The organism is Roseburia yibonii (assembly GCF_014297335.1).
Lineage (GTDB): Bacteria > Bacillota > Clostridia > Lachnospirales > Lachnospiraceae > Roseburia_D > Roseburia_D yibonii.
In genome coordinates this window covers 1-56393 of the sequence record NZ_JACOQH010000002.1, presented here as the reverse complement: position 1 = coordinate 56393, position 56393 = coordinate 1, and the positions used below count along the sequence as shown (strand labels likewise).

Below are 56393 nucleotides of genomic sequence, written 5' to 3'. Positions count from 1 at the left end.
TAAATTTTAATTTAGTTAGTCAAATCTTTTATCATATTTCTTGTCATCAATATGGTCTGTATCCTTATAGTTATCAATGCATTTGTCATAGTGACAATTCTGTTTTGTAATACCAGAGTAGGTCTCATACGGATTTGGAAGATTGTGCTTTTTACAACAGTCATAGCAAATAACAAAACTCCTCGTTTTCTCCTTGCTTCCATATGGTTCATTATCCGTATGATATCTGGCGAAATTCTGAAAAGGTGTCATTGATAATAATGTCGCTGTCCTATCGCAGTCCTTGCCACAAAAATCACAAATTGCATGTATCATTTCGTTTTTCCTCCTTTAAATTTTAATTTACATCGCATAATCCGCTTCATCGTTCAGATATTCCGCCAGATCTTCAACAGTGGCTTCTCCTTCGCTTTCCCTGTCGTATACTTCCAGCTCCGCAATTACAGTTCCCAGGCTATCAAATCTTTTCAATGCTTCAACCAAATTTTTCATGTTCTTATCCTCCTAAATCTCAGTTTAGCTTTTATCTATTACAATAATCTAAAAATGCACTTATTGTTTCAATCGCTTCACATCTGGTAAAATTACGTTTTCTCTTATCTTTCTTTCTCCACAGTGGTAAACCATGCATTTTTCTCTGATTATTGCTTAATAACATAATATCCATTCTCTTATTGCCCCCTTCCTCCCGGTGCTACGGCACCGGGCAGTCATGACTTTTCGTGATACCAACCAACATGAACAGGTTTCTTTTGCCTCCTGGCCGGTGTTTCAACCGCTTTCTATTTTTTGATGTGCTCGATCGTGTCTACGCAGATTCCATTCACTTCCACTGCTGCCGCCGCCGGAATCATGATCCACTGCTGCCCGTCTATCACCTTTGTCTCGATGTTGTCCATACATTCCGGCTGTACTTTAATTTCCACTGCATCCGTTTTCAGTTTAAACTTGGCATCCAGGATGTTATTTAAAACAAAAACTCGGTCTTTCGGGTAATATGTCTCAAAATTCTGCATATCCTGATCTGATATCTCCGCCAGAGTGAGGGCGTGCTTTATCTCTTCTTTTCCTACCTTGACCAGTTCCGGATTGTCTGCGGTCTCGATCTGTACCTCATACAGGTTCTGGAAAATGGTCCTCATCGTCTGGTAATCCGGCGTTTCTTCAAACACATTTTCCAGCATCTTCTCAAATTCTGCTCTTTCTTCCTTTGGCGTTGTCAACTCTGCCTGCCCCGTAAGACTCTCGATTAAATATATTTGCTTCGCTTCCGGGCTTTTCTTGTAGATCAGCATGTTATCCAAGTCTGTTGATCGATCACTGAATGCCGGCCAGAGGAATCCGTCCACCGGCTCATCCACCCAAAACTCACGCTCCCGGCTCTTGATCTTATTCTGTTCTCTGTCGTATGTAAGGACTGCTGCGCCCGTGTTGACCGGACACAGGCTGCACATGATGTAATCATATACTTCGTCTGATGCGTCAAACATATCATCACCGGCAGTTGATTTTCCCGGGATGTCATAAACACCACGGATCAGCACGATCATATAATTTTCTGCAAAGCCGTATGTTTCGATGATTCTGGCAACCATATCATCCCAGATCATCTCTTTCCGGATCCTGTCCAGCCACATCTTGCATCCATTTTCAACAACCGGCACCTGTACGAGGTTTTTCCCCAGTCTTCCGGACAATGTTTTCTCGAAGATGTGCATATATTTAAACTGCTCTTTCTCCGGCAGTGTGAGGAACTGGCTTACACTGCTGCATATGACATTTTTGTTATAATCGATATATGCCGTGCATATCTCCCGGATCGATAAGTTGTCCGGTATAAACTGTTTTTTGATCTCTGCAATTTCTTTTTTATTCATCCTGTGCTCCTTTCTCCGCGGCCTGCCTCTTTCTGTAGGTGCAGATCTGCACCGCCACCGCGTTCTGCGTCATTCCCATTTCCTCCGCGATACTCTTATTGGTCCATCCGGCATTCTTTAACGCCATGATCTTCCCAATGTCCACTTTCTTCTTTTCCTTTGTTTCTGGCTTTTCTTCCGGCTCGTTCTTCACTTTCATTGCTTCCGGATTCGTCTTAATAAATTTTTCAATTTCGTTCATACAGGTCACGCAAAAATCTTTTTCCTCAAATTTATTCTGGAGCTGCAGATCTCCATTCTTCCGATCCCTGCGGTTTGTTGCTATGTACCCGGCGCTCTTTTCCTTGATCTCCTTCCCGCATCTGTCGCAAAAGCATCTATTCATGTTCCTTCACTTCCCCTTTCTTCTGTTTTTTTCGTTCCTCTTCATACCCCAGTGCAAACGGCTTTTCCCGAAACCACCTTTTGGCGTGTTCACTCTGTGGCAGCCGCTCCATTCCGTCGTACCTGTTCTGTTTGTCACTTTTCAGCGTATGCTTATAATCCCTGCTGTTCTGCTTCTCCACTTTTTCATCTCCTCACCCAAACTGCCATTTTTTGTATACCAGCGCATCCCGGTTCCAGTCCGGATAGATTCTTTTAAGGTAATCCTCCGCAAATTCCAGCATTTCTTCCCGGTATCCTTTATTTCCGTTATCCAACAGCCCATGATGATAGCGGCACGCCAGCACCCCGTTCTGTTCCACACCAAGCCCGCCCTGGCTCCGGTTTACTATGTGCGCTATATCAAAGATTGTCTCTTCCCATCCGCGCTGATCCCGCATATGCCGGTTGCCCCGGCAGAAGATACAGCCAACGTCCCTCTGTATGATCCTCTGCCGCGTCTCCGGACTAAATGACGTTGCCTTTGTCCGTTTACTCTTCATCCACGCCGACCTTCCTTTTCAGTAAAATCAACAATTCTTCGCATTTTTGCACCGCTGTTTCATAGTCAGCTTTCTGTACCAGACCATATACCTCGGATGCCGCCATGGTAAGATCCAGTCTTTTCACCGTATTTTCTTCGTCTTGTGCTCCACTTTTCTCTGGTTCTTCCAAAATCTCCGGCTCTTTTTCCACCGTCTCCGCGGCTTTTTCTGGTTCGTCCTGCGTAAGGGTACTTTTGCCGCTTTCCGGACTTTTTTCCGGCATTATTTCCGGATAATCTTCCACTTCCATCTGCCCCGGTATCTGCGGTTCCGGCTCCACATTCCCCTGTTCTTTTTCCACTGCTGCCGGCGGCTCCTTGGTTTGCGACGTCGCAACAGGCTCTTTTTTCGGCTCTGAAACAGTCTGTGCCGCATTTTTCTTTGCTTTTTCCTCTGCCTTTCTCTCCTTTTCCCTCTGTGCCATGGCTTCATATTCCGGCCGCAGGTCGGCGCGGATCCGTTCCAGCAGTTCCTCCCACGTCAATTTCAAAGGCGGCGCTCCAAATTCTCGATACATGACGCCATGCTGCATATCCTGGAGCATCAAAAAGGCTGTTTTATACCGGATGTTATGTACTCCGGTCGGATTCATCTGCTCCTGCAGGATCTCCGGTGTCGCCGTATCATCCAGTATCCGACGGAGCATCCCCATTTCCTGGCTAAAATAATCTTTCAGCAGTGCTTTCAGCCCGTCTTCTTTTTCCGGCTCCCCGGATCCTTCCCGGAAGTCCATCTGATCCGGATCCTCTTTGGGCTCCTCCTTCAAAAAATTCTTGTACTCCCGGATCTGTTTGACCGGCGTGTCCGATGCGATCACCGCGCAGTCCTCCTCGGACATGGTGAGCATCTCAGACAGTTTACTGCTTCCATAGCCTTTAAACTGCTCCCTCAGTTCCGGACCGTATCCGTCCACCGAATATTTTTTATTGATCGCCATAAATCTTGATACCGCTGTTGCGTTCAGACTCAGTTCCCGCTCGGCAAAATCGTAAATATTGGTATATCCCGCATCCGCAAACACTCCTGTGTCCAGGATCTGCCGCAGGCGATATCCTACAAAAACAAAGTTTTCCGCGACCGTATTCAGCTTTTCCTTTATCTCTCTGGTGGCTTCCGCCAGATTTAACTCCAACTGTTCCATTTTCCCCTCCTACGCTGACTTTTTCTGTTCTTTCCGTTTCAACTGCTGCACATATCGTTTCAAAAAGGCATCTACCTGTTTCTGATCCGTCTTGTGGTTGTGCTCTCCGTACCACTGGAGTATCTTTGCCCCCCGGATCTCGATCGTTATGTACGGAAATTCCGGATTCGTTTTCTTCCGCATGAGCAGGATATAGCTGTATCCCCTGTTATGCTTATCCAGATATGTGTCACCTCCTACGCAGTGATGCTGTATCCGTCCCTCATCCACCATTTCCGCCGCCGACTTAACCGGTCTTACAATATACTCCGGCGTTTCCAGTCCATATTTTCGTTCCAGTTTGTCATACACTTCGGCAATGTGGCTGTATTTTTTATTCACTTCTTTTTTCCGTTCATCTGACGCATGCTTGTTGACCTCTAAGACCATCTTGTCATGCGCGGCATACAGATCGTGTGGAAACAGCTTGATCGTGTCCGTCATGTCATATCCCATCTGGATGCACATGCTCAAATAATCGAGGTAGTGTGTTGCTACCTGATAGGTGATCCAGTTCCTGTGCTCCCGATCCGGATTGTCATGATATTTTTTTACATGATTGCAAAACTTAGTCACTGACAGATAGGATGCCACCTGCTCGTACTCTTTGAGTTTGAACTCTCCAACCGTCTCAAACAGGCATTTTTCCTCCTTCTCTTCCAGATATGCTCCAAGCCTTTTCTCCATCTGGTACATTCTCAGCCACTTACACTGCTGCCCGTATTTCTGCATGAGATCCCTTAATTTTCTCTTGTCAATTTTCAGCACATCCGCCGGTTTTTTTGCTCTTTCATCAAACCAATCTTTACTGCTAAGATCTGCCAGCTCATACAGTCTCATCTTTACTAACATTTCCTGCTGCGGAAACCTGTTGTACTGTCCGAGGTATCCTGCATAATCTATCCGGCGCGCCGCATCAAAGCTCTTTTTCCTCCATGCTACATACTCTTCCAGTCCGCTATATTTCAGATGGCTCTTTTTCAGTTCGTCCCACGATCCCGGATATATCTTTCCGTCCGGCTGCTTGATATTATTCATCCCCTGCAGGTTGCAATCGTCCCAAAAAGCTCTCCCTAGCCAGCAATCCCACTTGTGGTAGTCTTTCTGCACCTTCCGTCTCCCTTTACGGATGTAATTACGCGCCACTTCCTCCCAGCTATATTCTTCCCCCTTTTGTGTCGCTGTTTTTCTCGCTTCAAAGTACCGGATCGCAAAATTCTGATCATCAATTTTCTGCCAGATATAGCACGGCTCTTTCTCATTCACGCGGTCTTTTCTTCCGACAGCTTTCCACTTCCCAATTTTCCGGCAAAAACGGCACATCCCAATACCATTATGTTTCGGTTTCGGTCCTATCCGATCGCACGCCTGTTGTTCCAGTGTCTCTCCTGCCCGGAGCTTATACTCGTCCACCTGTCCACACGCCGAGCACCATACCGTGACCTTGTTCCCGGCGCGCCGGTAAAACAGATAGTGATTCCCTGTTACCTCTTTTTTGCTCCACTCGTAAAAATCCTCCGGTATCTCCGGCAAGCTGGCAGTTCTTTCTTTCAGCTCACGTTCCCTGCGTTCGTATCTGTTTTCGCTCATTTTACCGCCTCCTTCATGTAGTAGTCCCGCGCCATCCGGTATACCACTGCATCCGCAAGATAAGGCTTTTCCCTTGATACCTTTTTTCTGGCTTCCGACTCAACATGTTTCAGGCATCCGGCAAGGCTTTTCCCCTTCTCCCTGATCTTTACAGCCACCGCCTCATCTTCCATGGCTTTCTGTTTCAGATACTCCACGATCGGTTCTGCAGGTATCTTTCTGCTGTATGCCTTTACGTCCTTTTCTCCCATCTCGACATCCAGTTTGCCGACTGCTGCCGTCATCGCATCACACAGCGCGGGGATGTCTCCCTGGAGGTACATCTCCACAAATTCTTTTGATATGCCGTTTTCTTTTGCCAGGGCATACACATTTTCCGTATCTCCCTCATTTTTCAGCCCTTCGGCCGTCTTATTTATCTCCTCAGCCGTCATTTCTCCGAATAAATCAAACATGCTTGTCCTCTCCTTCCTTTTGCGACGTCGCATCACGCAGCGTCCGCCGCATCCACTCGCCGTACTCATGATCCGTTTTTATACAAATTCGAAAATCGTGCGGCAAGAGTATTTTCAATACTTTCATCCACTTTTCGCGGTTTGAAATCTCTTTTCCATGTGCCGTTTTCCAGTCGTTCTCCATCCAGGCATCTACCCACTGCCGGTTAAAAGCACTTTCCAAATAGCTGGAATCCGCATAAATACTAAGCGCGCATGGTTTTTTCAACGATTCCAGCGCTACCAGTAACCCGTCCAGTTCCACCTGATGCCTTGTCACATCCTCCTCTTTCCGGATCCACTGCTTTGTAACCGGTCCTTTTGCTGTCTTATACTCGATCAGGCTTATGTACCAGGCTTCCTTCTGTCTTGGTGCCCGGCAGCTGGTCATGAGGTAAATGTTCACTTCCGGCTCATTCGTTTTTTCTTCCATTGGTTTCCCGCACCTCCGTGTAGTACAGGTAGGAGTATCCGGTCACCCGGTTTATCCCCGTTTTCACACTGCTCTTGTCTATGTAGTACCCTTTTCGCGGTTTCGGGCCCTCCCGGATCATTTTTTCTGCTGTCCGGCGGAAATACCGTTTTCTTTCCGGCTCCGGCCGGATCAGATTTCTGGATGTACTGAAGCATTCCTCCGCGTTCTCCCGCCTTTTCTGTTTTCCGTCCTTGTCCGGCATATTGGACAGGTAATTTGCCAGATCCGCAAACCCGCCCTCCCGGTACAGCAGTTTTATATCCGGGTGTCCCAGTTTCCAATATTTACAGATCAACACGTCCGGCGGACGTTCCATACACCTGTTGATAATCAGATGCACATGGATCCCGCCTTTTTTCCCTATCTCGATCAGGTATATAAACTTAAATGCCTGTCCCTCTTTTCTGTACTGCCGCCGCATATTATCCAGGAACTTTTTCAATTCTTTTTTTATCCCCTCCATCGAACAGCGCTTTTCTTTCTGCACCGTCAATGTCACCCACAGGTCATTCTCTGTGAAATTCGCCTTTATGAGCCTTCGGATCCTGTTTGTTTTATTCAATGCATTTTGCCACTGCATCTGTTCCGGTGTCCTTTTTTTACGCGGCAGTCTTTTCTCACCTTTTTTCCCATACTTTCCCGCAAAGCATATCTCATGTTCGATACTGTCCGGGAAAGTCCACGTTTTACTAAAATATCCCATGCGACTTTCTCCTAAGTTTAATATCTTTATCAAGATTTAAAATCGAGGTCTGAAACCCTCTATTTCCTTGACTTTTCGCCCGTCACATGGTATTATTTTTATAGTTGTTTTTTACCATTTGACGAGCGTTTATCGCTGTCGCGGCATCCATTCCCGTGGATGCCTTTTTTATTTCCGCACCGCTGTCATCTCATAGACTTTCAGCACCAGATTTTCACTGAAAAGTCCATCGACCGGATGATCTTCATCCTGGCGGCTCCCAAACAGCTCTACTTTTATCTTTTCATCCAGCTCACACAGAGTCGCTACCGCTCTGGCATCTTCATAGATCCGCTTCGCGCCTGCATAGTTTTTGTTTCTGACCTGCGCCGCAAACGCCGCCGCCTGATCTTTGAGGCGCCATTCAATCCTCTCTTCCGTCAGCATCTTCCACGCCCTCTGCCTTTCTCAATTCTCCTGATGATCTTCAGCATCTTTTTTATCTCTTTTTTCATGGCTTGTCCTTCCTGACCGCCTTACGCGGTCTGTCCTGATTTGGCCTCTTTGTAGCCTACCGCCAACATTGCCTGCCGGTTCAGTTGGATGCCGATTTCTTTTTTCTCGTCATCTGACAGAGTGTCCCAGTCTACGAGACTGCCGTCCCGCAGACGTATCTTTATTTTGTTGGTGTATCCCTTCATATAATCACCCCTGTATAACCTATGTATCTAACGTGTGACCTGTGTCTGTCCCACTGCTGCTTTCTTTTCTGCTCATTGGGACAAGCTCATAGTCCCTCAGTACGTCATCGATCCTTTTCGTAACGCATCCCGCCATTTCCGGGACGGATGAAAAGCCTTCTTTATTTATCAGCTCTTCCTCTATCAGTTTTTCTGTGATCTGCATCAAAATATCCTGTCTTTCCATTTCAGCCTCCTGTTCCACCGACTGCTGCCACAGTCGATTTTTTATTGATTGCTTTTCCCGCTCGCCGCTCCTATACTGTACTTACAGGCTCCTGCCAGAGCCGAGTATCAAAGAAAGGAGTCCTTTAACGAATGAGTCAAACGTATAACACTGGTGATGTTGGTTTCTGCCCATATGTTGGTCACTCTGGTGGCATGATAATTACATGGGAAGATAATACTGTGATTTCCGTAGAATGCTCCGCAGAAAACCATGAAGTCTGCGGATATTCGGAAACATGTAAATTTTATCAACGTCATCCTGTTGGTTTTGTTAAAACTTTCCCTTTAAACAATGGATCAGTTTAACAATCCTCCAAACTTTGCGACCTCTCGAATACTCTCATTATTTAAGAGGTCGCATCCTCTTTCCTCATAGTTTTTCCGTATGGCATCTAATGCCCACATCACATCCTTATATGTATAATCTGTTTCCAGCTCTATAACCGAAATCAGTTTATTTACCAGATTTCCCCTTCTATGCGCTTCTTCGATAGTCATTTTTTTATCTCTTACTTCGGTCTCCTTCATTTCTTTACGGATCATATCATTGACATTTCCTTTGGAGACATCAATTAAGATTGTGGGTTTGATAGAAATCGTGGTCGCTTTTGCGACCCTTTTTCTTTTTTTCTTCATTTTCATTGGTTCGCCCTCCCTCTGCATTCTTACGATACCTTTTCCGGTTCTTTCTTCCGGCTTGCCATTTCCTGACGTGCCAAAAGCACCGTTGCATTTGACAGTAACAACATTCTTCCGGTTGCATCCATCTTTTTCATCATTTCAACCATTCCGTCAATGTCCTCTTTTTCTTTTACTTTCAACATGTTTTTCACTCCTTTCACTGCTGCTCGCTTGTTATTTCTGATAACATAATAGTCCTTTTAAATAACTTTGTCAACACTTTTTGTTATTTCAAATAACTTTTTTGTTGATTTATTTTTGCTTTGGTGTTATCATGTGCTTATGACAGGAGGGAAAACAAATGAATGACCGAATACGGCAAATCAGAAAAACCTTGTCTTTGACTATGGAGGCTTTTGGTAAACGTTTAGGCGTTGGGAAAACCGCTATAAGCCTTATCGAGAGTGGGAAAAATAGTGTTACAGATCAGATGCAGAAAGCAATCATCCGTGAATTTGATGTCAATCCCGAGTGGCTGCTACATGGAACTGGCGAAATGTTCGCCACACACTCCCACGATGAAGAGGTCGCCATGTACACGCAGGACATTCTCGACAGCGAAGATGATGAAATCGCGAAGATTATTCAAGATTTTATTGTTGTTTACGGGAAGCTGGACAGCGATTCAAAAGCCGTCCTAAAGAATGTTGCAAGAGATTTGATCGAACTACATAACAAAAGGGAAACGCCTTAATGCGCTTCCCTTTTTATATGCCTGTCCATCATTGTATAGATTTGTATTAGAAATTTCTGTTCCTTTTGTTCATCCAGGGATTCCACTAAACACAGTATCTTCCCCTTATAGCCGTTTTGCGGCTCTTTTGTTCTTATGTCCATAAATACTCACTCCCTATTCTTTTGTACTCCACCGGTGTTATGGTTATTATAATACATGCCTTTTTTGCAAATCAATAGGTTTGCCGCATTTGTCCCCGCAGCGGGGACTTACTTTTCCGACTTTTTTCGACTAATGTTCATTTGTGCTCCGATTCGTAAAGCTCTTCGATGTGCGCTCCAAGCGCTGCGGCTATCGTCTCTATGACATCCATTTTGGGAAATCTCTGGTTATTTTCATACCTTGACAGTGCAGATCTGGCTATACCGGTTCGTTTGGACAGCTCCCTGATTGACACTTTCTTCTTTGTTCGCACCTCTCCAATCAACAATTTCATTTTCTTTTTTCCTGCCTTTGCACAATATTTTTTAGTTATATTGTGCGCTCTGGTCGAAAAAGTATGAATGATTCTTATTGAATAGTATCCGTTCTTTCTATATACTTAAAATTGATACCCATTATATGGGAAATTTTACGAAAAGAGGGATTCGTTATGAAAAAAAATTTTTTTCCAATAATTATTACTGCGCTTCTATTCTTTCCCGGATGTGGGACTTCAAATTCTACTGTGCCTCAAAATCTTGACTCCTCAGAAACGTATGCTTCCGAAGACAACATAGATATTTCCCAATCAAATACCGAAGATTCCACCGAAAGTAATGTGATTTCGTATTATGACACCGTGATACGCTGTGATTACGATACATCTTTATTAAAGCCTATAACCATTACATCTGACAGCGATTTTCAATCTTTATCTGTTTTTGCAAGCAGCACCTCTGACAATTCTTCGGAAATCCTCAATGCCGGTGACTGTGTATATGCTGGAATAGTGGACGTTACCAAAGATGATACCTTTGATTTTTATTTTCATCCTGAGGATTTTACCGAATCATTCTTTACAGACCTGTTTGATCTTGAGCAAACTTCATCATATGACATTCGATGTGTATCTGGTTATACCTATGAACTATGGTCAAAAAAATCCGATCTTGTTTCCAAAGGAAAAATCCTGTATGCCCAGGACAATTCTGTATATTTTTGTGTATACAAAGTATCCAGTCTGTCTGATCGTGCGCATATCGACGCCTTCAATCACCTTTATGACAGCATATCTTTCGTCGCATCTGAGCCGAAATACATCAAACAGGGAGATCTTTTTGATCGCGTAAGCGCCATCTGTCCCAATGCTACTATATATTCTCTTAATGACACACTTAACATCCAAATTCCTATTTCACATAGTTCATACGATGAGGATTGCACCCAGTTTTTTAATTCTATGCTTTCAATTTGTGATTCTTGTGAATTAGAAGACGAAGTATATAAAAATGTTGGTTTTTCTATGTTTGTTGATAACAAAAGTATAACCTATATCGTTTTACTCGATTACAGCTCTCCCTCATCTTTTTCAACATGTGAACCAACTATTGTGGATAAAAATTACGCAATTCCTTTTTCAGAATTATATAATAAATATTTCTATGAAAATGATATAGGTACACAATCACAGAAGAAATATGATGCACTTGATCGGCAATACGGTTTTAAAAGTTCCTACTAATTCCTTACCATTTCCCAGTTAAAGCGAGTGATTTTTCACCCGCTTTTATTTTTACGTGTTTTTACGTATTTTCCGTTGACATACGTATTCATACGTGCTATAATAATTACATGATAAGGAAAGGAGCTAAAAGATATGCCAATGACGTCAAGAGAGATGATTCGTCTCCTGCAAAAGAACGGTTTTGTAATAACAGGCCAGCGCGGCTCCCATGTGAAACTAAGGAATCCACAATCTGATATTACAGTAATCGTTCCTTATCACAACAGGGCTTTGAAAAAAGGTCTTGAACATGCAATTTTAAAACGGGCGGAGTTGAAATAACTCCGCCACCTAAAAGGAGGTTTTTTTATGGATAAATTATTTTATCCTGCCTTGTTTCACAAGGCGGAAGAAGGAGGCTTCTGGATCACTTTTCCAGATTTTCCGGAAGCAATGACACAGGGTGACGATATGGAAGAAGCTTATACAATGGCGGTTGATGCGCTCGGATTATGTCTGTCTGATATGGAAAAAGAACACATTCCTTTTCCCGCTCCTACATCTCCGGACAAAGTGACCGTTGATACGGACAGCACGCTTGTACTCATCGAATTTGATATGCTCGCTTATAAAAAGCGTACAAATTCTGCTTCTGTTAAAAAGACTCTATCTATCCCACAATGGCTGAACGAAGAGTCTCTGGCACTCAATGTCAACTTTTCACAGGTTTTACAGGATGCGCTTCTTGAAATCGTTCAGTCCAGGCATGCAAGGTGATTACCATGAGCAAAACACAAACTTTAAAATCCGGTGCCGCATACATCCGTGTGTCCACCGACAAGCAAGAGGAGCTCTCTCCGGATGCGCAGCGTCGTCTTATAATTGACTATGCAAAAAAGAACGGGATCCTATTGTCGGATAAGGATATCTTTGTTGAAAATGGTATCTCCGGCAAAAAGGCTGACAAACGTCCCATGTTTCAGCAGATGATCGCGCTTGCGAAATCAAAGGAACATCCCTATGACGTGATCCTCGTCTGGAAGTTTTCGAGGTTTGCCCGGAATCAAGATGAATCCATCCTTTACAAATCTCTGCTCCGCAAGAAAAATATTGATGTTGTCAGCATATCCGAACCGATCATTGACGGTCCGTTTGGATCCCTGATCGAGAGGATCATCGAATGGATGGATGAATATTACTCCATCAACCTTTCCTCCGAGGTAAGGCGCGGGATGACCGAAAAGGCACTGCGCGGCGGGTATCAGGCTACTGCCCCTCTCGGATATGATTCTCACCTCGGTGAAGTTCCGACCATCAACGAGCAGGAGGCGCAGATCGTGCGAAGAATTTTTCAGGAATACAACGCGGGATCTGACTTTTCCACTATAGCTCGCGGTTTGAACGATTCCGGACTGCGGACACGTCGCGGAAACCCTTTCGAACTCCGCGTAGTCAAATATATCCTCCGCAATCCGTTTTATATCGGAAAGATACGCTGGAACCGCGCAAAGCACAGCTCCTACGTTGAAAATGATCCGGAAGATATCATCATCGTTGACGGTCAGCATGCTCCACTCATAAGCGAAGAAATGTTCAATGCTGTCAACGACCGGATCGACCGTGAGTTTCGCCCTGTCCGCAGAAAAGGCATCTGCCATTCCAAGCACTGGCTGTGTGGCGTCCTGAAATGTGGATTCTGCGGAACAAATCTTGTCTATGTGGAAGATAAGCGCAGTAAGTCTGGAATCGGAAATTTCCAGTGCTACAAATATGCCAAAGGACAGCATCGCAATTCCTGTTCGGTTTCCCAGCTGAAGGTTGAGGAGAATGTCTTTGAGGTTTTGGAAAATATCATTGCTACCGGCTATGTCGATTTTAATTACTCGGCCAGTGCAACGGATACTGCGGGTTCCCAGTTGCCCTTCCTGCAGAAAGAGCTTGCCAATCTGGAGAAAAAAGAACAGCGTATTAAGGCGGCTTATATTGACGGTATTGATACACTGGAAGAATACAAAGCTAACAAGCGTTTGATTGAAAAGGATCGCGGTCAGATCCAGGAAAAAATAGATGCCCTTTCCTCTCCCGCCATCGTAGACACTGCTGCTCTGCAGAAAAAAATGCTCTTGCGATGTCGCAACGTATATGACATTTTAAAATCCGGCGCTGATACGGAGAAAAAAGCATCTGCTATACGGAGCATCTGCGAATCGATCACATTTGACAAGGAAAATATGTCTTTTGAATATGTTTTTTATCTTGGATGATACCAAAAAATAGCTGAATCCCTGCTAATATGCGGGTTCAGCTATTGTTATATCTTACGGTAATACAGTCCTCCATACTGACTCAAGATACACTGTGCGATCTTCGGGTTTGGATTTGTGATCTTTACCGGATACTGCAATCTCTTTTCATAATTCCACATTAGCAAGCTCCTCCTTCCCATGGCAGCGGCATGGATGCCCAGTCAAAGGTACACTCCGGCGTGGCGAGATCCACCGTGAGCGGTCCGTACAATCTCGCGTATTCGCGCAGCGCCTCTTCCCTCAGTTTTTTATAATGATTGAAATAACTGATCGCGTCCGTATCCTCCGGATGTGTATCCAGATACAGTGTGATATCATTTACCGCAAAGCTGATCTTTGTAATGTACGCGTACAGCTGCTGTCTTTTCATCTGTGCCGCATTCCCTGCTCTGTTCGGATTCCGGTTCATGGTCTGGTTCATTTTCTTTCCATCCTCCTTCCGAGAAACGGCTTATTCAGTTCCGGAAAAATCGTTCCGATCATCAGTGCTTTTTCCGGCTCATACACCTTATAGAAATTCTGCCACGGCACATATGCCATCGCGACAACCTGGTCTTTGCAACTATCGTTTTCCATACAAAAAGATCCCTCCTTTTTCATTCTTTATACCATATGAAAAAGAAGGGATTTTGTGCATCCTAGAGGCCGCCGAGCCGGTCGATGGAATTTAAGATTTCCCGGATATCCGCCGTATCTCCCGGATAATCCACCAGCATACGCTCTGTATTTTTGCGCTTATCCTTTAAGGATCTTGTATCATTTTCTATTTTTGCGCGAAGTTTCTGCCTGCGTTCGATCAGATCATGCTTGATCTCCACCATCTCTCTCGGATCTACGAGCGCCTTTGCCTGATCCAGCCAGACTTTTGTATCATAAAGCCGATAGCTGCGCAGTGCCCGCAGTAATTTCGCGTTGTAAAAATCCAGTTCTTCATTCAGCTGCTGGAATTTTTCCCTCTCTTCCACCGCCTCTTTGTATTCTTCCCAGATCTGGTTAAATTCATAAGAATTTTTCACATGATATTTCTCGCAGGCATAGTCCACCGCATTGGTCGCATTGACATATTTGATCTTCATCTTGTTTAACAGCGTGATCGCGTGATTTCTGTTTCTATCGGACTGTCTGATCTCTTCCGCGTTATTCTGTTCCCGGTGATAGATCAAAAACGCGCAGACACCCGCCGCGAATAAAAAGAGCATCCAGATCCACTGGGTATTCACCGCAAAGATCGACTGCAGTACCAAAAGTACCGCAAACACGATAACCGCCACAGAAAACAGGATAATGGAAAGTTTTCGCAGGAAATTCTGCTCGTCGCGCAGCGCTTCCGCATTGTACACCCATTTCGTTTTTTCCGATTCCAGATACCGCATATCCCGTGTTACGGCTGCCTGATATGCTTCGCTGGATTCCAGGCGTCTGATCGCATCCGGTATCTCGTCTTCTTCCCGCTGCATCTGCCGGAACTGTGCATCGTTGATCTTTTTTTCCGTCTTCATGTATTCGGTTCTGGTATTTCCGAGTGCCACTACATTTTCCGCCGCCTGCCGGATCTCCGCCATCTCTTCCTCCGACATATCCTCAAGCAGCTGTATGTCATTCAGATAGGAAGTGACCACTTTGTACTCCGACTTAGTATCCTCCAATGCCTTTGCCGCCTCGATCATCTGCTCACATTCATCCAGCATCCGGTTTCCCGGCTGATCCCCGCCTTCCGGCATTTCTTCTGCTATCACATTTTCCCTGATCTCTACGTTTTCTGCTTTTTTTCTCTTTCGAAATAGTTTCATCTGTCTTCTGCCGCCTTCCTGTACTCCTGTTTCCACTGTTCCATCATCCCAAACAACAGAGCTTCATAGCCTCTGACATCCCCGTTTTTCTTTGTTTCCTGTATTTTCTGCCATTGTTCTAAAAACTTTTTATCCTGCGGTTCTTTCTTAAAGTCTTCCTCCAGACATGCGCGTGAGAGCAGCGCCGCTTCTGCGGATTCCTGCTCCTCATTTTTTGCATATGCTTTCTCATAACATTCCCCGGCGCGCGCGAACATGAAAAGCCTTGCGTATGCCGTTCCCATGTTATGCCATACTCTGCCAAGCAGCACTTCTTCTCTCCGGTTCTCCGGCACATGCTCCGTGAGCGGCTCATATGCCCGGATGCTGCTTTTATATTTTCCGCTCATAAGAAACCTGTCTGCTTTTAAAATTTCCTGCTCAAACAGGCTTTTGTCTTCATATGCTTTTATTCTGGCCAAGACACGTCTTCTCTGTTCCTCATCCAGATACGACACCATTTTTAAAACCGTATCCGTAAACTCTGCCATATCCTTTTTCCCGGCAAGCAGATCAAAGAGCGTCTGTCCCTCATCTGCCAGCCCCAGTTCCTCTTTTACCCAGCCGGCAAAGGATTCTTTATAAATGTCTATCCCTGTCAGTTCCGCGTGCTGATCCATGCACCACGCCAGTTCCTCCAGCGAATATATGTTTACCGCTATACTTTCCAAAAAATACGGCACAGCCGCCAGCGTTCCGCGGCATAAGATCAATTCTCCCATCCTGTTTTCCTCACATCTTCAGGGTATACAAAAAAACCTTGTCCGAGCTTTTCCGGATCTCTCCAAATCCGAGATCTTTGATACTCACCTGTATTTTCTGATCCGAAAGTGGCTTTAACGTGATCCGCAAACGCTTGGTCTTTGCCGGACACTCCGGCAGATCCGTCAGTTCCAGTGTCTCCACCTTCGCCTCTCCACTCTCCGGATACTGCAGCCAGAAATCAACCCGTGGCGCGTCATCCAGGATCACTTCACATTCTTTTTCCGCCTCAAAACAGCTTTCTCCGGCTGAAAGCAGCGAATAAAATGAGATCCCCTCTCCGGTTCGAACCTTTATGCTCACATTATACTTTAATTCATGCTCCCCGATATACACAAACGGCCAGTGGAAATATCCATCCCGCACACCGGCGGCATAGCACACGCCCTTTGTATACAGATTTTTACCGAAAAACGCCCGTCTCCCACTGCACAGCATGCGTACAGACTGTTTCATCCAGTCTCCCTCGAAACCATCTCCGACCAGATAACTGCAGGATATGATCCTTCCCTGAAACACTTCTTTGATATATTCCGAAAATTCAAGGTCACGATCCCCGCTTAATCTCCCATACTCTTTTTTGAGCAGTGTGACGATCTGTGGCGTCGTGTTTTCATTTCTGGAAAGCACACAGCTCCACAGCCTGTCATTTTCACCGGAAAACAGAACCACATCATGCAGCCAGAGTTCTTTTTTCTGACTGAGTGCGTAATAGTAAAAGCTCTCGCTGTGATCCATCATAAAAAACTGTTCCTTCTGGATCCCCAGTTTTTTCATGATCTCTTTCAGCATCTTTACTTTTTCCGCGTCCAGGTCTTCCACGGTAAGTCCCAGCAGATGGATCTTCATCTGCCCCTTATATCTTCTCGGCAGCATGAGCACTTTCCGGAAAAATACCGCCAACAGATCCATCGCCCGGTAATCCACGTCTTCGATCCGTATCACGCTGCCCGCTTTCGCCTGCTCCCAGAGATCCTGTATGAGCGTTCCGCCACCCGCGTCCGCATTCTGGCGTTCGAGTGCCTCCCTGCCAAAATACCACTGTCCGATCCCTCTTTTTTTGTAAAGCGCCATTGGGATCTGGTACTGCTCACTGCCTGCGATCGTACTTAAGGTTTCCGGCTCTCTGTTTCCTTCGGTAAAACAACTTACCAGCACATGGTTTTTCCCGATGTCCATGCCGATATAGAGTTTTTCTTCCGTCATCTGCCTTCACCTCTCTGCCCGGTGATCACCCGGAAATTCTTTTCTGTAAATTCTTTCTTCTTCTCATACGCAAGTGCCAGCCGCTCTAACTCCTCGTAATTTTGCAGGGTCAGGTTCATAAGCATCGCGTTTAAAAATTCATAACTGTCCTTTTCCTGCTCTCCGTATACGTCCTGTCTGGTAATCTGCGCGCTCTCCGTAATCCTTGTCTGCTCTCCGTTTCGCTCTTCGATATAGTACTGCAGGGAATCCCCGAAAAACAGCATAAAACGGCTTACATAGATCCCCGCATACACTTCTTTCATTTTCTCTTCTTTAAACTCTTCTTCGCCTACCGCGTAATGCAGGATCACTTCTGCCTGCGCATCTGTATGATATTCCAGGAAGGTCTGCCCCTGGAAGAAATATTTCTGCTGTAGCTTCCGGTCAAAGCGTTCGTAAAACGAAAAATACATATCCCTTGCCGTATACTCTCCTAGCAGCGCATCGACCAGTTTTTCTTCCTGTTCCTGCAGTTTCCGCTCAAACGCAAGATGTTTTAAAACCGCAAGTCTGCATGCGTCGGTCAGAGGTTCTTTTTCCAGAAGTTTTTCCTGTAATTCCAGAAAGATCTCCGGATCGATCACCATGTCATCCACAAAGTAATGCTGCGCGAAGTAATTAAAATATGCAAGCAGCACCGTGCGGTCTCCTCCGTTTTTCGCATACTGCCGGAAGAGATCCGATGCGTGTTCCACAAACTCTGTCGTATAAAGCATCTGCACCAGGATCCACTCCTCCAACTCCGGATCCTCGATCTCATACTTCTTTGCTGTCTCCCACAGCTCATACATCTGTCTGGTCGGTCCGTGATAATAACGGCAGAGATAACGAAGGAGAACATCGTTGTATTTGCCGGCACGCAGTGCTTCCATGCCAAGTCCGACTAAAACTTCATCCTCCTCATGATCCCCGGTCTCTATCATGTGACTGCACAGTACGACCAGTTTCGAAGGATCGGCGAGCTCACTGCCACAGGAGATCAAAAGATCGTATGCCTCTTCAAAGAGCTTGCGTTCCATCAGCAGGGAGAAGACATATTTCCGGGCATTTTTATCCAGCCACGAAACATCTGTTTTTTTCAGATACCGCTCAAGTTCCTCTTCCATGTCATGGATCACATAGTACTCCAACACTCTTGGCATGAGTTTCGCTTTATATCTTTTATCCACCGCGTCCGAATCCATAAGCACCGAAAAAAGCGCACCGTCTTCCCCGTCAACGGCATAGAAATTTTCTTTTCCCGCAAGGTATCCGAGCGCATACTCGATCCGGTCCGGCGCATAGCGCATACACTTCCGCAGATAGCGTCCCGGCCGCATAAGCTTTTCAAGCTGGTAGGAAAGCGAGGTATAACGCCGTCCATTTCTGTCTTCTAATAAGATTGCGTATTCTCCCGAAAACAACGGAACATATGCACTGTTTCCCTGAAATGCCACACGGATCTTCTGCCTTAACTGCGGCTCGATCACCAGCGCACCCGTGATATCCGGTGAAAAGCACACCAGTTTGTTCATGTAAAGAATGCGGGCGAGCGACTCGGATAATTCCTTTGTGAGCATTCCCTCGTCCAGCATTTCCTCATAGATCACCGACAGATTGTCATTGATCCTGCCTTTTTTTATCTGCTGCATGGCAAATCGTTCCATCTGCCTGCGGTAATTCTCATACAGTCCCGGCTCTTTTTCCCGGTTGGCGATGATATTTACATATAAAACCGCCTTCTGCTCATCTGAAATACTGCTGTCATACTGAAAATACAGCAGCACCTGACGCGGAATACGGACAATACTCCGCTTATCCAGTGACATCATGTATGCTTCGTTCAGATTCGTAATATGTAATTCTTCCCGGATCGCCCGCGCATACCACGCCACATAATCCGGAACAAAGCACTGCCCCTTGATCAGATACGAACAGATAACAGAAAGCATCTCTTTTCCGTCAAAATAACGGTATGCCTCACTTAAAAGTTCATATATCTTTTTATCAAAAACCCGCTTGTTCGCCGCGAGGTTCATGATCGTAACTGCCAGTTCCCTGTTTAATGCCTTTTTTGCTGCCGCCCATCGCAGGATCTTAAGCTCGGTACCTTCGAGTGATGTGACAAGTCCCGGATCGTGCTGATACAAATACAGCGCTTCCAGATAAAGATACGGGCTTGCCGTTCCCTGCCCGATCCTCTCTTTTATCACTGCGAGTTTTTTCGCCGGATCATCCAGATATTCTTCTTTTAAAAACAAAAGTACCCAGAACAGGATGTCGTTGTCCGGATTTTCGCGAAAGATCTCCTGGATACGCTGCGTGTTTTTCCTGACATAGGAAGGCTCCCGCTCCGCCAGTGTACACAGATACAGATAGTAGCCATACTGCGGGCTCTCCGTGTCCTCCGCCTCTTTTTTATAAGCCTCAAGGATCCAGAGTGCCTCCTGTTTCTGTCTGTTGATCAAAAGCGCCTGTGCCCGCATAAGTGAAAACCACGCATGATCCGGTTCTAATGCCTGCATATGCTGCAATAAACGCACCGACTCCGATGCCCACACTCCGGTCACGATCCGCTTTAGGCGATAATCGGTATAAAGCTCCGCCAGTTTCACACGCGAAGACGCCAGTTCCATCCGCTCCCGTGAAATATGTTTTTCCCGCTCCCCGGAAGAAACGCAAAACTCCACGCACTGCACCTGACTGGTATTTTTTAAGGTAACGCGCGCAAAATTTCTGCCCGCATGCAATTTATCCGCACGGATACGGTAATACACCTGACATCTGCTGCCGATAAAGTCCGCTGTTGTGACTTTTCTTTTCTCCGGGATCAGAAAATCCGCATCGCTGTCTACATCCAGCTCCACATAGCCCCATTGGTCTTTCTTTAACTCGATCTTTCCTCTGATGTCTTCCGTGATTCCGTAGTATTCCTGATATTTCGTGTCAAGCGAAATCAGAACACTGCTCTTTTTCCCGGTTCCGACCAGAAATTCTTCCACATTCTGCGGCAGAAACGGCGGCTCTGCAAATCCCTCATAAAGAAGGCGTTCCCTTACCTGCTCTTTCTTCAAGACGTTGCGAAAACTTTTAGACGAAAAAACCTTGCAGGCTTCCGTAAAATTTTCTTTCGCAAGACGTGTAAAATCCGCAAGGCTCTTTATCTTTCCGATCGACGAATCCGCATAAAGTTTTGTCACATCCGCCTCATAGGCAAGATGATACTCTCCGCCCTCCGCAACGACATAAAATTCTCCACAGACCACATCGCCTTCGGTCAGCCCTGCTCCGTGGAACTGGTAACGGATCGTCACTTCCGTCCCTTCAAACTGCGGCGTCAGACATTCCATACGCGTATCCGAGGTATATACCACACCGCGCATCGGGATATGATTTAAACTTTTTATGGTAAATGTACCGGATACCTCCTGTCCTTCCAGGATCTCCAGCTCTATTTTATCTGCCGAAAATTCCGGCACCGGACGTCCCTGTCCAAACTTCCCCCTTGCGAGTTCCTCTATTTGTTTCCGCACCTCTGCCACCCGCTTTTTCTTTCTTGCTTTTTCGTTTCATACAGTTATAATAGATTATAAACTATTTGACAAATTCATGCAACATCTGGAGGTAAACTATGATACAGCACAAAGAGCACTTTCACGGCAGTGATCTTGAGAAGATCGAGCAGATCTATGGCATAAAGAAGGAAGAGATTACCAGCTTTTCCGCCAACGTAAATCCGCTCGGCATCTCACCGTTACTGAGAAAAACACTGGCAGATCACATCGATGCCATAAGCACTTACCCGGATCGGGAATACACCTCGCTGCGCCGCTGTCTGTCCGCCTATACCGGTGCCAGCCCGGATCACATCATTGTCGGGAACGGCTCCACCGAGCTGATCTCTTTATTCATTCAGATCACGCATCCAAAAAAAGCCCTGATCCTTGGCCCGACCTACTCCGAGTATGAGCGGGAGATTTCCTTATGCGGCGGTACGACCGTATACTATCCGCTCAGAGAGGAAGCGGATTTTGCTCTCGATGTACACGATTTTACCGAACGTCTTGACCAGACGCTCGATCTTGTTGTCATCTGCAATCCCAACAACCCGACTTCCTCCTGTATCCGTGCTTCCGAGATGGCACAGATCCTCGCCGCCTGCAGACAATACGGGATCTATGTCATGGTGGATGAGACCTATGTGGAATTTGCGGAGCATGTGGATGAGGTCACGAGCATCCCGCTTGCGGCATCCTACGATAATCTGATCGTTTTGCGCGGCACCTCCAAATTTTTCGCCGCTCCCGGTCTCCGTCTCGGCTATGCCGTCACCGGAAACGGGGAACTGCTCACCGAGATCCGCACAAAGAAAAATCCCTGGACGATCAATTCCCTGGCTGCGATCGCGGGGGAGATCATGTTTCGGGACACCGACTACATCAACGAGACCAGAGCACTGATCTCCCGGGAACGGAAACGGATGGCTGATGCCCTCTCCTCCATTCCTGGCGCACCGGCTTACAAGCCTTATCCCGCCCACGCCAATTTCGTCCTTGTCCGGATCTTAAAAGAGGATCTGACCTCCGGATTTTTGTTTGACACCGCGATCCGCGAAAAAATGATGATCCGTGACTGTTCCACTTTCCCATATCTAAGTGAGAAATACATCCGCTTTTGTGTGATGTCCCCCGAAATGAACGATAAACTGCTCGACTGTCTGATCGCGGCAGCAAAAAAGCGCTGATCCAAAACGGATCAGCACTTTTTTTATTTATTCTGCAGCAAGTTTTCCAGCATCAGAAATGCTTTCTATTTTCCCTGTAAATACTCATCGATCGCCTTTGCCGCATGCTTTCCTGCACCCATTGCAAGAATAACCGTAGCCGCGCCTGTCACGGCATCTCCACCGGCATATACTGCCTCTTTGGATGTCTTTCCGGTTTCTTCCTCCGCAACGATACATTTTCTGCGGTTGGTCTCAAGACCTTTGGTTGTGGAAGAGATCAGCGGATTCGGAGATGTTCCGAGAGACATGATAACTGTATCTGCCTCCATCTCATACTCAGAACCAGGGATCTCTACCGGGCTTCTTCTGCCGGACGCATCCGGTTCCCCAAGTTCCATGCAGATGATCTTAATTCCTTTTACCCAGCCGTTTTCATCTACCATGATCTCTGTCGGATTCTGCAAAAGATCAAAGATGATGCCCTCTTCTTTTGCGTGATGTACTTCCTCTGCTCTCGCCGGAAGCTCTGCCTCACTTCTGCGGTATACGATATGTACTTCCGCTCCGAGACGAAGCGCTGTTCTCGCCGCATCCATCGCAACGTTTCCGCCGCCTACGACTACAACTTTCGCGCCTTCACGGATCGGGGTATCATACTCGCTCTTAAATGCCTTCATCAGGTTATTTCTGGTCAGGAACTCATTCGCGGAGAACACGCCGTTTGCCTGCTCACCCGGAATACCCATGAAACGCGGAAGTCCTGCACCGGAACCGATAAATACCGCCTCGAAACCTTCCTCTTCCATCAGCTCGTCGATCGTCACAGATTTTCCGATCACAACGTTTGTCTCGATCTTAACGCCAAGTGATTTTACGTTTTCAATTTCCTTCGCAACTACTTTCTGCTTCGGAAGACGGAATTCCGGAATACCGTAGCAGAGTACGCCGCCTGCCTCATGCAGTGCCTCAAAAATCGTCACATCATAACCGAGTTTTGCAAGATCTCCTGCACAGGTAAGACCGGAAGGGCCGGAACCGATCACTGCGACCTTATGTCCGTTCTTCTTTTCTGCCGGAGCAGGCTTGATTCCGTTCTCTCTTGCCCAGTCAGCCACAAAACGTTCCAGTTTTCCGATGGAGACCGCTTCACCTTTGATGCCACGGATACATTTTCCCTCACACTGGCTTTCCTGCGGGCACACACGTCCACAAACTGCCGGAAGCGCGCTAGACTGTGAAATGATCTGATATGCTGCTTCAAAGTTTCCCTCTTTTACCTCCGCGATAAAAGCCGGAATATTGATAGAAACCGGGCATCCCTTTACGCACTGCGCATTCTTACAGTTCAGGCATCTGGATGCCTCTGCCATTGCTTCTTCCTTGGTATATCCCAAACAGACCTCCTCAAAGTTCGTTGCGCGAACTTTTGGTTCCTGTTCTGTTACCGGTACTTTCTTCATTACGTCCATTATTTGTCACCTCCACAGTGTCCGCATCCGCCATGATGGGTATCACCCTCCTGCAGTTTTAACATGGCTCTGCCTTCTTCCGTCTTGTACTGCTGCTGCCGTTTCATTGCCTGGTCGAAATCCACGAGATGACCGTCAAATTCCGGTCCGTCTACGCAGGCAAATTTCACTTCATCGCCTACCACCAGACGACAGGCACCACACATACCGGTTCCGTCCACCATGATCGGATTCATGGATACCACGGTAGGAATGTTCAGTTTCTTTGTTAAAACGCAGACAAATTTCATCATGATCATCGGTCCGATCGCAACACAGTGGTCATAATGGTTTCCGCCATTTACCAGTTCTTCCAACTGCGCGGTTCCAACTCCGTGGAATCCGAAAGATCCGTCATCGGTCGTCACATAAAGATTTCCTGCAACCGCTTTCATCTCATCTACATAAAACAGAAGATCCTTGGTACGGGAGCCCATAATGACATCAACATCCACACCGTGCTCTTTTAACCATTTTACCTGCGGATATACCGGAGCTGTTCCGACTCCACCCGCGATAAACACGATCTTCTTCTTTCTGGTTTCCTCTAAATTTTCTTCTTCGCAAAGCTCAGATGGGCAGCCGAGCGGTCCTACGAAATCCATAAAAGAATCGCCCTCTTTATATTCCGCCATACGCGTTGTGGAATATCCGACAGTCTGGAATACGATCGTAACCGTTCCCTTCTCTCTGTCATAATCACAGATGGTGAGCGGGATACGCTCTCCCTCTTCGTCCATCTTTACAATAATGAACTGTCCAGGCAGACAGGACTTCGCCACACGCGGAGCCATGACATCCATCAGATAGATCTTATCTGCCAGCTTTTCTTTTCGTACGATTGGATACATAACCTACCTCCATAATTTTTCCCTTGCAGTATACGTCAACAGAAAACCCGTTTCCATTTTACATACTTATTTCCATGATAATCGAATTAGTCCGAAATAGCAACGATAACTTCCATCTATGGCTTGTATTACTGCAGTGTATCGCTGTAAACACCGATCTCATATCCCTGCGCGCGTACCTGGTCGATAAAGCTGCCAAGGATATCCGCATTGGTCTGTGATTCCGCATGCAGCAGATAAATTGCGCCCGGATGCAGCTTCTCCATCAGAAGGTTTAACGATTCTGTCTCGTCCGGCTGATTGTTCACATCCCAGTCTTTGTAAGCAAAACTCCAGAATACGCTCCGGTAATTGCAGTTGTTTACGATCGCAAGCGACTGCTCGCTGAACTGTCCGGTCGGATAGCGGAACAGATACATGGAATAACCGAAGTTTTCTTTGATATAAGCATCCGTTTCCATGATCTCAGCCGTCTGATCCGCGATGCTGAGTGACGGCATTCCATCAGACGGATGATGTACGGTATGGTTTCCGACGATATGTCCCTCATCGATCATGCGCTGTACCAGATCCGGATCCGCCTCCGCATAAGGCTTGGTCACGAAAAAGACTGCCTTTGCGTTCTTTTCCTTTAACGTATCGAGGATCTGCGGCGTCATGCCATACTCATATCCCTCATCAAAGGTCAGATAGACCACTTTTTCTTCTGTATTCTTGATAAAATCCACGCTGTACGGCGCAAATTTTTCCTCGTAATTCAATGCGTCCACCGGACGGTTAAATTCATCCCTGGTAGGTCCCATACCCCAGCCCTGACTGGTGTTATCAAGCCCTTCCACGTTTTCGATCATGGCATTGTGAAGTGTTACCACGCCGGACTGCGCGACCTCTGTTTCCGTTTCCGTCTCGGTTTCCGTCTCTGTCTCCAGAACCGCCTCTGTCGCGTCATCCGCCCTTCCATCCATAGATTCTGTCACGGTTTCCGTTGAATCTTTTTTATCCGGCTGCTTTTTCTCCAGCACATGCTGTAACGCCACAAGCACCAGCAGCACGATCAGCAAAAGCACAAGGCAAAAGCCCGCCCGGATCAGTTTTTTCATGTTTTTGTCCCTCATCATTACTTACCACCTTTTCACATACTGCTACCATTGTAACATAGGAATGCCGTTTTGTAAGAATAATTTTTATCCAAAACTGTAAATCATTTCTTAATTTTATCTGAAGTTCCAATAAAAAGACGCCATGAAATGTATCTTTTTGCATTCCATGACGCCAAATCCTTCTATATTATGTGATTTATGCTTTTTTCTTCTTTTGCCCTGCGGTTTTCCTTCCAGAGTTCATCCGCCTTTTTCTCCCAGCGCTCTGCGTAAGGCGTTGTCTTGTTGCACAGATCATCCACCGGCTCCGGTGAAGTCATATCCGTAGACTTTGCCCCGCTCTCGTGAACCATCTTGCGCAGACGTTCCGGATTTTCAAGCATTGGACAGGGACGAAGCATGTTGTCATTAAACGGCATATTGTTGTGGTACTGCATAAAGAGCGGCTGTTGTAAACACTCCAACAAACTCTTTTCCTTGATATTTGCGCCAGAATAATGAATAAATACACACGGTTCCACATCCCCGTTCGGGTTGATATGCAGATAGTTCTTTCCGCCTGCGATACAGCCGCCTACGAACTCCGCATCGTTCTGGAAATCCATTGCGAAGATCTGCTTTCCGGTCTTCATGCCACGAATCTCACGCACTCTGTGATACATATATTCTCTCTGCTCATTGCTCGGCAACAGATCGAGCGCGGCGTCATTCCCAACCGGCATATAGTGGAAATACCAGGCAAGACGACATCCCTTTTCGATCAGCATGTCAAGGAATTCATCCGAAGTGACCACTTCTATATTCTTGCTGGTATAGCAGATGGATACTCCGTATAAGAGGCCGTTCGCCTTCATGATGTCCATGGCATGCATAACCTTTTGAAAGACTCCTTCGCCGCGTCTTCCGTCGTTGGTCTCCTCATAGCCTTCCACACTCAGTGCAAACGAGATATTTCCGACTTTTTTTACTTTCCTGCAGAACTCCTCATCGATCAGTGTTCCGTTGGTAAAGATATGGAACGCGCAGTCATTATGCTTTTCCGCCAGTTTTACAATGTCATCCTTACGCACCAGCGGCTCTCCACCTGTCATGACATAGAAATGAATGCCAAGTTCTTTTCCCTGTGTGATGATATCGTCCAGCTGGTCAAAGGTCAGCGACATCTGATGTCCGTATTCTGCCGCCCAGCATCCGGTGCAGTGCAGATTACAGGCACTGGTCGGATCCATGAGAATCGCCCACGGCACATTGCACTGATATTTTTCACGCATCTCCTTGACACGTTTCATTCCCGCAAGTCCGGCTTCATAGCCGAGATTCAGCACATGCATCTTTACGATGTTCGGATCCAGCTCGTCCAGTGATTTGTACATGAACTGCATCCACTTCTCTTCCGGATGTGAAAACAGTTCCCTCGCATTGTCAAATACATAATCCGGGTAGGAACCGCCCATGATCTTCTGTGCCATATCCACCAGTTTTAACAGGTTCGTCTCGCGGTCCTTGTTAATATATTTCATTGCTCCATCAATCGTTACTTCAAATGTTTTTCTGGTAATCGCATGTTTGATACCCATTTTCTCAATCCTCCAGCTGTTATTCTTTAGTAATAATCCAGGATCCGAAAATCCTGTTCTGATACCGGTTCCCTGTCACAGCGTTCTATTCTTGAGACAAAAATATACGAACTGTGGCAGAGTCTGTCAATGTATTCCTCGATCAGTTTGTCATCTCCCTGCACTTCCAGTTCCACCGAACCGTCTTCCATATTCCGCACAGTCCCCGTAAGCTCCAGCGCGTCTGCCATGCGCTTCGCGCGATACCTGAAACCCACGCCCTGTACTCTGCCGTATACATTCAGATGTTGCCGTATCTCCATAGCCTACCTTCCTTCGTCTGAAAATTTACATAATATACTATATCATCTTTTTTTTCGCTATCAAATATACAAAAGGATGGGAATGTAGCTTTCTGCCATTCCCATCCAGGTGCCTGTCTTTTCCTATAATAAATTGGTGAGTTTGCTCATTTCCTTCGCTTTTTCCATCAGTTCATCCGCGTGTTCCATCAGATAAACCTCGAGCTGTTCTACTTCCTCCTCGGAAAATCCCTGCTGATTTTCGATCGCGCAGTCCGGCAGGATGCCATCCGCGAAATCTCTGCCGTCCGCCCGCTCAAACCGGACGCTCACGACCTTTTTTCCTTTCCGGTTCAAAAGTCCGGAATAAGTAAAATTGAGTGTTTCTGAAGTTCCCATCTCTTTCTCCCTTCTAGCGCTTCTCCGCGACCAGGATCAACACGCTTCTCTGACTGATCACCGTCTTATACTCCTCTGTCATCTCTTTTAATTTCCAGGATTTCCATGCCGGGTCATATTCCGCCGCAGTGTCCACCTTGATCTTCCATACCAGACCGACCGGCAGTTCCGGAAGCGTCAGATTCAGATCTTCCCAGTAGGTATTGACCGCCACATAGACGATATCGTCTTCCTCCTGATCTTTTTTTCGTCCCGCGTACATCAGGCTGATGCAGTGTGTATCATCGCGGCATTCCGTGTTCCATGGCACATCATTGTGTACGCTGATATCCGGGAAGCCGCATCTGGATTCCTCTGTCGTCTTGCGCAGCACTGGATGTTCTTTTCGAAACCGGATCATCTCTTTCGCGAATTCGTACATCTCGCCGTACTTTTCCCTGCGGCTCCAGTCCAGCCAGGAAGTGATGTTATCCTGACAGTACGCATTATTATTTCCAAACTGCGTATTACAAAATTCATCTCCCGCCAGAAACATGACCGCACCATGGCTGCACATCAGTGCCGCAAACGCGTTTTTGCACATACGGAGCCGCAGCGCGTTTACCGCCGGATCGTCTGTCTCGCCTTCCACGCCACAGTTCCAGCTGCGATTGTTGCTCTCTCCGTCCTCGTTGTTCCAGCCGTTTTTTTCATTGTGCTTTGTGTTATAGGAATACATATCATAGAGCGTAAATCCGTCATGGCAGTTTATGAAATTGACGGTAGCGTTTTCTCCACGGTATTTGGGGTCGTAGAGGTCTTTTGACCCGCTCATGCGCGCGATCGCCGCACCTGCATATCCGTTATCGCCTTTTAAGAAGCTTCGCATATCATCGCGGTACCTTCCGTTCCATTCCGCCCAGCGGTTCCAGGACGGGAAGCTTCCCACCTGATACAGTCCGCCCGCATCCCATGCTTCCGCGATCAGTTTTACTTTTCCAAGGATCGGATCAAAAGCAAGGCTCTGTAACAATGGCGGATCACTCATCGGAGAGCCGTCTTCATTTCTTCCGAGGATGGATGCCAGATCAAACCGGAAGCCGTCCACCCGGTAATTGATCGTCCAGTAACGCAGACACTCCAGGATCATCTGCTGTACAATCGGCTGATTGCAGTTTAGTACATTGCCACAGCCGCTGAAATTGTAATAATGTCCATCCGGGGTCAGCATGTAGTAAATGTTGTTGTCGATCCCTTTAAACGAGAAAAACGGTCCCTTTTCGTTTCCCTCCGCCGTATGGTTAAATACGACATCCAGAATCACTTCGATCCCGTTCTGGTTCAGCTCACGGATCAGCTTTTTTAATTCCAGTCCCTCGCGGTTATGCGAATCCATCGAAGAGTAGGAAGTATTCGGGGCGAAAAAGCACACCGGGCTGTACCCCCAGTAATTATAAAGCTGTTTTCCATCCACCACGCGGGAATCTTCCATCTCGTCAAACTCAAACACCGGCATCAGTTCCACCGCATTGACCCCAAGGCTCAACAGGTACGGTATCTTTTCCCGGATCCCGGCAAAAGTTCCCTTGTTTTTTACTCTGGACGATTTATCCTCGGTAAATCCGCGGACATGCGCCTCATAGATGATCAGATCGTCAAACGGTATCTGTGGCTGTTTTGTCTTGCCCCAGTCATACTCACTGCGCACTACTCTCGCTTTATAGAAAAATCCCTCATCCTGTTTTTCTCCCCAGAGCCGCTGTCCCGCAACTGCTCTCGCGTATGGATCCAGGATAAATTTTCGCTTGTCAAAGATCAGCCCTTTCTTCGGATCAAACGGTCCGTCGAACTGGTACGCATATTCAAGCTCCGAAATATTTAAGTCGTACACGATCATCGAATAGGTATTTCCGATGCGGTAGTCCTCCGGAAACGGGATAAGCGCATACGGTTCGTCCTCCCTGTTATGGAATAACACAAGTGTGCAGGCGGTCGCCTGGAAGGAATGTACGGTAAAATTCACCCCGACACCTCCCGGTATTTCAAACGCGCCGTTAAAATTATAGTATCCAGGTCTTACCTGAAATCCGTTTATCACATCCGTTGGATGCTGTAATAACTGTTTTCTGCTTTCGTCCATAGTCCCTCTCCCTTCCTTCTTTTCCCCTGCTTTGTTCCAAAAAGATCATTTCCGCAGCCGGTACATATGATCCAGCGGGCCATTACCATGACCGAGATCAAGTCCCGCCGCGATCGCTCCGGTCAGATATTCCTTTGCGCGTCGAACCGCCTCCTTCAGCAAAAAGCCCTCCGCCAGTCCGCAGGCGATCGCTGAAGATAACGTACATCCGGTTCCATGTGTGTTTGTATTATCGAGCCGCGTCCCCGGAAACCAGACGCCCTCTTTTCCCGTAAAAAGGTAATCATCCGCGCCGGTATCCGCGTGTCCGCCTTTGATCAGCACTGCGGTATGGTACTTTTTCGCAAGTGATGCCGCAGCCTGTTCCACTTCTTTTTTATCGCGGATCTCCTCACCCAACAGCCGTGCCGCCTCCGGTATATTCGGGGTGATCAGCGCAGCCTCCGCAAACAATTCCAAAAAGAAATCCCCGCTCGCGTCCCCGGAAAGTTTCCTGCCGCTGGTCGCTGCCATAACCGGATCCACGACTACCTGCGTGATCTTTTGCTCCTTTAATGCTGCTGCGATCACAAGAAGCTGTTCCTTATCCGGGATCATTCCGATCTTGACTGCATCCGGTCTGATGTCAGAAATGACACTATCCAGCTGTTCCTTCAAAAACGCGGCCGGCACCGGCATCACATCCGATACGCCAAGGGTATTCTGCGCCGTTAAGGCAGTGATCACACTCATCCCATACAATCCATGCGCGGCAATGGTCTTTAGATCCGCCTGTATTCCGGCTCCCCCGCTGCAGTCACTTCCCGCGATCGTAAGTACCGTTTTCATGCCTCTTTTAACTCCTTTACGCACCCTGCCAGTTCTTCTGCCGCTGATGCGATATTTTCTGCCGCGATCACTGCGGAAACGACCGCAACCCCGTCAATTCCGGTTTCTTTCAACTCTTCCACATTGTCAGCCTTGATCCCCCCGATCGCAACGATCGGGATCGCAACCGCCGCGCGGATCCTCTTTAATTCTTCCTTTGAAGTCACTTTTGCGTCCTGCTTGGTTCCGGTTACAAACATTGCTCCGACACCGAGATAATCCGCACCATCCGTTTCTGCCTTTCTTGCCTGCTCTACAGTTCTTGCGGATACCCCGATGATCTTATCCGGTCCGAGCAGTCTTCTCGCCTCCGCCGCCGGAATATCACTCTGTCCTACATGGACACCGTCGGCATCCACCGCAAGCGCAATGTCCACACGGTCATTGATGATAAGCGGCACCCCCGCCTGATCGGTGATTTTTTTTACTCTCTGCGCAGTCTCAAAAAATTCTTTTGCCGAGCAGTTCTTTTCGCGCAGCTGTACCATCGTCACCCCGCCAAGCAGCGCCTGGCGCACCGCGTCTTCCACCGTATCTGCCCGCATCAGATCACGGTCTGTACAGAGATACAGCGTATAATCCACATCACTTTTTTTCATCGTTCTCTCCTTTTGTCCTTCCCTGTTGCCGGTTTTCCCGTCGCCATTACAGAAGACGGCTTACGTCATGCATCCTAACGTAAGCCGTCTTTTTGTTTCCCAAAGAAATCTTACGAAACCGATCCGTTCTTTTTGTTATGTTCACGCTTCTGCTCATTTAATCGCTGAATCAGTGATTCAAACATTTCATCCTCGTCCGGTTTCTTTTTTTCTTCTTCTTCCTTTTCTGCCGCTATATGCGCCTCTTCGTTGATCTGTAATGTATGTGTCGCCTGATGGTACTGAACCCTTCCATCATCCTCCACCTCATTGTCCTGTTCCGGTTTTATTGCCTTGTTTAATTCCGCGATCAGCTGACTCTTTAATTCTTCCTTCACACCATTTCCTCCTTGTTATTTATACCGATTCCAGATCAGATCATACCACAGTTTCATCTCGTCTTCCGTCATAAATCCCTTAGATGTACCAACATAACCGATCTTGTACGCTGCAAACATCAATGCATATTTGATTGCTTCGTGATAATTTCCATTTTTATGATAATAATGTAAAAAGCAGGATAACAGCGCATTTCCTGCACCCACTGTATTTACCACTTCTTTGATATGGACCGCAGGATACGGTACCACCATATTGTCCGCTCTTGTATACATCAAAAGCCCGGCTTTTCCCATTCCGAGGATTCCGCACTCCATGCTGTACTCCTCACTCATGATGCGCATCGCCTCATACGGATCGGACTTGATCTCGTCATCGCTCACATATATAATATCCGCTACGGTCAGAAACTTCTGATCCAGCTCATTTTCCCGATCGAGTCCGTTGAAATTAACGACCAGTTTCTTTCCGCTTTCCTTGACCGGCGCAAGAAACGGCTCACAGAATTTCGTATTAGATAAGATCACGAGATCCGCTTCCGCAAGCGCTTCCGCGAAACGCGCCATATCATACGGCACCTCTTCCATATCTTTAATATCCTCAAACGTCTGCAGTTTCCGCTCACTGTCATAAAAGATAACTGCCGACGGTGTCTGCTCTAAGCTGGCAAACACATAACGTGGATCCAGATGTTTGGTCTGAAACAGATGGCTGTCCCGCTCTCCGATGTTAGATACCAGAGTTACATCATCCCCCAGCCATTTCAATGCATTGGCAACATTGTATGCGTCTCCGCCGATCCCTCCAAATATCGTATCATAGCAACGTGTCACACGACTGTACTGAATCGGAAGCTGTGGTACTTTTACAATCGTCTCTCTTTGAATGATCCCTGCTGTTAGAAATTTTCCCATAGCACTACCTCTCTTTACTCTGTATGTAAATAAAAACCTCCGAAAAACCTATTGCTTTTATATATTACAATTATACAATGTACGGTCTCATTTTTCAATTTATTTTACAGTTTTGTACCACAACTGCGTCCATTTTTCTCGTCGCTATTACGCAAAAGTGCCCTTCCGGAAACTTCTGCCTCCGAAAGGACACTTGGTAAAGATCCTATAAATGTTTATGCTTTTTTCAGCTTGAACTGCTGTACCAGATCACTTAAGGAATCGGATTCCGCAGAAAGCTCTTCACTTGTTGCGGATGATTCTTCCGCGATCGCTGCATTGCTCTGTACAACTTCAGAAATCTGGTTTACACCGCCTTCTGCCTGTTTCATCTGCTCTGCCTGTGTCTCAGATAACTGCTCCAGCTGGTTGGACTTTTCTGCCACTTCGTTGATACCGCTTACCAGTTCCGCGATTGTTGCAGATGTCTTCTCTACTGCACGGTTTCCATTTTCAATCTCTTCGATGGATTTCATGATCAGCTCTCTGGTATTAACCGCAGACTGTGCGCTTTCGTCTGCCAGCTTACCGATCTGAGTAGCAACAACCGCGAAGCCTTTTCCTGCTTCTCCGGCTCTCGCTGCTTCGATCGAAGCGTTAAGCGCAAGCAGGTTGGTCTGCTCTGCGATCTTTTCGATCTCGCCGATGATGCTCTCGATCTGCTGTGACATTTCGCTCATCTGCTGCATGGAATTGGTAACATTGTGCATTTCCTGCTGTGTCCGGTCTGCTTCCTTCGCGTATTTTACGGAAAGCTCGTAAGATTCCTTCGCGCTTTCATGCGTATGATTTACGCCTTCTGTGATCGTTGCGATGGATGCCAACAGTTCTTCCACGGCACCTGCCTGATCGGTGGATCCTTCTGCAAGGTTCTGGGAACCTTCCGCAAGGTTTGCCGCTCCTGCAGATACCTGGGAAGCTGCCTCCTCGATACGGCGCATGGTCTGGTTCATATCCTCATTCATAACATGGATCGCTTCATTCATGGAAGCAAAATCGCCAACGTATCTTTCCGGAATTTCGGAAACACCGGTATAGTCGTTTCTCGCCATCAGTTCCATACGACGGTTTACATCCTTGATGATCAAAGCCAGGTTTGCTGCCATCTCTTTTGCAACCTCTACCATATCAGAAACTTCATCTTTGGTATCCATTTCCGGGAACTCTCCGGTAAGATCACCTTCCGCAAATGTCTTTAAACGTGCACTCAGACGATCCAACGGAGTTACGATATTGACCGCAAGGATATCTCCAAGTTTTTTTGCAATGGAAAACGCGGTTAAAATGATCGCGATAACAATAACCAGTAAAACGATCATCACGATATTTAATGTCTTCTCTAACCGGTCGCCCGCTTCGGTATTGGCATTCATCAGATCGACCATATCCTGATAGAGTGATTCATACTTCGGTTCCAGCTCATCCTGCGCCATCTGCTGCGCATCCGCTCTCGTATCCTTGTCAGACACGTCTTTTCCCATATCAACGATCTGGTCAGCAACCGTAATATATGCATCCAGATCCGTTACGATCTGGTCGTAAACGGTCTGTTCTGCCTTGGTAACTACCGTTTTCTGTACTGCGTCCACATATTCCTGACACGCCTGCTTTTTCGTGCTATATGCGTCATAGCAACTGTCCACAAGGTCCTGATCATCATATCCGATGACCGCACGCAGGTTACTTCTCGTATCCACGAATGTGATCATCATCTTTCCGATGTCACCCTGTGAAAATCCATAATTATTCAACGCATAATCATAGCGGTTTCCCACTACGAGCATCGCAGCTACTACGACAACACCGGAGATACTGACAATCAGGACGATTGAAAGTATAGCCGATGAGATTCTTTCCCGCAGCTGCTTCTTGTTCAGTTTTTCCATTATCTTTTGCAGCATATTATTTCCTCCTCATGCAAAATTTTCTACTCAAATTTTATCACCTGAGCGCTGTTTTTTCAAGTATCATCTCTTTTTTTTACAGTATCAGAATGTCTGTGTACGGAAAAAAGAATACCCCGGAAAATTTATTCAAAATTTTTGCATAATTTGCATGCGTCCGTCTCTCCCGCTGTCCTTACAAAAATAAGGGCATGCAAATTATCTGCATACCCTTAAAATTCTGTGATTTTTTAATTTTTCTGTACTTCTTATCCGAAGTATCTCTTTAACAGACCTTCGAAAGCTTTTCCGTGTCTTGCCTCATCGCGTGCCATCTCATGAACGGTATCATGGATCGCGTCAAGGTTTGCAGCTTTCGCGCGTTTTGCGAGATCTACCTTTCCTGCTGTCGCGCCGTTTTCAGCATCCACACGCATCTGCAGGTTCTTCTTGGTGGAATCTGTTACCACTTCACCGAGCAGTTCCGCGAATTTTGCAGCATGCTCTGCTTCTTCATAAGCAGCTTTTTCATAGTAGGAACCAACTTCCGGATAGCCTTCTCTGTACGCTACTCTCGCCATTGCAAGATACATGCCGACTTCCGAGCACTCGCCTTCAAAGTTTGCTCTGAGATCTGCAAGAATGTCTTCGCTCACACCTTTCGCAACACCTACCACATGTTCCGCAGCCCATGTTCTGTCACCTGTCTGCTCCGTGAATTTCTCTGCCGGTGCATGACAAACCGGACATTCCGCCGGTGCGCTTTCACCTTCATAAACATAACCACATACCTGACATACAAATTTCTTCATTTTAATTGTCCTCCATTCTTTCTTTACATTCCCGGCAAATGCCGTTAAATTCTATCATGTGACAGCTGATTGTCTCACCATCTTCCTTTCGGGAAAGCTCATCGATATAATCCTGATAGGGGATCTTACTGTCATACACCCCATTGCACCTGCGGCACCGGATATGATAATGCGGCTTCGTATTTCCATCGTAACGCACATCGCTGTCGGTGATCGCCAGCTTCAAGATGATCCCGTCCTCTGCTGCCTCGGAAAGATTCCGGTAAACCGTCGACTTGCTGATATGGGATCCCATCTCCTGCAATCTCTCATATACCATGTTTGCAGTCGGATGATTCTTCATTTCACAGAGGGTATCCAAAATCATTCTTTTTTGATGTGTGTTTCTTTTCTCAGCCATAACTGCTCTCCTTATTAGGAATGGTTCTTGATTATAGTATATCGTATTTTTCCAAATTGTCAATAGTTTTTTTGTATTTTTTCTTTTTGTCTGCTATTAAGAATGATTCCAAAAAGGAGCATGCTACAAACTGTTGTCCAGATATAGCCTGCTCCACATATTGTTTTTTATGCGTTTACAATTTTTCCGGTATAAAGCTGGTAATACTTGCCGCCCTCCGCGATCAGCTGATCATGCGTACCTTTTTCTATAATATGTCCCTGCTCAAGTACCATAATGCAGTCACTGTTGCGCACTGTGGAAAGGCGATGCGCGATCACAAAGGTCGTGCGTCCTTCCATCAGGCGATCCATCCCCTGCTGTACCAGTTTTTCCGTTCTCGTATCAATGGAACTGGTCGCCTCATCGAGGATCAGTACCGGCGGATCCGCCACGGCCGCGCGTGCGATCGCAAGCAGCTGCCGCTGTCCCTGGCTTAAATTCTTTCCATCCCCGGTCAGCATCGTATCATAGCCATCCGGCAGTCTTTTGATAAAACCGTCCGCGTTTGCGAGCTTCGCTGCCGCCATAACTTCCTCATCGGTTGCATCCAGTTTTCCGTAACGGATGTTTTCCATTACGGTTCCGGTAAACAGATGGGTATCCTGCAAAACGATCCCGAGCGATCTGCGCAGATCTGCTTTTTTGATCTTGTTGATATTGATCCCGTCATAACGGATCTTTCCGTCCTGGATATCATAAAAACGGTTGATCAGATTGGTGATCGTTGTCTTACCGGCTCCGGTCGCGCCGACAAACGCGATCTTCTGTCCCGGTTTCGCGTAAAGCTCAATGTCATGCAGCACGATCTTTTCATCATTATAACCGAAATCCACATGATTAAAGACCACATCGCCCTCCATCTTGCGGTAGGTCGTCGTTCCCTCCGCCTTATGGAAATGTTTCCACGCCCAGATTCCGGTACGCTTCTCACTCTCTTTTACTTCCCCGTCCGGTCCGATCGTCGCATTGGCAAGTTCCACATAGCCCTCATCGGTCTCCGGCTTTTCATCGAGAAGCGCAAAGATACGTTCCGCACCCGCAAGCGCCATGACCACACTGTTTAACTGCTGGCTGACCTGGTTGATCGGCATATTGAACGACTTGTTAAAGGTGAGGAAACTTGCAAGCGCGCCGAGCGTAAATCCGCCATAGCCGTTGATCGCAAGCACACCGCCCAGGATCGCGCAGATCACATAGCTGATATTTCCGATCTGTGCGTTGATCGGCATCAGGATGTTCGCGAATTTGTTCGCGTTATCCGAGCTGTGGAAGAGTTCATCGTTTAATTTGTTAAACTGCTCAATACTTTCTTTCTCATGGCAGAATACTTTTACCACCTTCTGCCCGTTCATCATTTCCTCGATGTGAGCGTTGACGATACCGATATTCTTCTGTTGTTCTATAAAATATTTTCCGCTGAGTCCTGCCAGCTTCTTTGTGATAAGCAGCATAAGTGCCACCATGACAAGCGTTGCGAACGTGAGCGGGATATTTAAACGAATCATGCACACCAGTACACTTACGATCGTGATCACACTCGAGATCAGCTGTGGAATACTCTGGCTGATCATCTGCCGTAACGTATCGATGTCGTTGGTATAGCAGGACATGATATCTCCGTGCGCATGTGTATCAAAATACCGGATCGGAAGTGTTTCCATCGTCAAAAACATATCATCACGGAAATTTTTTAATGTGCCCTGTGTGACATTTACCATGATCCGTGTATAAGCGTATGCCGCCACTACACCACAGAGGTAAAATGCTGCCACGCGGAGGATCGCATGGATCAGCCCGCTAAAATCGGGGTTCGCGCTTTTGGTAAGTGGAATGATATAATCATCGATCAGTGTCTGCATGAACATGGTTCCCTGCACACTGGACAGCGCCGTGATAAAAATACAGATCACAACGACCACACACGCAAGCCCGTAATTCTTAAATATGTAAGACATCAGACGCATAAACAGTTTTCCCGGTTCTTTGGTCTTTTTTGGTTTCATCGATCCCGGCATCTTACTCCTCTCCTTTCTCATCGAAATCTCCGCTGCCTGCCGTCTGGGATTCGTAAACATCCCGGTAGATCGCGTTATTCGCAAGCAGTTCTTCGTGTGTGCCTACTCCGCTCACACATCCGTCATCCATCACAATGATGCGGTCTGCATTCATAAGGCTTGATACACGCTGCGCAATGATAAACTTGGTCGTATCCGGAATCTCTTCCGCAAATGCCTTTCTTATCTTTGCGTCGGTCGCGGTATCTACCGCGCTGGTCGAATCATCCAGGATCAGGATCTTCGGCTTTTTTAACAGTGCTCTCGCGATACAGAGCCGCTGCTTTTGTCCGCCGGATACATTATTTCCGCCCTGTTCGATATGCGTATGGTATTTATCCGGCATCCGCTCTATAAATTCATCCGCACACGCAAGTTCACACGCACGCTTACATTCCTGCTCACTGGCATTCTTATCGCCCCAGCGCAGATTATCGAGAATACTTCCGGAAAACAGCACGTTATTCTGGAGTACCACGGACACCTCATTGCGCAAAGTATCCAGATCATAGTCTCGCACATCCACACCGCCTACCAGAACTTTTCCGGTGGACACATCATAAAGACGCGTGATCAGATTGACCAGACTGGATTTTGCGCTACCGGTTCCACCGAGGATACCGATCGTCTCCCCGGAATGGATATCCAGGTTGATATCCTTTAACACACAGCTCTTTGCGTCTTTCTTATAACTGAAGTTCACATGGTCAAATACAACGCTTCCGTCTTTTACTTCCATGACCGGCTGCTCTGGATTTCTGATATCCGCTTCCTCATTTAACACTTCTGTGATACGTCTCGCGCTCGCCATACTCATTGTGATCATAACGAACACCATGGAGAGCATCATGAGACTCATCAGAATGTTCATACAATAGGTAAGAAGGCTCATCAGTTCCCCGGTTGTCAGGGTATCCGCAACGATCATTTTCGCGCCGAGCCAGCTGATTCCCAAGATACACGCATATACGGTAAACTGCATCAGCGGCGTATTCCATGCGATCAGGCTCTCTGCCTTTACAAACATGTGGTAGACATTCTCACTTGCCTTTTTAAATTTCTTCTTTTCGTGATCCTCTCTCACATATGCTTTTACCACACGGATCGCGGATACGTTCTCCTGCACGCTGGCATTCAAGTCATCGTATTTTTCAAATACCTGGTTAAAATATTTTGTTGCCTGACGGATGATGAGCGCAAGGCATCCGCCAAGAAAGATCACCGCTACCAGATAGACTGATGCCAGTTTCGCGTTGATCGCAAATGCCATCACCATCGCGCAGATCATACTGAACGGCGCGCGCACACACATACGCAGGATCATCTGATAGGCATTCTGGATATTGGTTACATCTGTGGTAAGTCTGGTGACTAACCCCGCCGTCGAATATTTGTCAATGTTGGAAAAGCTGAATGTCTGAATATTTTCATACATCGCCTTTCTTAAGTTCCGTGCGAAACCGGAAGACGCTCTTGCACCGTATTTTCCGCCCAGGACACCGAACAGAAGTCCGAGTGCCGCGATCAGTACCATTGCGGCTCCCACCATGTAAATATGGTGGATATCTCCTTTCTCTACACCGTCATCGATAATAGAGGCCATCAGAAGCGGAATGACTGTTTCCATGATGACTTCCAAAATCATAAAGACCGGTGTTAAAAGGGAATCTTTTTTAAATTCCCTGATCTGTGATCCTAATGTCTTTAACATTCTTTCCCTCCTTATATCGTCCCGTTACTGCATCATATTCTCATACATTCTGTCAATATACCCACGCAGTTTTTCTGTTTCTTCCTCTGAGAAGCCTTTCATCAGCTTCCGCTCCAGATTGGTGTGATCCACTTCCATCTTGTGGAAAATATCCCACGCTTCCGGTGTCAGGGTGAGTTTGCGCAACCGGGCATCCTCCGCCACACACTCCCTGCGGATCAGTCCCTTCTGCTCCATCCGGTTGACCACTTTCGACGCGGTGGAACGCGTGATCCCGAATTCCTTTTCAAGATCCTTCTGATAGATCACTCTGTCATCATGATCCGCAAGATAACCGATGATCCACCCGTTGGTGCCGGTCACCTGATCCAGACTCTTTTTGATCGGGGAGTTATCAAAGTAGCGCATGATCAGATTGGACAGTGAATGCAGTTTTCTGGAAACATACTCTTTTGTCATGATTCATCTCTTTTCTTATTTGTTTGACATCAAACATTATAGGGACAAAAAAACCACTTTTCAAGTGGTTTTTTTGCTTTTCACACTTTTTTCATATTTTCCTTTGCCGCGTGAACATACTTCTCTAAATTTCGTTTGGATTCCAGCACATTACGGGTTCTTTTGCGCAGCGTCTCCCCTACAAACGGCTTTACGATGTAATCGCTCGCCCCGAGTGTGATCGCCTGTATCTGCTTCTGTGAAGTGTCATCCGATGTAATGACAATGACCGGTATCTCCTCCATGCCCTCATCCTTTTTCTTCTCTTCCAGGAAACGGATCCCGTCCATGACCGGCATGGCAAGGTCAAGAAAGATCACATCGATCTCATAATTGTTTTCCTTTAACAGCCCGATCGCCGCTTCTCCGTTTTCCGCCTCCAGGACTTCATATTCTTCCTCAAAAACAGCGCGTATCCGGTCGCGGTTCCGCTTTTCATCATCCACCACAAGGATCTTTCCGTACTCTGTCTTATGATTTAGAATTGCTGTCCGGTAACGGCTCAATTCCATCTCCACTTCCCGCTGTTCCGTAATGTCCGTAAGGGAACCGACCAGAATGCTCTTATTGCCGACATGACTGATATACTTTAGCTTGATCCGCACCCAGATCGACCGCCCGTCACTGAGCAGCCGTCCGTACTCGCACTCCGCCTTTCCCTTGGTTCTTGCTGCCCGTCCGATCGTTTCCATAAACAACTGTCTGTCCTCCGGCCGCACCACTTCCATGAGATTATCACTGTGCAGCGCCCGGTCTTCCCATCCGAACAGTTCATAAAACGCATTGTTTACCTCGATCAGTTCGAGTCCGTCCTCAGAATATTCATAGATGCCGATCGCCTGCATGACGTTGGAGAACATCTTTTCCAAACGGGAATCAAATCCCGCCATCATCCTTTTTCCCTCTTCCTCGGTCTCTCTGTCCTCAAACACACCGTTTTCTCTTGCAATGCGATCATACTCCTCTACCGGCATCGGCTTCGCAAAATAATAGCCCTGCACAAATTCACAGCCGATCCCCCGCAGGAAATCCACCTGTTCCTTTTCCTCTACGCCCTCCGCGATGGTCGGCATATGCAGCCATTTTGCCATGCGCACGACAGATGCCGTGATATTCTCTCCTCTCCCCCGGATCTCTGATTTTTCAAAAAACTTCATGTCAATCTTTAAAATATCCACCTGGATATCCTTTAAGGTATTTAAGGAAGAATATCCGCTTCCAAAGTCATCCATCAACACCGTAAAACCTTTTTCGTGCAACCGGCTCATCGCTTCTTTTATAATCTGCGGATTGTCTGTATAGGCACTCTCCGTCAATTCGAGCTGGAGCAGATTTCTCGGCAGTCTGTATTTTTCGGTCAGTGTACAGAGCATCTCCACAAACTTCGGGTTATACAGATTGACACGCGAAACATTGACCGAGATCGGACGCGGCATAATCCCCTCGTCCATCCATTTGCGCAGCAGCATGCAGACCTGTTCCCAGATATAATAATCGAGTCTGGTAATGAACCCGTTTCGCTCAAACACCGGAATAAAAGTTCCCGGAGAGATCATCCCCTCTTTTGGATGTTTCCAGCGCACCAGCGCTTCCGCCCCGGACAGCCGGTTATTTCTGATATTGTATTTCGGCTGCAGATAAACGATGAACTGCCCTTCCTTTAACGCATCGTTCATTTCGTTTGTGATCTTCTGCTCCGTTTCCAGTTTCTTTGTCAGTTCCTCGGTATAAAACGCGTAACTGTTTATGTATTTTCCCTTTGCCTGTCTCGCCGCCAGCCTCGAACGGTCATAGATCGTTCCCACCGGCATGCTGTTATCCTCGATCACATAGATGCCGTAAGTAATCACGATGTCAAAATTCAGATCATAATCCCTGATCTTTTGATCTAATTCTTTAATCTCCTCCTCGACCTTTTCGGCTTCTTTGAACGGAATGCAAAAAACAAAGATATCCGCGTCTATTCTGCCGTATGTACTTCCGTCATGCCGCTTTTCCATCTCCTGCCTTAACGTCCGCGCAACATGCTTTAGCATGCGGTCTCCTTCTTTTGTTCCGTAAAAGGAATTGATCAGCTGAAAGCGGTTGATGTCAAAGCTGATACAGCAATATTTCTGATCCGGATTTGCATGGAGCAGCTCTTTCGTCTGGCGGAAAAACTTTTCTTTATTATAAATATCCGTCAGCACATCATATTCCGCAATATAGGTCAGCTGCCGGAATGCGGAAAGATTGCTCCGTGAGATCGCGTTTTTCAGGCGGAAATCCAGTATATCCTTATGGAACGGCTTTGTGATAAAGTCCCATGCGCCGCATTGAAACGCTTTTAATTCGGCTGCCTCGTCGCTGCTCGCGGTGAGGACCAGCGCAGGTATGCTGCGGTAATCTTCATCCTCCCGCATCGCCTCAAGCAGCGCAAATCCATCCATCTGCGGCATGGTAAGATCTAACAGCACTGCCACAATGCTCTTTTTATGCTGCGCCAGCATCCCCAATGCTTCTTTTCCGTCTCCTGCCTCTATCACATCATATTCCCGATCCAGCATATCTTTCAGGATTCCGCGATCCAGCGGTTCATCATCTACCACAAGAATCATTTTGTCCATACAATCCGCCCCACTTTTTCTATTTTATGTTTCTATATAATAACATTTTATTAATTTTACAGAAAATTGTCAACACAACAATAACGGGATTCTCCCGTATATTCCGTCATGGAACAGCGGTCAAAAAAAGGATGTACTTCCGAAAAAGCACATCCCTTTTTGAACTCTTTTTTGTTTTTTTATCGTTTTCTTTATAAGAAGATATATTTGCAGACAAACAGTACCGCAAGTACATACATTAACGGTGTGATCTTCTTTCTCTTTCCGCAGATCAGGTTGATCAGTACATAAGAGATAACTCCGATCGCGATTCCCTCAGAAATGCTGTATACCATAGGCATCGCAAGCAGACACAGATAAGCCGGTACCGCTTCGGTCAGATCGGAAAAATCGATCTGCAGGATCGCGGAGATCATCAAAAATCCGACAAAGATCAGAGCCGGTGCTGTTGCGAATCCCGGGATCGCTGTAAAAATCGGTGCGAAGAAGATCGCAAGTAAAAACAAAAATCCGGTCACAACAGAAGAAAGTCCGGTACGCGCGCCTGCGCCCACACCTGCGGAGCTCTCTACGAATGTTGTGGTTGTGGAAGTTCCAAATACAGCGCCTGCCGTAGTTGCGATCGCATCTGCAAGCAGTGCCGGTTTGATCCTCGGCAGTTTTTCTTTCTCATCGAGCATACCTGCCTTGGAAGATACTCCGATCAGTGTGCCGATCGTATCAAAAATATCAACGAACAGGAATGAGAATAAAACAACAATGAAATTGAATATGCCTACGCCATCAAAATCTGCGGCAAAGCACTGTCCAAATGTCTTTCCGATCGCAGTGAAATCTGTCATTCCAAGTGCCGGATACAGCGAATAGAATCCGCTTTCGGCATCTACCTGATAGATTCCCGCTGCCTGACAGATCATGCCAAGCACCCATGTCGCAATGATTCCGATCAGGATTGATCCTTTGATCCCTTTAATATAGAGCACTACGGTAATGAGCAGGCCGATCAGCGCAAGCAGTGCGCAGATTCCTTCGGTGTGCCAGTTTTCTGTGAAATTTACATAGGATACCAGTGTAGAGCTGTTTGCTACCACGATATGCGCACCCTGAAGTCCGATAAACGCGATAAACAGTCCGATTCCAGCGCTGACACCCTTCTTTAAGGTACTAGGAATTGCGTTAAAGATTGCTTCACGCACGTTGGTCAGTGACAGTACTACGAAAATGATTCCTTCGATGAAGACTGCCATTAAGGCAACTCTCCAGTCATAGCCCATATTGCCGCAGACCGTATACGCGAAATACGCGTTCAATCCCATACCCGGCGCAAGCGCAAACGGATAATTGGCGAGCAGTGCCATGGCAAGGGTTCCGACAAAAGCAGCCAGACAGGTAGCGATCAGTACCGCTGTCGCGTCCATACCCGCTGCGGAAAGCATCGTCGGATTTACCGCAAGGATATAAGCCATCGTCATGAAAGTGGTGATGCCTGCCAACACCTCCGTCTTTACATTCGTATGGTTCTCTTCTAATTTAAAAAGTTTATTAAGCATTTCTTCTCTCCCATTTATTTTTTATTTTCCATCGTAGGTGATAACCGAAGCCACATCATATTTCGCGAGCTTGTCCCGTCCCTTTAATCCGGCAAGTTCCATCAGGAAAATAATTTTTACGACTTCTCCGCCTAACTCTTCCACCAGCTTTGCAGCGGCTTCGATCGTTCCGCCTGTCGCGATCAGATCATCGACCAGCACCACCTTCTGTCCCGGTTTTACCGAGTCTTTGTGCATCTCGATCTCCGCGCTGCCGTATTCCAGGTCGTACTTTGCGGATACGGTCTCGCATGGCAGTTTTCCTTTTTTGCGGATCAGCACAAAGGATTTTCCCATCGCGTAAGCGATCGGCGCGCCAAAAATGAAGCCTCTTGACTCCGCTCCCGCAATAACGTCAAACTCCACACCATCAAGCAGTTTTATCATGGAATCAATGGCAAGTTTCAATCCATCCGGGTCCTGCAGTACGCTTGTTACATCACGGAACATAATGCCCGGTTCCGGAAAATCCGGGATCGTTCTTACATAATCTTCCATCTTTTTCATTCTTATGATTCCTCCAGTCTTTTTCCTAAAGAATTTTCTTTCGCAGTGCAAAAACACATATCTGTTATACCATGTTCTTAATGATTATTCAATTATTATTTCTGCTTATAAATACTTTTGTAGGATACCATCCGGTAATTGTTCTTTCCTTTTTCCTTTACCGAATAAAGCGCCTGATCTGCCGTCTTGAACAGGTCATCATAGCTCACTTCCTCCTCAACGATCACGACACCCACACTGATCGACAGATCTACTTCCGCTTCCCCGAACGCAAAGCGTCTGTCCATGCGTGTCACAAGCTCGCCAAACTTTTTCTCCGCTTCCGCAAGGTCTTTTCCGTAAAATCCGATCACAAATTCATCTCCGCCGTATCTTCCGAGGACTGCCCTGTTTCCGAAAACTTCTTTCATATTATCCGCAAGCAGCTTTAACGCTTCGTCCCCTCCAAGATGTCCCAGGGTATCGTTTACGGACTTGAACCTGTCAATGTCAAGGATCGAAAATATCATCGGGAAATGCTTTTTGTCGTAAAACTGTTTCATGCGCCAGCGGATCCCATAGCGGTTATAAAGCCCGGTCAGCGCATCCATTCTCGCCATTTTTGCCCGCTGTCTTGCCATGATCACGATGAGGATCAGAATGATCCCGAAAAACAAATTTACCACGACCAGACACGGGATCGTATTTGCTTCGATAAAGCGCTTTAATGTAACCTGCTGATTTCCGTTTTTCATGCTCTCGTCCAGCATGATCTGTTTATTTTCATCCGGGATACTGTAAAGGACTTTATTGCACACCGAAATCAGTCTGGTATCGCACTCCTTCGCATACGCGAAACACAGACTGCTGCTTCCTGAGATCGGTGTGATATCAAGGTGTTCAAATCCCTGTTCCTGCGTATAGTAATACACTCCGTAATAATCGGAGACTGTAAAATCCGCCTTTAACGTCTCGATCGCGCTGAGACTGTCTACCAGATCATCGGTTTCTATGATCTTAGACGCCTCGGTCTGTAAATCCGAGTAATCCTCTCCCGTGATCTGCGCCATTGACCCTTTCAGTGCATCATTTGCCTTTTTGGAGTCGCTCTTTACCATGACCTTCATGACATCCAGGGATTTTGCCGAAAATTTCAGTCCCGAACCGTAGCCGGACGACTTGTCCATCCCGACGACCATATCGATGTCGCCGTCATTTAATGCCTGCACCATCTGCTCGGTATTATCATAGCCTTTTTCTACGAGCGAAACTTCAAGATCGTCCGCCACAATATCCATGATATTTTTTAAAACACCCTGAAAGTCTCCTGACTGCTCATACTGGAAAGGCGCCATGTTTTTCAGATATCCGATCCTTAATTCCTTTAAGCCACTGATATATTTGCGTTCCGTATCCGAAAATTCGATCTCATAGTTTTTGCTGAGCGCACTGCCAAGCACTGTGGTGTGTTTGGCATCCCCCGGCATCATGTCCTCGGTCCGCGATGATTCCCATCGTTCATTCCAGTCGGACGCGATCTCATCAAAGCTCTCATCGCGCTTTCCTTCTGCCGCCTCGATCACACGCTTGATCTCGTCCGTACTGTCAAGGATATTCAGATTGGTCGATAAGATCTGTCTTTTGCGGTAATTTTCATCACTCGCCTGATTATTGCAAAGACAGATGACATTCTGCATATCCCCATAGCTTTCCAGGATCGGATCCGTCTTGACGAGGGAAAGCACCTCATGATCCAGCGCGTAACCCGACTCATCGAGCATATAATCGATATACGCTCTCGCCGCCTCTTTCTGTGTGCTGTTCTTATTGATGCCATAACAGTAATCGGTCACGATCGTCATGTACTGTTTTCCATCCACTTCATTCGGAAATGGCATGTATCCTATGGCATCCGGATTGTTTCCAGCATCCTGCACCTGCTTTAACGCCCAGGAACCGATTGCCATGCAGCCGATCTTTCCCTCATTCATCAGGATCTTGGACTGCTCCCAGTCACTGTTTTCCGGCGTCTCCTCACAGAGACCGTCTTTTACGATGTCATATAACAACTGATATACTTCATAATGTGTGGTTCCCTGCAAAAAAGGATCCAGCTCATTGACAAATCCGTTTTCCTTGTAATCCGGATCCCCGGTCATTGCGATAAACGGATACTGTTCCCATGCCTGCAGTGTCCAGCCCGCCGCATAGTTCGTATAAAACGGGATCGCATCCGTGCGTTCCTTTATCATATTCAGACTTTCCAGAAACTCACTGATGGATTTTGGCGGTTCCGTGATCCCCGCTTTGTCAAATACTTCCTTATTATAGATCAGCCCGTTTACATATGCGGATGACGGGATCCCGTATATCGTATTTTCAACGACCTTGCTGCCCTGCAGGTAATCATATTTTTTGCCAAGATCCTCTTTCGTTCCGAGCGGCTCAAAATAATCCGCGTAATTCTCGGATGAAATCGATCCCGGGATGAACAAAACATCCGGGTAATCACCAGACGCGATCTGCTCCCCAATCTCGTTTTCATAATCCGAATAACAGGTATAATCGACCTGTATGCCGGGATATTTCTGGCGAAACGCGTTTAAGTAGGGTTCCATCTCCTGTTCCGAGACATTGGAAGCCACTGTTATCGTTGTATTTTCACTACCGCTTTTTGTCTCCGCGGCATAAGATCTCACACTCCCCGCTGACAAAAACAGCAAAACAAAAGCTACCAGACATGCAGCTTTGCATCTAGATCTTATTTTCTTCATTTTTTCCACTCCTTAGTCGGAAAACGATCACCTGTTTTCTTTCCAAAAGTATTATAACAGATGTTTTCTCTTCAAACCAGATGATTTTTGAAATCTTATGCTAAAAATGGAGCGCCCATACTGGCACTCCATTCCGCACTCTTTCCTCACATGATCCCGCCCATAACCGTTGACAGCACGATCATGACCAGCGAAAACATAAAGGAATTCACGGAGATCAGTGTTGCCCTCTGCTCTGACGGGATCATGTCGTTTAAAATGACATCCGTGCGCACTTCCAGAAAATCATCCGAAAACGCGCCGATAAATCCACCGCATATCATAAGGAACGGATTTCCCGAAAAAGACATGCCAAAGGCAAATAAAACACCCATTCCGCTTAAAATTAAGTATTTCCCATAGCGCCATTTGGGGAAATATTCGACGACCTTCGAGCCGAGCGCGGCTCCAAGCCCCATCACAAAAAGCGCCGGCCCCAGGAATGCCTTATCCAGCCCCGCCATCGGAAGTTTCGCCTGCAAGAAGAACAATACCAGCGTAGATATGGCGCCGATCACCGCGTTTAAGATCATAATGCGTCTGGCTCTTTGGTTCATGGTAAGGAAATGCCAGCTTTCCCTTATCACGCTCTTTAACCGATCGCCCTTTTTCCTGCTGTCTGCCTGCAAATTTCCAACAGGCGTTGTTTCTATCTGTACTTCCTTCAGACTGCATGCAATTCCAACCGCTATCAGGCAAAAAAAGATATCTGCCGCATACGCTTTCTTATATCCAAGTCCCAATGCCAGCCCGGCACACAGCGTTGCCGCAGAATTGGTAATCCGGTACAGCATCATTTCCATCGATGCAAATCTGTTATATTTTTCTTCCTGCCGGACTGACTTTAAACTGTCGTAGGCCAAAGCCTCCCGCGTACCCGACTCCAGATTGTAGCTGATGGCGTTTAACGCGATCGCAAATGCTACTGTCCAAAAATCAACCGATACGATCATAAATATGCTCGACACCAGATTAACGAGACGGCTTAGCACCATGGTCTTTTTCCGCCCGAAAACATCTGCCACCACACCGGATGGAATCTCAAAGCAGGAACTCACCACATGGAAAATACTCTCAATCATTCCGATCTCCAGAAGTGAAAATCCTCTGAGTGCAAGTAACGCCACCCAGGACGCACCGGCTATCTGAAAATAGCTTACGGTAGTCAGCACATACAGGCTGTGTATCTGTGTTTTTATATTAAATTTACGCATAAAAAAATCTCCTTTTCAAATCAAATATATCTGATCAGGAGATAGCGCGTTTTTCACTCTTTATTTTTTTAGTATAAGTTTTTCACCTAAAAAAGAGCGCACTATCCCTGTAAACAGCCCAAATGCTACCTTTTGTGAGGTGAATATTGGTCGTTTTCCAGCTCATAGTACGCTCCTTTCTTAACATTCTTTCAATGAAATCAATTCTGTTTACCAGCCATCATTATACACATAAATAGTCCTGCCGTCAACACGAACGAAAGATCACGCCCCGGATCACCGGATCGGAAAACAGATATCGATCTTCATGCTCCCATCCTCTCCCACATAGCGATAGATATCAAGGATTGGTCTGTCATCGAGATGATTTCCCGTTTTGGAAAGCCATCTGCAGAATATTTCCTGATACACCATAAACAGCAGCTGCGGAAATCCATAAAAGTGATAGACCGCGTATTTTCCACCCGCAAACGTGTGGGTCAAAAGCCCCGGATCCTCTTTCAGTGCGGGATGATCCGACCGGATCGTCTGGCACAGCTCATACATACATCTGTTTTCATCGGTTATGGATGGATCGTCTATCGTACAGTCGATATAAAGCGTATCTTCGGATGCGAGATACTCATATTTTTCGATGAACTCACACCATTCATCCGACAGATTATGATAGTTGCCTTTCTTCCTCTCGTATACGACAAGAAAGCCATCCAGCTGCTCAACCGTGATCTGATCTGTGAGAGATTCAAGATCATCCATCGACATCCCATGTGAAAATGAACTCTGTTCTATGATCTGCTCGCTTGTCCTTCTGAAATCTGCCGGAGAAATATTTAAATGCTTTTTGAACGCTGTCGCGAAATTAGAAGAGGAATATCCGATGTCTCCGCTGATCTCTGTAATGCTTTTGTCTCTCTCCACCTTCAGTCTCCAGGCGCTTCTTTCCAGACGGACACGCTTGATAAACTGATAAAGCGCCTCATCCATGTCCTCTTTGAACATCCGCATCAGATGATATTTGGAATAAGAACAGTGTCTTGCCACATCTTCCACATCAATATCGCTGTCGATATTGTCCAGTATGTAATTGATCGCCTCATTGATCACCGCACGCTTTATCTTCGTACTGTCTTTCTTTTCCTCCATAAGATCATCCTCTGCTCTCCATTATCCTTCTCTGCTTTATAAGCAGCCATGTGGATACCATAACTGTTATCGTCTCGGTCACCGGTGTTGCCATCCACACTCCCGTCATCCCCCAGATCGCAGGAAAAATCAGGGTAAAGATCAGCAGCAAAACAAGTCCCCGCAATGCTGAGATCAGTGCAGATGCTTTTGCGTCACCACAGCTGGTAAAGTACATGGAATTGATTACATTATATCCCATAATGAAAAATGTGACAGCATAAAAGCAAAATCCCACCGATACCATGTCTGCCACACTGCTGCTGCAGCCAAACATTCCCGCGTATCTCCGCCCGAATACGAGGAACGAAAGCGCAAACACCGCACCGATCACGGCTAAAATTCGGTTCGTCATAGTACGCAGTTCCATCGCCGTTTTGTGTTCTTCCGCGCCCCAGCACCGGCTCACAAGCGGCGTCAGTCCCTGGCCGAAGCCAATGGAGATCATACTGTATCCATACACGGCAAACCCAAGGATAGAAAATGCGGCTACCCCTTCTGCCCCGACATATTTCATCAGCACATAGTTGAACGCAAACATCGATACCGCACTTGCCATCTCTCCAATAAATTCCGAAGAACCATTTAAGATGGTTTCCCGGTTTACCGCGCGGTCAAAGTGAAATCTCTGAAACCGCAGCGATAATGACGGACCTGCAAAATATAATAGCTGCACCAGCACGGTCACTGCCTGTACGATGAGTGACGCAGCCGCACTCCCACTTACTCCCACCGCAAATTTTGCTACCAGGATATCGTCAAGAACCGCGTTTAAAATACATCCTCCGATACTCACAAACATGCATACCTGCGGTTTTCCATCCACCCGGATGAACATTCCAAGGATCGTTCCGATCACCATAAGCGGATAGTTCAAAAGCATGATCCGGTAGTACTGCGTAAAATAAACTGCCAGCTCACCATCTGCTCTGAGGATCTTAAGGATCGGCGAAAAAAGGCAAAATACCAAAAGCGAGGTCACGACACAGATCACTGCTGCTGTCACGATCGTCTGTGAAAATACCTGCGAAGCCTTATCCTGTTTTTTTGCCCCGAGCAGCCTGCCGCTGATCACGGTTCCACCGACACCCACACACAGACCGACGCCGAGATAAAAATACAGGATCGGCAGTCCCAGATTGATCGCCGCTAACGCCTGTTCTCCCACATAGTTACCGGTAAAATAACCATCCGTCAGGGTAAGCACCGTAGACAGCAGCATTGCGATAATACTTGGGACTGAAAACTGAAGTATTGTTCCCAGTTTGTTTTCTTTGATTCTTTCCATATTCATAATTACATCTCCTTTGTCAAACTTCATTATAGAGATGTAAGATTTTTTATGCTTCTGAATTCGTGCTATGCATGGGAAAGTTCCGGGAAATGATCTTGTATCTGCCCTGTGTCGCCTTTCTCACATTCCTATCATTTATTCCCAGCTGGCAGGATCCACATGAATACATACTTCCATATATGTCGTATTTTCTTTTTCATACACATATTCAAAGCAGGATAAATATTCGCTGCTCACATTTTCTTTGAGCCCATTTGCCTGTAAATATTCCAGAATCTTTTTATACGCCGTCGGAATATATTCAAAAGCCCTTGAAAAGGGATCACAAATTGTTATGCAGGCATAATCGGCAGCTCTCTGGTTCACAATTTCCACGCCACCACACTCCGGTTCAAAACCATCCGGCAATATGTAAGCAGACACATAACCTCTTAATCCAAAACGATTTTTCTGTTCTGCCGACACAAACGGAAAATCCCATCCGATCTGTTTCGGTTTATCATCTGTAACTGCATTTAACCCGCTTGTTTCAGCCCATCTGTCCATGTAAGCATGAACATCATCTTCCGGATCGTGCGAAATAATCACATATCGCCCCATACGAAATCCGGGAATCTTTTTTACTGTTATGTCAGAATAGACATTTTTTCGTTTTCCCATATCTTCTTTAAGCAGTTCATCAATTTTACAGTGAAACATTCTGCCTATTTCTATGAGTTTCGGTATTTCCGGATATACCTGATCCATTTCCCATTTTGAAATAGTCTGTCTTGAAACAAAAAGCTTTTCTGCAAGTTCCTCCTGCGTAATGTCATTCATTTTACGCAAATATTGTATATTATCTCCCAGTGCCATATCGTAACACCTCCTGTTTCATAATCATAGCAATCCTATCATCATTATGGAACCACCCTGGTGTTGCTATGATACCATTTTTTGCAACCGCTGGTTGCATAGCTTGGATTAACACCCGGATTAAACCCTTTTCGACAGCATACAGCGCCGCGAAATGTGAATGGGCACCGCGAAAAACTGGAAGTTTCTTCTCTATTAGCGATTATATTTTGCTCCTGCATAAATCAGCAGCGCCAATCCCACACCAAATCCCAATGCAAAAGCGATAAAGCTTAATGCTGAATCTGTTATACCGATTATTATAGCAGTCAACAAAAGACCAATTCCAATCGCAACCCCCATCGTTTCCGTCATAACAATCCCCTCCAAATTCAAATCTTCTGTTGCTTTCAATCTCTCCGTAAGTCTGAGATTTATTGTTGCCTTTGTAAAGATAAAATTTCGATTTATCTGGATACAAAGTGTTCAACCTTTTTTACCCATCCGCTCTTTATTTCCCACATAGTTGCCTGCGTGCTAAGAGACCAATGTACTTCCCCATCAAAAGAACAACTGATATCAAATATATTTTCCCAGCTTTTCCGTTTTTCCTCTTCAGAATAAACTGCAGCATCATCATAAGGCAAGATGATCTCTCCATCATTTAATACACAGTGCCAGTAATCAAAATCAGAAAGTAAAACCAATTCATCCGCAACTTCTATGGTTAGTAAAACAATAGGAGTACCTGTTCTGCACCAGCCACGCCCGTGTACCCGCATATCTGGACGTTTCCGTTTTCCATCCCATTGATACCATGCCCAAACAGGGAATAGAACTCCTTCCGGGGGTTCCCCTATCCTTTTTTTCATCTGCTCCGTCATCCACTGATAAGAATTCCCGAAACCGCCTTCTAAAATAAAATTTCTATCTGCTCTGAGCACTCCGGTCTGCCTCATTTTTTCATATGCAAGCTCATGCTGTATCGACCATAAAATCATATTTTTCCTCACAAAAATCGTACCGGATCAGGAAGCATATGGACTCATCATAAAATTCATACGCTCTTCTCATAGATTCTCTATTGTTTGCTTTACAAACTGGAAGTTATCTTTATTTATTACAGGATTTTAGTTCTTTAATCGCCTCTTTCACAATAGCACTGCGCTTTTTATTTAAATTATCATTTGTTCGATTTTGAGAAAGTGGCATAAGTTTTTCTATTGCTACTATTTCTTTTTCACGAAGTAAAATATCTCTATCGCTATTTGAAATATTATCTTCTAATGATACCTTCTCATAAATATCTACAATCAGTTGCAATTTATCATCTTTCAAATCTTCTTTAGTAAGTCCAAAATAGGATGGATCATTATGAAATAACTCATATAAATGATTGCTACATCTTGATAACATTGAATATGATTCACCTATGTATAATGGCAAATAGTTTTCCTCCTCATCATTTAACAATCCAATTTTAAACTGATATACACCTGCATATATTGACTCAGGGTTTATATGTCCATCTTTTTCAAAAAATTTAATTTTCATACCATTATTTCTCCCTTAACTTCTGATTGTTACACAATATAATTAATAATTGCATATACTAAATGGCATATCATAAAAATCAATGCCGGAACAAAAGCAAACATATTTTTCCTATCAAAAGAATAAAACAAAAATGCTAAGCATGGAAAAATAGTTAAACCCAATATAACGCCTACATTTGTTATTCCTAAATAATATAATATCCAACATAAAAAATATATTAAACTGCACACTGTCGTAACTATTATAAAATTTGTTATTCGTATCTTTTCTCTTCCTATATTTCTAAAAATACATAAGCCAACTACCATTACTACTTGAGCTATGGATGCAATATTATCCACTACAAGCGTTACAGACTCAACTCTTAAAATATCATGTGGTGCTGGGACTACAAACCAAACAAAATTCGGTATCATAATTAAAAAGAAAAGTACTAATCCACAAATATCAAATCCAAATCTATATTTTTTCAAAACATACTTACCTCCATTTATTGATTTCCCAGTTTTTCTCATCAATTTTTTTAGTATTAGGTTCTATTATTATATCTTCGATTCTCACTACTGAATCCTCATAATATCAATAAAAACTTAAACTCCAAAAGCTATCTTTAGTTAATATTCACTTATTATTTATTCGGTTTTCTATTTCTTTATCAAATGCAAAATCCGGTTGTCCTTGTCTTGCATAATAAGCCGAAAAACGATTCATTATATTCTTTACAAATGTATCTTGAACTTTAATGCCCCGACTATCAAACTTATCAGAGAATTTATCAGAAGAAACAGTAACAACTCTTCTAAAATTAATAATGCCGCCATCAAACATTGAATTATCCGGTAACAATGATAAAACTCTTTTTTATTTTTAACTATTTCAGATAATTTTGATTTTCCTAGTCCAGTCGGCACAGCCTCTATTGCGCATAACATAAGAGTCTCAGTCTTAGGCTTCCCATCATGAAGTGCCAAATCGCATGGAGGAGAAAGCAAAATATAATACTCGCATTTATCTTTATGCAAAAAAATATCTCCTGTATGTAACCTATTTTCCATGCCTTTAAGTGAAATATAAGTTTCTTCAGTACAATAAGCAGGTCCGTCTTCACTCAGTCCTTCAAGCAAATGCGCAAGGATATATCTTAAAAGAATTGATTCAGTATCAATTCCTTCTGCACTATATTTTCTCCAAGTATCTAACTGTGGATAAATATTATTCCAGAAAACAGAAACCATTTTCTTCTCAATAATTCCTTTGCCTCCTAAAACATCGAACAATCCAGTATTATCGATTTCTATTAGCTCGTTAATTATTTCCTTGTATTTTGTTTCCCCCTTTATATATATAGGAATATTCGTCTCTTCATCTGCTTTAAATCCTGGCGTAGCAGTCATTACTGCAACAGGCAATCTATACGTAGAAATAATATCTTTAATCACATCATTTCCACTTTTATCTGTACCATCATCGATTTTTATATCAATAATTGCCCCATGATAATTATTCAATTTGAGCTTCTCAATCGCTTCACCAACCGTCTTCGTAACATCAATCATTATTGATATATCTGCGTTTTCCTCATTCATTAAGTCAACTGAATCCGTACAATTCTTAGCGTCATCATCAGTGTCTTCAACCAGCAATATGCTATAGCATTTCATGTTTTAGTCTTCCTTCCTCTGTAATGTAAAGTGAGCTCCACTTTCCGACCAAATTGCCCTTAAGTCCAATGAATTTCTTTCTGCGGCCTCACCAGCAATAGCCAATCCTAAACCTGTACCATCTGGCTTTGTTGAAAACTCAGGCTCATATATCACCCCGGATTCAATCAATTCTTGGCTAATACCTGGTCCAGAATCTTGATAATCAATTAAGAACTGCTCATCTTCGACAGTAATTGTTATTTCTTTTTTGTCGGAACCTGCGTGATTAATCCAATAAATACTGTTATCAAGCAAATTCGTAAAAACGGTGTAAAAATCCTGTTCCCATCCATAGAATTTTCTATCTTCACTGCAGTTAATCTCAACTGTTATTGAGCAATCCTTCAACTCATGCTCAAATACCGCAACTACATCTGTAAACATTTTTTTTGCCAAAAACACTTTTTGTGTATCTCTTTTCTTCGATGCCAAAGGATCCAGCCGACTAAATAAGCGCGCAAAAATATCCCCATTTCTATCATAACCATCTGTAATTTCCAGCATTTTATCTGCATACTTATCATCATGATTTGACAGAAATTTTTTATGATAATATTCAAGATTGTCCCTCTGGTTTTTAAAATAATTTAACGGTTTTCTACCTTCATGAAGAACAATATTACTTATTTTTCCTAATGTGGCTTGTCCTTGATATACAGCTATTGCATTTCTAATATCCTCAACAGCTTGGTTATTTTTCCTTTCTTCCTCATTTATAAGCTTGTTTATCGCCTCAACTGATTCATTCGAAACATTTTCCTTAATTAGTGTCTGCTGATCAAGCCGCAAACACTTGATTTTACTGACTTTTGCCCCACTTTCTGGTATAATGATAGCAAGGATTTTGACGAAAACAAATCGTTTTTCTTGCAGTTTTTTACAGATTTTGAGCATACGAGGGACTAAAACAATGTACAAACCGATCGACAAGCTACAG

The 56393-nt window shown here is 45.6% G+C and carries 62 protein-coding genes and 1 pseudogene; 7 read left to right on the top strand and 56 right to left on the bottom strand.

Annotated features, from left to right (window positions below; genetic code table 11):
• Window positions 1-15 precede the first annotated feature (15 nt).
• The 14 genes from H8Z76_RS02935 to H8Z76_RS02870 form a co-directional block, all read right to left on the bottom strand.
• Complete coding sequence (locus H8Z76_RS02935; RefSeq protein WP_186981621.1) at window positions 16-315, bottom strand: hypothetical protein; 300 nt, start codon at window positions 313-315, stop codon at window positions 16-18.
• Between the two features lie 27 nt (window positions 316-342).
• Window positions 343-492: a hypothetical protein gene (locus tag H8Z76_RS02930; protein ID WP_186981620.1), complete on the bottom strand. Its 150-nt coding sequence runs from the start codon at window positions 490-492 to the stop codon at window positions 343-345.
• A gap of 290 nt (window positions 493-782) precedes the next feature.
• The gene (locus H8Z76_RS02925) at window positions 783-1877 is read right to left on the bottom strand and encodes a DUF4317 family protein (RefSeq protein ID WP_186981619.1); all 1095 of its coding nucleotides are present in this window, start codon (window positions 1875-1877) and stop codon (window positions 783-785) included.
• A complete protein-coding gene (locus H8Z76_RS02920; protein ID WP_186981618.1) occupies window positions 1870-2262 on the bottom strand; it encodes a hypothetical protein in 393 nt (130 codons plus the stop codon). The genes H8Z76_RS02925 and H8Z76_RS02920 overlap by 8 nt, the downstream gene beginning before the upstream one ends.
• Window positions 2255-2443: a hypothetical protein gene (locus H8Z76_RS02915; RefSeq protein ID WP_186981617.1), complete on the bottom strand. Its 189-nt coding sequence runs from the start codon at window positions 2441-2443 to the stop codon at window positions 2255-2257. Before H8Z76_RS02915 ends, H8Z76_RS02920 begins: the two co-directional genes overlap by 8 nt.
• Before the next feature lie 12 nt (window positions 2444-2455).
• Complete coding sequence (locus H8Z76_RS02910) at window positions 2456-2803, bottom strand: HNH endonuclease (RefSeq protein ID WP_186981616.1); 348 nt, start codon at window positions 2801-2803, stop codon at window positions 2456-2458.
• Window positions 2793-3986, bottom strand: a complete 1194-nt coding sequence (locus tag H8Z76_RS02905; RefSeq protein ID WP_186981615.1) for a hypothetical protein — start codon at window positions 3984-3986, stop codon at window positions 2793-2795. The genes H8Z76_RS02910 and H8Z76_RS02905 overlap by 11 nt, the downstream gene beginning before the upstream one ends.
• Window positions 3987-3995: 9 nt before the next feature.
• Entirely contained in the window at window positions 3996-5615 is a 1620-nt protein-coding gene (locus H8Z76_RS02900) for a PcfJ domain-containing protein (protein WP_186981614.1), read from the bottom strand.
• Complete coding sequence (locus H8Z76_RS02895; RefSeq protein ID WP_186981613.1) at window positions 5612-6070, bottom strand: Cas9 inhibitor AcrIIA9 family protein; 459 nt, start codon at window positions 6068-6070, stop codon at window positions 5612-5614. Before H8Z76_RS02895 ends, H8Z76_RS02900 begins: the two co-directional genes overlap by 4 nt.
• Window positions 6063-6542, bottom strand: a complete 480-nt coding sequence (locus H8Z76_RS02890; protein WP_186981612.1) for an RNase H family protein — start codon at window positions 6540-6542, stop codon at window positions 6063-6065. Before H8Z76_RS02890 ends, H8Z76_RS02895 begins: the two co-directional genes overlap by 8 nt.
• Window positions 6523-7287: a rolling circle replication-associated protein gene (locus H8Z76_RS02885; protein WP_186981611.1), complete on the bottom strand. Its 765-nt coding sequence runs from the start codon at window positions 7285-7287 to the stop codon at window positions 6523-6525. Before H8Z76_RS02885 ends, H8Z76_RS02890 begins: the two co-directional genes overlap by 20 nt.
• 168 nt (window positions 7288-7455) lie before the next feature.
• Window positions 7456-7713 (bottom strand): hypothetical protein, encoded by a 258-nt coding sequence (locus H8Z76_RS02880; RefSeq protein ID WP_186981610.1) that lies wholly within the window; start codon window positions 7711-7713, stop codon window positions 7456-7458.
• An 89-nt stretch (window positions 7714-7802) separates the two neighbouring features.
• Window positions 7803-7967: a hypothetical protein gene (locus tag H8Z76_RS02875; RefSeq protein ID WP_186981609.1), complete on the bottom strand. Its 165-nt coding sequence runs from the start codon at window positions 7965-7967 to the stop codon at window positions 7803-7805.
• A gap of 19 nt (window positions 7968-7986) precedes the next feature.
• The gene (locus H8Z76_RS02870; RefSeq protein WP_186981608.1) at window positions 7987-8193 is read right to left on the bottom strand and encodes a hypothetical protein; all 207 of its coding nucleotides are present in this window, start codon (window positions 8191-8193) and stop codon (window positions 7987-7989) included.
• Window positions 8194-8324: 131 nt separating this feature from the next.
• Here H8Z76_RS02870 and H8Z76_RS02865 point away from each other — a divergent pair, with 131 nt between their 5' ends.
• Window positions 8325-8540, top strand: a complete 216-nt coding sequence (locus tag H8Z76_RS02865; protein ID WP_186981607.1) for a hypothetical protein — start codon at window positions 8325-8327, stop codon at window positions 8538-8540.
• Here H8Z76_RS02865 and H8Z76_RS02860 read toward each other — a convergent pair.
• Both H8Z76_RS02860 and H8Z76_RS02855 read right to left on the bottom strand, forming a co-directional pair.
• Entirely contained in the window at window positions 8532-8876 is a 345-nt protein-coding gene (locus tag H8Z76_RS02860; RefSeq protein ID WP_186981606.1) for a hypothetical protein, read from the bottom strand. The genes H8Z76_RS02865 and H8Z76_RS02860 overlap by 9 nt on opposite strands.
• 23 nt (window positions 8877-8899) lie before the next feature.
• Window positions 8900-9058: a hypothetical protein gene (locus H8Z76_RS02855; protein ID WP_186981605.1), complete on the bottom strand. Its 159-nt coding sequence runs from the start codon at window positions 9056-9058 to the stop codon at window positions 8900-8902.
• Window positions 9059-9216: 158 nt separating this feature from the next.
• Between H8Z76_RS02855 and H8Z76_RS02850 the strand changes: the two genes are divergently transcribed.
• On the top strand, window positions 9217-9609 hold the full coding sequence (locus H8Z76_RS02850) for a helix-turn-helix domain-containing protein (RefSeq protein ID WP_186981604.1): 393 nt from the start codon (window positions 9217-9219) through the stop codon (window positions 9607-9609).
• 280 nt (window positions 9610-9889) lie between these two features.
• Here the strand turns inward: H8Z76_RS02850 and H8Z76_RS02845 are convergent, their stop codons facing one another.
• Window positions 9890-10087: a helix-turn-helix domain-containing protein gene (locus H8Z76_RS02845; protein WP_186981603.1), complete on the bottom strand. Its 198-nt coding sequence runs from the start codon at window positions 10085-10087 to the stop codon at window positions 9890-9892.
• 156 nt (window positions 10088-10243) lie between these two features.
• Between H8Z76_RS02845 and H8Z76_RS02840 the strand changes: the two genes are divergently transcribed.
• From H8Z76_RS02840 to H8Z76_RS02825, 4 genes are all read left to right on the top strand, one after another.
• Window positions 10244-11314, top strand: coding sequence for a hypothetical protein (locus tag H8Z76_RS02840; RefSeq protein WP_186981602.1), 1071 nt, complete (start codon window positions 10244-10246; stop codon window positions 11312-11314).
• A gap of 135 nt (window positions 11315-11449) precedes the next feature.
• On the top strand, window positions 11450-11638 hold the full coding sequence (locus H8Z76_RS02835; RefSeq protein WP_186981601.1) for a type II toxin-antitoxin system HicA family toxin: 189 nt from the start codon (window positions 11450-11452) through the stop codon (window positions 11636-11638).
• A gap of 27 nt (window positions 11639-11665) precedes the next feature.
• Entirely contained in the window at window positions 11666-12073 is a 408-nt protein-coding gene (locus H8Z76_RS02830; RefSeq protein WP_186981600.1) for a type II toxin-antitoxin system HicB family antitoxin, read from the top strand.
• A 5-nt stretch (window positions 12074-12078) separates the two neighbouring features.
• On the top strand, window positions 12079-13560 hold the full coding sequence (locus tag H8Z76_RS02825; RefSeq protein WP_186981599.1) for a recombinase family protein: 1482 nt from the start codon (window positions 12079-12081) through the stop codon (window positions 13558-13560).
• Between the two features lie 68 nt (window positions 13561-13628).
• On the opposite strand, the pseudogene H8Z76_RS02820 reads toward H8Z76_RS02825, so the two are convergent.
• The 7 genes and pseudogenes from H8Z76_RS02820 to H8Z76_RS02790 form a co-directional block, all read right to left on the bottom strand.
• Window positions 13629-13721 (bottom strand): annotated as a pseudogene (locus H8Z76_RS02820) (manganese catalase family protein); the annotation flags it as partial.
• Window positions 13721-14023: a spore coat protein CotJB gene (locus H8Z76_RS02815; RefSeq protein ID WP_022515264.1), complete on the bottom strand. Its 303-nt coding sequence runs from the start codon at window positions 14021-14023 to the stop codon at window positions 13721-13723. The pseudogene H8Z76_RS02820 and the gene H8Z76_RS02815, both read right to left, overlap by 1 nt.
• A complete protein-coding gene (locus H8Z76_RS02810) occupies window positions 14020-14178 on the bottom strand; it encodes a spore coat associated protein CotJA (RefSeq protein WP_022515263.1) in 159 nt (52 codons plus the stop codon). Before H8Z76_RS02810 ends, H8Z76_RS02815 begins: the two co-directional genes overlap by 4 nt.
• A gap of 62 nt (window positions 14179-14240) precedes the next feature.
• Entirely contained in the window at window positions 14241-15428 is a 1188-nt protein-coding gene (locus tag H8Z76_RS02805) for an AAA family ATPase (protein ID WP_147618162.1), read from the bottom strand.
• The gene (locus tag H8Z76_RS02800) at window positions 15389-16153 is read right to left on the bottom strand and encodes a hypothetical protein (protein ID WP_186981597.1); all 765 of its coding nucleotides are present in this window, start codon (window positions 16151-16153) and stop codon (window positions 15389-15391) included. The genes H8Z76_RS02805 and H8Z76_RS02800 overlap by 40 nt, the downstream gene beginning before the upstream one ends.
• A 10-nt stretch (window positions 16154-16163) precedes the next feature.
• Window positions 16164-17399, bottom strand: coding sequence for a DUF5716 family protein (locus H8Z76_RS02795; protein ID WP_186981596.1), 1236 nt, complete (start codon window positions 17397-17399; stop codon window positions 16164-16166).
• Window positions 17396-20953 (bottom strand): DUF5717 family protein, encoded by a 3558-nt coding sequence (locus H8Z76_RS02790; RefSeq protein ID WP_186981595.1) that lies wholly within the window; start codon window positions 20951-20953, stop codon window positions 17396-17398. Before H8Z76_RS02790 ends, H8Z76_RS02795 begins: the two co-directional genes overlap by 4 nt.
• A gap of 98 nt (window positions 20954-21051) precedes the next feature.
• Between H8Z76_RS02790 and H8Z76_RS02785 the strand changes: the two genes are divergently transcribed.
• Window positions 21052-22164 (top strand): pyridoxal phosphate-dependent aminotransferase, encoded by a 1113-nt coding sequence (locus H8Z76_RS02785; protein WP_022515258.1) that lies wholly within the window; start codon window positions 21052-21054, stop codon window positions 22162-22164.
• A gap of 65 nt (window positions 22165-22229) precedes the next feature.
• Here H8Z76_RS02785 and gltA read toward each other — a convergent pair whose 3' ends face one another.
• The 32 genes from gltA to H8Z76_RS02630 form a co-directional block, all read right to left on the bottom strand.
• Complete coding sequence (gene gltA / locus H8Z76_RS02780; RefSeq protein WP_186981594.1) at window positions 22230-23615, bottom strand: NADPH-dependent glutamate synthase; 1386 nt, start codon at window positions 23613-23615, stop codon at window positions 22230-22232.
• Window positions 23615-24505, bottom strand: a complete 891-nt coding sequence (locus tag H8Z76_RS02775; RefSeq protein ID WP_022515256.1) for a sulfide/dihydroorotate dehydrogenase-like FAD/NAD-binding protein — start codon at window positions 24503-24505, stop codon at window positions 23615-23617. The genes gltA and H8Z76_RS02775 overlap by 1 nt, the downstream gene beginning before the upstream one ends.
• Before the next feature lie 128 nt (window positions 24506-24633).
• Window positions 24634-25605: a delta-lactam-biosynthetic de-N-acetylase gene (locus tag H8Z76_RS02770; protein ID WP_243240407.1), complete on the bottom strand. Its 972-nt coding sequence runs from the start codon at window positions 25603-25605 to the stop codon at window positions 24634-24636.
• Entirely contained in the window at window positions 25502-25768 is a 267-nt protein-coding gene (locus H8Z76_RS13545) for a hypothetical protein (RefSeq protein ID WP_022515254.1), read from the bottom strand. The genes H8Z76_RS02770 and H8Z76_RS13545 overlap by 104 nt, the downstream gene beginning before the upstream one ends.
• Window positions 25769-25787: 19 nt before the next feature.
• Window positions 25788-27182 carry a radical SAM protein gene (locus tag H8Z76_RS02765; RefSeq protein ID WP_022515253.1) on the bottom strand — a complete coding sequence of 465 codons (1395 nt, stop codon included), beginning with the start codon at window positions 27180-27182 and terminating at the stop codon, window positions 25788-25790.
• Between the two features lie 26 nt (window positions 27183-27208).
• Window positions 27209-27484, bottom strand: a complete 276-nt coding sequence (locus H8Z76_RS02760; RefSeq protein WP_186981592.1) for an acylphosphatase — start codon at window positions 27482-27484, stop codon at window positions 27209-27211.
• 123 nt (window positions 27485-27607) lie between these two features.
• A complete protein-coding gene (locus tag H8Z76_RS02755; RefSeq protein WP_022515251.1) occupies window positions 27608-27862 on the bottom strand; it encodes a hypothetical protein in 255 nt (84 codons plus the stop codon).
• 13 nt (window positions 27863-27875) lie between these two features.
• Window positions 27876-29981 carry a glycogen debranching protein GlgX gene (gene glgX / locus H8Z76_RS02750; protein WP_147618168.1) on the bottom strand — a complete coding sequence of 702 codons (2106 nt, stop codon included), beginning with the start codon at window positions 29979-29981 and terminating at the stop codon, window positions 27876-27878.
• Between the two features lie 45 nt (window positions 29982-30026).
• Entirely contained in the window at window positions 30027-30809 is a 783-nt protein-coding gene (thiD, locus tag H8Z76_RS02745) for a bifunctional hydroxymethylpyrimidine kinase/phosphomethylpyrimidine kinase (RefSeq protein WP_147618169.1), read from the bottom strand.
• Window positions 30806-31447, bottom strand: coding sequence for a thiamine phosphate synthase (gene thiE / locus H8Z76_RS02740; RefSeq protein WP_186981591.1), 642 nt, complete (start codon window positions 31445-31447; stop codon window positions 30806-30808). Before thiE ends, thiD begins: the two co-directional genes overlap by 4 nt.
• Window positions 31448-31557: 110 nt before the next feature.
• Window positions 31558-31824, bottom strand: a complete 267-nt coding sequence (locus tag H8Z76_RS02735; RefSeq protein WP_022514192.1) for a hypothetical protein — start codon at window positions 31822-31824, stop codon at window positions 31558-31560.
• Window positions 31825-31839: 15 nt separating this feature from the next.
• Window positions 31840-32739 (bottom strand): carbohydrate kinase family protein, encoded by a 900-nt coding sequence (locus tag H8Z76_RS02730; protein ID WP_022514193.1) that lies wholly within the window; start codon window positions 32737-32739, stop codon window positions 31840-31842.
• Window positions 32740-32954: 215 nt separating this feature from the next.
• Window positions 32955-34679 (bottom strand): methyl-accepting chemotaxis protein, encoded by a 1725-nt coding sequence (locus H8Z76_RS02725; RefSeq protein ID WP_186981590.1) that lies wholly within the window; start codon window positions 34677-34679, stop codon window positions 32955-32957.
• A gap of 251 nt (window positions 34680-34930) precedes the next feature.
• Window positions 34931-35473 (bottom strand): NADH peroxidase, encoded by a 543-nt coding sequence (locus H8Z76_RS02720; RefSeq protein ID WP_186981589.1) that lies wholly within the window; start codon window positions 35471-35473, stop codon window positions 34931-34933.
• Between the two features lies 1 nt (window position 35474).
• Window positions 35475-35873: a Fur family transcriptional regulator gene (locus tag H8Z76_RS02715; protein ID WP_186981588.1), complete on the bottom strand. Its 399-nt coding sequence runs from the start codon at window positions 35871-35873 to the stop codon at window positions 35475-35477.
• Between the two features lie 167 nt (window positions 35874-36040).
• Window positions 36041-37930, bottom strand: a complete 1890-nt coding sequence (locus tag H8Z76_RS02710; RefSeq protein WP_330594942.1) for an ABC transporter ATP-binding protein — start codon at window positions 37928-37930, stop codon at window positions 36041-36043.
• A 1-nt stretch (window position 37931) separates the two neighbouring features.
• Window positions 37932-39680 carry an ABC transporter ATP-binding protein gene (locus tag H8Z76_RS02705; RefSeq protein WP_186981587.1) on the bottom strand — a complete coding sequence of 583 codons (1749 nt, stop codon included), beginning with the start codon at window positions 39678-39680 and terminating at the stop codon, window positions 37932-37934.
• A gap of 24 nt (window positions 39681-39704) precedes the next feature.
• Window positions 39705-40139, bottom strand: coding sequence for a MarR family winged helix-turn-helix transcriptional regulator (locus H8Z76_RS02700; protein WP_022515345.1), 435 nt, complete (start codon window positions 40137-40139; stop codon window positions 39705-39707).
• 80 nt (window positions 40140-40219) lie between these two features.
• Window positions 40220-42784: an EAL domain-containing protein gene (locus tag H8Z76_RS02695; protein ID WP_186981586.1), complete on the bottom strand. Its 2565-nt coding sequence runs from the start codon at window positions 42782-42784 to the stop codon at window positions 40220-40222.
• A gap of 191 nt (window positions 42785-42975) precedes the next feature.
• Entirely contained in the window at window positions 42976-44334 is a 1359-nt protein-coding gene (locus tag H8Z76_RS02690; protein WP_147618175.1) for an NCS2 family permease, read from the bottom strand.
• 21 nt (window positions 44335-44355) lie between these two features.
• Complete coding sequence (locus H8Z76_RS02685; RefSeq protein ID WP_022515341.1) at window positions 44356-44880, bottom strand: adenine phosphoribosyltransferase; 525 nt, start codon at window positions 44878-44880, stop codon at window positions 44356-44358.
• A 95-nt stretch (window positions 44881-44975) separates the two neighbouring features.
• Window positions 44976-47633: an extracellular solute-binding protein gene (locus H8Z76_RS02680; protein WP_147618176.1), complete on the bottom strand. Its 2658-nt coding sequence runs from the start codon at window positions 47631-47633 to the stop codon at window positions 44976-44978.
• A gap of 146 nt (window positions 47634-47779) precedes the next feature.
• Window positions 47780-48886 carry an MFS transporter gene (locus H8Z76_RS02675; protein WP_186981585.1) on the bottom strand — a complete coding sequence of 369 codons (1107 nt, stop codon included), beginning with the start codon at window positions 48884-48886 and terminating at the stop codon, window positions 47780-47782.
• A 276-nt stretch (window positions 48887-49162) separates the two neighbouring features.
• Window positions 49163-50029: an AraC family transcriptional regulator gene (locus H8Z76_RS02670; protein ID WP_022515339.1), complete on the bottom strand. Its 867-nt coding sequence runs from the start codon at window positions 50027-50029 to the stop codon at window positions 49163-49165.
• A gap of 4 nt (window positions 50030-50033) precedes the next feature.
• The gene (locus tag H8Z76_RS02665) at window positions 50034-51362 is read right to left on the bottom strand and encodes an MATE family efflux transporter (protein ID WP_186981584.1); all 1329 of its coding nucleotides are present in this window, start codon (window positions 51360-51362) and stop codon (window positions 50034-50036) included.
• A gap of 135 nt (window positions 51363-51497) precedes the next feature.
• Complete coding sequence (locus H8Z76_RS02660) at window positions 51498-52217, bottom strand: helix-turn-helix transcriptional regulator (protein ID WP_186981583.1); 720 nt, start codon at window positions 52215-52217, stop codon at window positions 51498-51500.
• A gap of 195 nt (window positions 52218-52412) precedes the next feature.
• Window positions 52413-52571, bottom strand: coding sequence for a hypothetical protein (locus tag H8Z76_RS02655; RefSeq protein ID WP_243240405.1), 159 nt, complete (start codon window positions 52569-52571; stop codon window positions 52413-52415).
• Between the two features lie 92 nt (window positions 52572-52663).
• Window positions 52664-53197, bottom strand: coding sequence for a DUF3841 domain-containing protein (locus H8Z76_RS02650; protein ID WP_186981582.1), 534 nt, complete (start codon window positions 53195-53197; stop codon window positions 52664-52666).
• A gap of 112 nt (window positions 53198-53309) precedes the next feature.
• Window positions 53310-53750 (bottom strand): hypothetical protein, encoded by a 441-nt coding sequence (locus H8Z76_RS02645; RefSeq protein WP_186981581.1) that lies wholly within the window; start codon window positions 53748-53750, stop codon window positions 53310-53312.
• A gap of 29 nt (window positions 53751-53779) precedes the next feature.
• Complete coding sequence (locus H8Z76_RS02640) at window positions 53780-54226, bottom strand: hypothetical protein (protein WP_243240403.1); 447 nt, start codon at window positions 54224-54226, stop codon at window positions 53780-53782.
• 246 nt (window positions 54227-54472) lie between these two features.
• Window positions 54473-55414 carry a response regulator gene (locus H8Z76_RS02635; RefSeq protein WP_186981579.1) on the bottom strand — a complete coding sequence of 314 codons (942 nt, stop codon included), beginning with the start codon at window positions 55412-55414 and terminating at the stop codon, window positions 54473-54475.
• A gap of 3 nt (window positions 55415-55417) precedes the next feature.
• On the bottom strand, window positions 55418-56393 hold a 976-nt coding region (locus H8Z76_RS02630), incomplete at its 5' end, for an ATP-binding protein (protein ID WP_243240401.1).

What these genes read in the sequence shown, in the direction of transcription:
- thiE (WP_186981591.1), bottom strand. Translation starts at nt 31,447, where the DNA reads ATGAAAAAAAGTGATGTGGATTATACGCTGTATCTCTGTACAGACCGT.
- H8Z76_RS02655 (WP_243240405.1), bottom strand. Translation starts at nt 52,571, where the DNA reads ATGACGGAAACGATGGGGGTTGCGATTGGAATTGGTCTTTTGTTGACT.
- H8Z76_RS02710 (WP_330594942.1), bottom strand. Translation starts at nt 37,930, where the DNA reads ATGCCGGGATCGATGAAACCAAAAAAGACCAAAGAACCGGGAAAACTG.
- H8Z76_RS02725 (WP_186981590.1), bottom strand. Translation starts at nt 34,679, where the DNA reads ATGCTGCAAAAGATAATGGAAAAACTGAACAAGAAGCAGCTGCGGGAA.
- H8Z76_RS02695 (WP_186981586.1), bottom strand. Translation starts at nt 42,784, where the DNA reads ATGGACAAAATGATTCTTGTGGTAGATGATGAACCGCTGGATCGCGGA.
- H8Z76_RS02670 (WP_022515339.1), bottom strand. Translation starts at nt 50,029, where the DNA reads ATGGAGGAAAAGAAAGACAGTACGAAGATAAAGCGTGCGGTGATCAAT.
- H8Z76_RS02855 (WP_186981605.1), bottom strand. Translation starts at nt 9,058, where the DNA reads ATGTTGAAAGTAAAAGAAAAAGAGGACATTGACGGAATGGTTGAAATG.
- H8Z76_RS02810 (WP_022515263.1), bottom strand. Translation starts at nt 14,178, where the DNA reads ATGGAAAACGATAGTTGCAAAGACCAGGTTGTCGCGATGGCATATGTG.
- H8Z76_RS02815 (WP_022515264.1), bottom strand. Translation starts at nt 14,023, where the DNA reads ATGAACCAGACCATGAACCGGAATCCGAACAGAGCAGGGAATGCGGCA.
- H8Z76_RS02800 (WP_186981597.1), bottom strand. Translation starts at nt 16,153, where the DNA reads ATGGGAGAATTGATCTTATGCCGCGGAACGCTGGCGGCTGTGCCGTAT.
- H8Z76_RS02775 (WP_022515256.1), bottom strand. Translation starts at nt 24,505, where the DNA reads ATGTATCCAATCGTACGAAAAGAAAAGCTGGCAGATAAGATCTATCTG.
- H8Z76_RS02880 (WP_186981610.1), bottom strand. Translation starts at nt 7,713, where the DNA reads ATGCTGACGGAAGAGAGGATTGAATGGCGCCTCAAAGATCAGGCGGCG.
- H8Z76_RS02830 (WP_186981600.1), top strand. Translation starts at nt 11,666, where the DNA reads ATGGATAAATTATTTTATCCTGCCTTGTTTCACAAGGCGGAAGAAGGA.
- H8Z76_RS02840 (WP_186981602.1), top strand. Translation starts at nt 10,244, where the DNA reads ATGAAAAAAAATTTTTTTCCAATAATTATTACTGCGCTTCTATTCTTT.
- H8Z76_RS02900 (WP_186981614.1), bottom strand. Translation starts at nt 5,615, where the DNA reads ATGAGCGAAAACAGATACGAACGCAGGGAACGTGAGCTGAAAGAAAGA.
- H8Z76_RS02705 (WP_186981587.1), bottom strand. Translation starts at nt 39,680, where the DNA reads ATGTTAAAGACATTAGGATCACAGATCAGGGAATTTAAAAAAGATTCC.
- H8Z76_RS02870 (WP_186981608.1), bottom strand. Translation starts at nt 8,193, where the DNA reads ATGGAAAGACAGGATATTTTGATGCAGATCACAGAAAAACTGATAGAG.
- H8Z76_RS02935 (WP_186981621.1), bottom strand. Translation starts at nt 315, where the DNA reads ATGATACATGCAATTTGTGATTTTTGTGGCAAGGACTGCGATAGGACA.
- H8Z76_RS13545 (WP_022515254.1), bottom strand. Translation starts at nt 25,768, where the DNA reads ATGCAAAAAGATACATTTCATGGCGTCTTTTTATTGGAACTTCAGATA.
- H8Z76_RS02650 (WP_186981582.1), bottom strand. Translation starts at nt 53,197, where the DNA reads ATGATTTTATGGTCGATACAGCATGAGCTTGCATATGAAAAAATGAGG.
- H8Z76_RS02635 (WP_186981579.1), bottom strand. Translation starts at nt 55,414, where the DNA reads ATGAAATGCTATAGCATATTGCTGGTTGAAGACACTGATGATGACGCT.
- H8Z76_RS02910 (WP_186981616.1), bottom strand. Translation starts at nt 2,803, where the DNA reads ATGAAGAGTAAACGGACAAAGGCAACGTCATTTAGTCCGGAGACGCGG.
- H8Z76_RS02660 (WP_186981583.1), bottom strand. Translation starts at nt 52,217, where the DNA reads ATGGCACTGGGAGATAATATACAATATTTGCGTAAAATGAATGACATT.
- H8Z76_RS02885 (WP_186981611.1), bottom strand. Translation starts at nt 7,287, where the DNA reads ATGGGATATTTTAGTAAAACGTGGACTTTCCCGGACAGTATCGAACAT.
- H8Z76_RS02715 (WP_186981588.1), bottom strand. Translation starts at nt 35,873, where the DNA reads ATGGCTGAGAAAAGAAACACACATCAAAAAAGAATGATTTTGGATACC.
- H8Z76_RS02720 (WP_186981589.1), bottom strand. Translation starts at nt 35,473, where the DNA reads ATGAAGAAATTTGTATGTCAGGTATGTGGTTATGTTTATGAAGGTGAA.
- H8Z76_RS02930 (WP_186981620.1), bottom strand. Translation starts at nt 492, where the DNA reads ATGAAAAATTTGGTTGAAGCATTGAAAAGATTTGATAGCCTGGGAACT.
- H8Z76_RS02860 (WP_186981606.1), bottom strand. Translation starts at nt 8,876, where the DNA reads ATGAAAATGAAGAAAAAAAGAAAAAGGGTCGCAAAAGCGACCACGATT.
- H8Z76_RS02675 (WP_186981585.1), bottom strand. Translation starts at nt 48,886, where the DNA reads ATGCGTAAATTTAATATAAAAACACAGATACACAGCCTGTATGTGCTG.
- H8Z76_RS02850 (WP_186981604.1), top strand. Translation starts at nt 9,217, where the DNA reads ATGAATGACCGAATACGGCAAATCAGAAAAACCTTGTCTTTGACTATG.
- H8Z76_RS02845 (WP_186981603.1), bottom strand. Translation starts at nt 10,087, where the DNA reads ATGAAATTGTTGATTGGAGAGGTGCGAACAAAGAAGAAAGTGTCAATC.
- H8Z76_RS02835 (WP_186981601.1), top strand. Translation starts at nt 11,450, where the DNA reads ATGCCAATGACGTCAAGAGAGATGATTCGTCTCCTGCAAAAGAACGGT.
- thiD (WP_147618169.1), bottom strand. Translation starts at nt 30,809, where the DNA reads ATGAAAACGGTACTTACGATCGCGGGAAGTGACTGCAGCGGGGGAGCC.
- H8Z76_RS02645 (WP_186981581.1), bottom strand. Translation starts at nt 53,750, where the DNA reads ATGAAAATTAAATTTTTTGAAAAAGATGGACATATAAACCCTGAGTCA.
- H8Z76_RS02875 (WP_186981609.1), bottom strand. Translation starts at nt 7,967, where the DNA reads ATGAAGGGATACACCAACAAAATAAAGATACGTCTGCGGGACGGCAGT.
- H8Z76_RS02920 (WP_186981618.1), bottom strand. Translation starts at nt 2,262, where the DNA reads ATGAATAGATGCTTTTGCGACAGATGCGGGAAGGAGATCAAGGAAAAG.
- H8Z76_RS02825 (WP_186981599.1), top strand. Translation starts at nt 12,079, where the DNA reads ATGAGCAAAACACAAACTTTAAAATCCGGTGCCGCATACATCCGTGTG.
- H8Z76_RS02770 (WP_243240407.1), bottom strand. Translation starts at nt 25,605, where the DNA reads ATGAAAAAACTGATCCGGGCGGGCTTTTGCCTTGTGCTTTTGCTGATC.
- H8Z76_RS02865 (WP_186981607.1), top strand. Translation starts at nt 8,325, where the DNA reads ATGAGTCAAACGTATAACACTGGTGATGTTGGTTTCTGCCCATATGTT.
- H8Z76_RS02730 (WP_022514193.1), bottom strand. Translation starts at nt 32,739, where the DNA reads ATGGGAAAATTTCTAACAGCAGGGATCATTCAAAGAGAGACGATTGTA.
- H8Z76_RS02665 (WP_186981584.1), bottom strand. Translation starts at nt 51,362, where the DNA reads ATGAATATGGAAAGAATCAAAGAAAACAAACTGGGAACAATACTTCAG.
- H8Z76_RS02685 (WP_022515341.1), bottom strand. Translation starts at nt 44,880, where the DNA reads ATGAAAAAGATGGAAGATTATGTAAGAACGATCCCGGATTTTCCGGAA.
- H8Z76_RS02795 (WP_186981596.1), bottom strand. Translation starts at nt 17,399, where the DNA reads ATGACGGAAGAAAAACTCTATATCGGCATGGACATCGGGAAAAACCAT.
- H8Z76_RS02690 (WP_147618175.1), bottom strand. Translation starts at nt 44,334, where the DNA reads ATGCTTAATAAACTTTTTAAATTAGAAGAGAACCATACGAATGTAAAG.
- H8Z76_RS02760 (WP_186981592.1), bottom strand. Translation starts at nt 27,484, where the DNA reads ATGGAGATACGGCAACATCTGAATGTATACGGCAGAGTACAGGGCGTG.
- H8Z76_RS02895 (WP_186981613.1), bottom strand. Translation starts at nt 6,070, where the DNA reads ATGTTTGATTTATTCGGAGAAATGACGGCTGAGGAGATAAATAAGACG.
- H8Z76_RS02755 (WP_022515251.1), bottom strand. Translation starts at nt 27,862, where the DNA reads ATGGGAACTTCAGAAACACTCAATTTTACTTATTCCGGACTTTTGAAC.
- H8Z76_RS02765 (WP_022515253.1), bottom strand. Translation starts at nt 27,182, where the DNA reads ATGGGTATCAAACATGCGATTACCAGAAAAACATTTGAAGTAACGATT.
- H8Z76_RS02700 (WP_022515345.1), bottom strand. Translation starts at nt 40,139, where the DNA reads ATGACAAAAGAGTATGTTTCCAGAAAACTGCATTCACTGTCCAATCTG.
- H8Z76_RS02680 (WP_147618176.1), bottom strand. Translation starts at nt 47,633, where the DNA reads ATGAAGAAAATAAGATCTAGATGCAAAGCTGCATGTCTGGTAGCTTTT.
- H8Z76_RS02890 (WP_186981612.1), bottom strand. Translation starts at nt 6,542, where the DNA reads ATGGAAGAAAAAACGAATGAGCCGGAAGTGAACATTTACCTCATGACC.
- gltA (WP_186981594.1), bottom strand. Translation starts at nt 23,615, where the DNA reads ATGGACGTAATGAAGAAAGTACCGGTAACAGAACAGGAACCAAAAGTT.
- glgX (WP_147618168.1), bottom strand. Translation starts at nt 29,981, where the DNA reads ATGGACGAAAGCAGAAAACAGTTATTACAGCATCCAACGGATGTGATA.
- H8Z76_RS02925 (WP_186981619.1), bottom strand. Translation starts at nt 1,877, where the DNA reads ATGAATAAAAAAGAAATTGCAGAGATCAAAAAACAGTTTATACCGGAC.
- H8Z76_RS02905 (WP_186981615.1), bottom strand. Translation starts at nt 3,986, where the DNA reads ATGGAACAGTTGGAGTTAAATCTGGCGGAAGCCACCAGAGAGATAAAG.
- H8Z76_RS02785 (WP_022515258.1), top strand. Translation starts at nt 21,052, where the DNA reads ATGATACAGCACAAAGAGCACTTTCACGGCAGTGATCTTGAGAAGATC.